Here is a 52,829-nt window from a genome sequence, read left to right on the forward strand (position 1 = left end):
GGCGGTGAACAGGCCGACGACGCGCAGCTCGCCCGCGAGCCGGCCGTCGGCGTCGAAACGCTTCACGCCGACATAGTCCATGTGCCGGCGGCGGAAGACCTTGGCGTGCACGCTCGCCTTGGTGACGATCAGCGGCTTCGGTTCGTGCAGGAACGCGCGGATTTCGGGCGTCAGGTTCACCAGCTGGCCGCCGCGGCGGAGCACGCGGGCGGCCGGATCGCGCAGCGCGCCGAGGCCGGTCTCGGAGATCTGCTCCAGCCGCTCGTCGTCGCCCTCGCCCCTGAGCGCGTATTCGCGCGCGCCGAGGAAGATGAACTCGTCGCCGTCGAGCCATTCGAGGAACTGGATCGCCTCCGCGATCTCGTCGACGGCGAGCGGCGGCGGCGTCTCCTTGAAGTTCGCGACCTGCGCGCGGACGAGGTCGCGCATGGCGTCGTAGTCCTCAGTGGTCCTGCGGACGTCCGCCAGCACCTCGCGCAGGCCCGCCACGAGCCCGGCCCGGTCGGCCTCGGAGTCGATCCGGTCCACATGCAGGTGGATCAGGCTTTCGCGCGGCGTGTCCTCGAACTCGACGCGGTTGGCGTCGCCGAGGAAGCGGATCAGCGCTCCGTCCGCGCCGCGCTCGACCGCGATGATCGGATGGGCGACGAGCCGGACGGACTGCCCGCGCTCGGCCAGCTCGGCCAGCACGCTGTCGAGCAGGAACGGCATGTCGTCGTTGAGGATCTCGACGACGGTGATCTCGTTGCGGTCGCCGGTCTCGGGGTCGCTCAGCCGGATGTCCGGCGCGCCCGGCGCGCGGCGGGCGAGCAGCCGCCACGCCGAGCCCGCAAGCGCCGCCAGCGTGCGGGCTCCCAGCGGCTCCAGGTCGTCGAGCGCCGTGCGGGAGAACAGCGCTTCGACGAAACCCGCCGGCGGGCCGTCCGCTCCCTCCGCCGCGGACGCCGCGTCGCCGATGAGCTTTGTCCGGATCGCATCGCCCTGCAGCATGGTCGTCTCCTCGCGAACCCGCACCCTGACACGGCGCGGCCACGGCCGGAACCTAGGACTCCGGCCGTGGCAGGTCGATAACGCTTGCGCGACAAGGCGCGTCAGACGTCGCCGATCGCGCGCAGGACGTCGTCGCGCGTCCACCCCTCGGCGCGGAGCGAACGCAGCGAGGGCGAGCCGCGGCTCTTGGAGAGCTTGTCGCCGTCCGGCGCGGCGAGCAGGCGGTGGTGGCGGTAGACGGGCTCCGGCAGGTCCAGCAGCCGCTGCAGCAGGCGGTGGACGGAAGTCGCGGCGTAGAGGTCGCGGCCGCGCACCACATCGGTGACGCCCTGCGCCGCGTCGTCGACGGCCACGGCGAGGTGGTAGCTCGTCGGCGTCTCCTTGCGGGCGAGCACCACGTCGCCCCAGTCCTGCGGCCGCGCCGCGACCACGCCCTCGTCCTGCTCGCGCCAGCTCAGGCGCTCCGGCCCGAGCGCCGCGAGCGCCTTGTCCATGCGCAGGCGCCGCGCGGCAGGGCCGTCGGGATCGCTCGCGACGGCGCCTGCGATCGGAAGCCGGAGCGCCCCGTCCGGATCGCGTGGCGCGTCCGGCGCCGCCGCGGCCGCGATATCGGCGCGCGAGAGCCGGCAGGCGTAGAGCAGGCCCATGGCGTCGAGCCGCGCCAGCGCCGCGGCGTAGAGGTCGAAGCGCTCGGACTGGCGCGCGACCGGCCCGCTCCAGCTTAGGCCGAGCCAAGCGAGGTCCTCCTCGATCGCGGCCGCGAACTCCGGCTTCGAGCGGACGGGATCGATGTCCTCGATCCTGAGCAGCACGCGGCCGCCCGCCGCCTCCGCTGCGCGCCAGACCGTGACGGCGGACAGCGCGTGCCCGAGATGCAGGAAGCCCGTTGGCGAGGGCGCGAAGCGGAAGGTCGGCGTCACGGCGCGAACCGCGCCCGGTCAGCGCGGCAGCAGGACCCAGAGATCGAGGTCGAGCACCACGGCCGGATCGTCCTTGCCGTCCGCGGTCTTGAGCGGGAAGGCGCCCGGCGTCGTGTCCTTGCAGCCCACGAGCCGCACCCGAAGCGCGCCGACGTCGTCGCGGCCGGGCAGCGTCTGCTTGTCGAGGATCTCCGACCAGGCGTAGAGCGTGTCGCCCGCGAAGATTGGCGCCACGTGCCGGCCGCCGTTGATGGCGGCGACGTGGAAGGCGTTTTCGAGCCCGTTGTACATCAGCCCGCGCGCCAGGCTGATGACGTGGCCGCCATAGACGAGGCGGCGGCCGATCTTCGAGCTTTTCTGGGCGTAGCCGTCGAAGTGGACGCGGGCGGTGTTCTGCCACAGGCGGGTGGCGAGCTGGTGCTCGGCCTCCTCCACCGTCATGCCGTCCACATGGTCGATCTTCTCGCCGACCTGATAGTCGTCAAAGCGGCGGGCGCTGCCTGACAGCGCGTCGTCCCAGGCGGAGGCGTCGATGCGCGGGCAGGCGCCGCCGATCTCGGCGGGGTCGACCACGGCCGGCAGCGTCGGCACCACCGGGTCGGGCAGCGGACGGCCGCCGGCGACACGCACCAGCACCCAGCGCACGTAGTCGAGCACCGGCTCGCCGTTCGGCCGCGTTCCGCGGGTGTGCACCCACACCACGCCGGCGTCGCCCTTGGAGGTGGGGCGCACGCCGACGACCTCGGAGGTCGAGGCCAGCGTGTCGCCGGGATAGACCGGGGCGAGGAAGCGCCCGGCCGCGTAGCCGAGATTGGCGAAGGCGTTCAGCGAGACGTCCGGCACGGTCTTGCCGAACACCACGTGGAAGGTGACGAGGTCGTCGACGGGGCTGCGGGGATAGCCCAGCGCCTGCGCGAAGGCGTCGGAGGACTGCACCGCGTAGCGGTTGCCGTAGAGCGCCTGGTTCAGCGCCAGATCGCCGAGCGTGATCGTGCGGGGCGTCGCGTGACGGATGACGTCGCCGACGATGAAATCCTCGAAGAAGCGCCCGGCGCCGGCCATTCCCTACTCTCCGCACGTGTTTCGGCTGTTCGCAGGCGCACATCTGCCACGTTGCGGCGCCCACGGCGACATCGACATTCGTCGCCGCGCCGCCCGATTTGACCTTTCCGGAGGGTGAACGGGAACGAGCGATTGCCGACGTCCCGCTTCACGCGGCTTTCAAGCACCCCATGCGACTGTGCGCCGGTCCGGAGCGGCGACGCTCCCGATCCGCAAGGCTGGAAGGAGCAGACGCATGCCGCTGGGCGACGCCGCAGAACCGTTCGCGCCGCGACGCGAGACGATGGACGCCGCCGCGGCGGCGCGGCGGGCGCTGGCCCATGAACGCGCCGGCCGTTTCCGTCAGGCCTGGGCCGAATGGGAGGCGCTGCGCTCCGGCGACGCCTCGCGCTCCGACTGGAACGCGCCGCTCGCGGCGAGCTACCTGCGCTTCGCCTTCGCCTGGACCGCGGACGGCCCGGAGGGCGAGCTCGCCGAGGCCGAGGCCGCGCTGGTGCGCGGCGTCGCGATCTTGACCATCGACCTGTCCACGCAGCCGGACGACGTCACCCGCCTGCTGCTGGTGGCGCGCGCCTGCGAGCAGCGCTGCATCCTGAGGGCCTATGGCGAAAGCTGGACGCGCGAGGCGCGCGAGGCGCTGGAGCGCGGCGACGCGCCGCCGGTGACCGGCGACCCGCGCCAGATCGCGGCCGCCGGCGTCGCGGCGACCGCGGCCTTCGATCTCGTGGCGATGGAGGCGCCGTCGCTGGCGCTGCTCGCGCCGGATCTCGCCCGAAGCTGCCTTCGGCTCGCCGCCACGCTTGAGGCCGCCGGCGCGCGGGACGCGGCGCACGGGCTGCTGCTGCGCGCGGAGACCGTTCTGAAGGGGCCGTCGCGCGCGCGTCAGGCGGGCAAGGCCCGCCCGCGCCTGATCGCGATCGACGGGGGCGAACCCGGCGAGCGCACGCCGCCGCGACGCCCCGAGCTGCGGATCGTCACCACTCGGACAGCTTGATGTCCTCGGAAAACTCGACGCCGACGACGTCTTTCACGATCGCCTGCCCGCAGATCACGGTCTTCTTCTCCGGATCGTAGGTCAGCGTCGGGTTCCCGTGCAGCGACCAGCCCTTGTTGAGCGCGGCCGAGACCCGCTTGCAGAAGGCGGAGTCGTCGGGGCCGGTGAGGAAGCGGAAGAGTTTCACGGATCGCTCGCTGAAAAAAAACTGGCCCGGATCAGCCGCGCTTGCCGTAGCGGCGATCGAACTTGGCGGACTCGTAGTAGGCCCAGGCCACTCCGACCAATCCCGCTCCAAGAGCGCCGAGCGGCACGCCCCATGTGAACCACAGCGGCAGGTCCATCGGTCAATCCTCGCTCGTCAGCCGTCCAAGCACGACATGCGCAAGCAAATGTAGGCTCAAAGTCGCGAGGAACCAAACCGCGGCCGACAGCGGCAACCGCTCGCCGACCAAAGGCACGAGCACCGCGGCGCCGAAAACGGCGAGCCCGACAGTGTTCAGCGACGAAGCCAGCAGCTTCAGCCGTTCGTTCAGGCGCTTCGCGCGAATGCGGCGCTCGACGTCGTCAGGCGTGAGGCTCACGGACCTGACCCATCAAGCGCCGCGTTCGTTCAGGTCACGCCGCCTGCTTCAGCAGCCCGCGATTGGCGAGGCACTCGGCGATCTGCACCGCGTTCAGCGCCGCGCCCTTGCGCAGGTTGTCCGAAACGCACCACAGCGCCAGCCCGTTGTCGACCGTCGGATCCTCGCGGATGCGGCTGATGAACGTGGCGAAGTCGCCCACACACTCGACCGGCGTGACGTAACCGCCGGGCTCCCGCTTGTCGACGACCAGCACGCCCGGCGCCTCGCGCAGGATCTCGCGCGCCTCCTCGGCCGACAGCGGCTTCTCGAACTCGATGTTCACCGCCTCGGAATGGCCGACGAACACCGGCACGCGCACGGCGGTCGCGGTCAGCTTGATCTTCGGATCGAGGATCTTCTTGGTCTCCGCGACCATCTTCCATTCCTCCTTCGTGTAGCCGTCCTCCATGAAGACGTCGATGTGAGGAATGACGTTGAACGCGATCTGCTTCGGGAACTTGCCGCCCTCGTGCTCAGGCGACTGGTTCACGTAGATGCCCTTGGTCTGGTTCCACAGCTCGTCCATGGCGTCCTTGCCGGCGCCGGAGACGGACTGGTAGGTCGAGACCACGACGCGCGTGATCGTCGCCGCGTCGTGCAGCGGCTTCAGCGCGACGACGAGCTGGGCGGTCGAGCAGTTCGGGTTCGCGATGATGCCCTTCTTCGTGTAGCCGGCGACGGCGTCGGCGTTCACTTCCGGCACCACCAGCGGCACGTCCGGGTCCATGCGCCAGACGGACGAGTTGTCGATCACGATGGCGCCCTGCTTGGCGATCTTCGGCGACCACTCGCGCGACACGTCTCCGCCGGCCGACATCAGGCAGATGTCGATCCCGGAGAAGTCGAAGGTCGCGAGATCCTTGCACTTCAGAGTTCGATCGCCGAACGACACTTCGGTCCCGAGGCTCCGGCGCGAGGCCAGCGCGACGATCTCGTCGACCGGGAACTCCCGCTCTTCGAGGATGTTCAGCATCTCGCGGCCCACGTTGCCCGTGGCGCCGACGACGGCGATCCGATAACCCATCTCCAACTCCATCGGCCCGGTTTCGACCGCGGCCGTCTTGCTGTCGTTCGCGGCGCGACGCCGCGCGATGTGAATGGCCCCGTTGGGCCGAGATTGCAAGAAATTCACGGAACGAGAGCCCGCGAAACGACGTTGCTTCGATGATCGGCGCGGCTCAGTCCCGGGACGCGGCGTTTTCCCCTCACGGAGGCTGCTATGCTTGGTAGTGCGCATGGAACGGCCGCATTCATCCTCGCGGCGGGCGTGGCGCTCGCCCCGCTGGCGGCGTCGGCCCAGACCCGAGAACGCGCGTCCTCGGACGGCGGCGTCTCGATCACGATCCGGAAGGCGCCAAGCTACCTCAACACCCGCACCATCGCGCGCCCGAAGACGAGCGTCGCGGATTACCAGACCTCGGCGCTGTACCAGTCGACGACGCCGACCCGCGGCGCGGGCGGCTTTGAGCGCTATCCGCTGCCCTCGACCTTCACCTTGCCGGGCTATTGATCCGGACGTCCGATGCGTCAGCGCGTCTCGCGCTGGCGCATCGGCATCTCGTCGACGAGCTCGAACAGCTTCGCGGCCTCCAGCGGCTCGCCGGAGCGCAGCTTCTCGCCGCCGTCCTTGCCGACGAGCACCACCGCGAACGCGTCCTCGGCGACGCCGTACGCCGCGCGCAGGCCTGACGCGTCGAGCGTCGCCGGCGCGCTGCCGCCGGCGAGCGTGGTGACGCGTTTGGGCCCCACCACAAAGACCGGCATGTCGCGGCTTTCGAGGCCCTCGCGGTCGGACCGCAGCCTCTTGAGCTGGTCGAGCGCCTGCGGGGCGTCCGGCGCCGGCGCGAATACGACCACCGGCCGCGCCTTGCCGCGGAACGCCTCGAGCCCTTCGGCCACAGCCGGCAGGCTCGTCGCCGCGGCGAAGGCGGCCAGAAGGCCAGCCATGAGGATCGAACGTCTCATGACAGGCGAGATGGCCCCGGCGCCGGACGGGTCAAGGGCCCGGCGCCGGGAGCTCCGTTCACGCCGCGAGGAGCTTCTCGAACGCCGCGGCGACGGCCTCGCCCATCTCGGTCGTGCCGACGCGCTTCGCGCCCTCGACATAGATGTCGCCGGTCCGGTAGCCGTCCGCCAGAACCGCGGCGATGGCGCGGTCGAGCGTGTCGGCGAGGTCCGGCTTGCCCAGCGAATACTTCAGCGCCATGGCGAGGCTCGCGATCATGGCGAGCGGGTTGGCGACGCCCTTGCCGGCGATGTCCGGCGCGGAGCCATGCACGGGCTCGTAGAGCGCCTTGCGCTTGCCGGTGACGGGGTCCTCGGCGCCGAGCGAGGCGGACGGCAGCATGCCGAGCGAGCCGGTCAGCATGGAGGCGACGTCGGACAGGATGTCGCCGAACAGGTTGTCGGTGACGATAACGTCGAACTGCTTCGGGGCGCGGACGAGCTGCATGCCGAGCGCGTCGGCCAGCATGTGGTCGAGTTTCACGTCCTCGTAGCCCTGCGCGTGGGTCGCGGTGACGACCTGGTTCCACAGCAGGCCCGACTTCATGACGTTGCGCTTCTCGGCGGACGTCACGCGGTTTCCGCGCACGCGGGCGAGCTCGAACGCCACCTTGGCGATACGCTCGATCTCGTAGGTCTCGTAGACCTGGGTGTCGACGGCGCGCTTCTGGCCGTTCGGCAGATCCGTGATCTCCTTCGGCTCGCCGAAATAGACGCCGCCGGTGAGCTCGCGCACGATCATCAGGTCGAGCCCGTCCACCAGCTCGCGCTTGAGCGCGGAGGCGTCCGCGAGCGCGGGATAGCAGATCGCCGGGCGGAGGTTCGCGAACAGCTCCAGGTCCTTGCGCAGGCGCAGCAGGCCGGCTTCCGGGCGATGCTCGTAAGCGACGCCGTCCCACTTCGGGCCGCCGACGGCGCCGAGCAGCACCGCGTCGGCCGCATGGGCCTTGGCGACGGCCTCGTCGCTGATCGCCTTGCCATAGACGTCGTAGGCGCTGCCGCCGACCAGATCCTCGTCGATCTCGAACGCGAGCAGCCCCTTCCGCTCGATCACGGCGAGCACGCGGCGGACCTCGGCCATCACCTCCGGGCCGATGCCGTCGCCGGGGAGCAGCAGGAGCTTGTGGGTCGCCATGGGGTGTCCTCGTCGATGTCGTCACGAACACGCTGACGCGCGCCGCTGCGCCTTTTGACTGGACGGACTGCGCTTGGCAAGCTTGTCCCCCCGCGATCATTCCAGAGGCATCAATGGAGCCGGTCGTCTCCGGTCACGACGCCTATTTTCACGTGCGTATCATCATCGGCATGGTGGTGGGGCTTTCGATATCGAGGCTGCTGACCGGCCTCGCGCGCTTCGTTCAGCACCCTTCCGGAAAAACGATCTATCCGATCCATCTTGGATGGACGTTTTTCATGTTCCTGCTGATCATTCATTTCTGGTGGTTCGAGTTTCGTCTTACAGACCTACACCACTGGTCGTTCGAACTCTATATTTTTGTAATATTCTACGCGTGCCTGATATTTCTTGCCAGCACGCTGCTCTATCCCGACAAGATGGACGAATATAAGGGCTATCGGGAATATTTCGTCTCCAGACGGGGATGGTTCTTCAGTCTTCTGGCGCTGATCTTCCTGGTGGACATCGCGGACACCGCCCTCAAGGGCGGGGCGTATTTCGCCTCCTTCGGGATCGAGTATCCGCTGCGCAACATCGGCTACGCGACCGCCTTCCTCGTCGCCGCCATGGTCTCGAACCCGCGCTTCCACGCGGGTCTCGTCATCGCGGCGATCGGCTACCAGATCGTCTGGATTCTGAGGCTGTTCGACAGCCTCTGAGAATCGCTCCGGGAGAGCCCGGCGCGGCCGCCGGCCCCGCTCGTCGTCAGACGAACCGCCCGCCGCGCTTCAGCACCTCGATCTTGTAGCCGTCGGGATCGCTGACGAAGAAGAACCGCGCGAAGGGCTTTCCGTCCCGGTCCATCTGCTTCAGCGCGCCGGGGTTGAGGCCGGCGGCCTCGAAGCGGGCGTGCTCCGCGTCGAGATCGTCGACCGAGACGGCGAGATGGCCGTAGCCGTTTCCGAGGTCATAGGGCTCGCTGCGGCCGGCGTTGACCGTCAGCTCCAGTTCGAAGCCGGTCTCCGGGTTCGACAGGTAGATCAGCGTGAAGCCGTCGAACGGATAGCGGTCCGCGACCTTGAGGCCGAAGGCGGTCTCGTAGAACGCGAGCGAGCGCGCCTCGTCGAGCACGCGGATCATCGAGTGGATCATCTTGGCCATGGGTGGTCCCGCCGTGGGCTGGAGTGAGCTCGCCGCTTCTATAGCGCGGTTCGCGCCGGGCGCGAGCCGTCAGCCGGGACGGGAGGCCGAGGCGTCGGCCGCATGGTCCGCGCCCGGCTTCGCAGGCTCGCCGTCGCGGCTGCGGTATTCCTTGAGGAAGCCTTCCAGCAGCGAGGTCGCCGCGATCGAGCGCGCGATCTCGCGGAACGCCTCTCCGCGCGCCTCGATCGGCGCGGTGACGATCTCGAACGCCTGCGCGTCGCGGCTGTCGGCCATCTTGGGCGCGAACTTCTGGCGGATGCGGTCGAGCCCAAGCGCGTCGTCGGCGAGCGACAGCGCGATCGCGACGCGCATCACGTCGGCGCGGGAGGCCGCGTCGAGCGGCTCAGCCGCGCGCCACGCCGCGCCGAGCGAAGCCTCCAGCGCCTCGCCGGCCTCGCGCCAGCGATGCGCCGACCACAGGATGTCGGCCTTCAGCCGCGCGCCGTCGCGCCCCTCGAGTCCCTCGGCCATCTCCAGGGCGAGCTCGGGACGGCCGGTCTGGGCCAGAGCGCGCGCCTCCAGCAGAAGCCGCGAACGCACCAGCGAGGCCGGCAGGTCGGCCTGCCGGGTCTTCTGCAGCAGGCGCACGGCGTCGGCGGGGCGGCCGTTCATCAGCTGCACCAGCGCGGCGCGCGACGCCACCTGGGCGCGTGCGGCGCCGGTCAGGCGGTGGTCGACCTGATATTCGAGCAGGTCCGCGGCCTGATCCAGCAGGTCGACCTCCACCAGCTTATCGGCGAGGCGGCGCACCAGCTCGTCGCCGCGCCGGCCGGTCGGGCTGAGCTCCTGGAAATCGTAGAACAGCGCCAGCGCGTCGAGCTTCGGCATGCGGTCGACGGCGCCGCCGAGGAACAGGTCGGTGAAGCGCGCCTGCATGCGGTCCTGCAGCGCGCGGGTCTCGTCGGCGTCGGGGAAGGCCTGCACCGCGGTCTTCAGCGTGGTGAAGGCGTCGCGCCAGCGCTCGGCGTCGGCGTAGAGCCCCGCAAGCTTCGCCAGCGCTTCGGCCTCGATCCAGTCTCCGCGCCAGCCGGTGACGAGCCGCTCCAGCGCCGCGACGCCGTCCGTCGCGGGCGTCTTGCCGGTCTGGAGGCCGAGTTCCACCTGGCGCAGCTCGGCCTCGGCCGCGGCGATCGGATCGTGGCCGCGCGCCACCACGGCGAAGGCCGCGAAGGCGCGATCGGGCTGGTCGAGCGTCGCCAGCACACGGCCGCGCAGCACCTCGCGGGCGGCGAGGCCCCGCGGCGCCGGCAGCACGTCGAGCTGGTCGAGCGCTGCGGCGGCGGTCGCCGCGTCGCCGGCGTCGAGCGCGAGCTCGACCTCGAGCTCCACGAAGCGGGCGCGCACCATCGGCGGCAGGCCGCCGAGCGCGGAACGCCCCTGCCGGAACGCGGCGCGGGCGGGCTCGGGGCGGCCGTCGCTCCATTCGACCTGCGCACGCCACAGCGCGGCCTCGGGATTCAGCGCGAGCGCGGGGGCGGACAGGATCGCGCGAGCGAGCTTCGGCCGGTCGAGCGCGGCGGCGGCCGCCCCGCGCAGCAGGGCGACGTCGGCTTCGCGCTCCGACAGCGGATCGTCGCTGACGGCGGCGTCGAGCACTGCCTTGGCGTCGGCGACCATGCCGCGCAGAAGATAGAACCGCGCCAGCGCCACGCGCGCGTCGGTCCGCGCCTCGGGCGGCGAGAGCGAAGCGGCCTCGAGCAGGGCGCGCTCGCGCTTGAGATAGGGGCCCGCCGTCTCCTCCGCCGCGGCCTCGCCCAGGACCAGCGGCGTCGCGTCGGAGGCCACGGCCGAGACCGTCGGCTCCACCCGCGACAGGGCGAGCCCGGCGTCGCGTTCGATGCGGAGGTCGTCGAGGGCGGCGACGAGGCGCACGTCGTCGGCCAGCGGCGCGACGACCACGCCATGGGCGGTCGGAAGCAGCGTCAGCTCGACGAAGGCTTGCGGGCGCAGGGCGCCGCGCGCCGGCGCCTGAAGCGTCGCCACGATCAGTTCGTCGCCGACCTCCGGGTCCGCGAGCCGCCGCACCGTTCCGACGCCGTCGACCTTGGCGACGAGCGCCGCGCGTCCGGCGCGGCTGAAATCCGGCGCGAAGCGGACGGGCTCCGCCGCGCCGACCATGTCGTCGCCGAGCGAGACGACCCAGGAGCCGCCGTCCTGCGCCGCGGTGACGAACCGCGGCTCCCTCAGCCGCATGCGCAGCGCCTGGCCGCGCTCGACGGCGAACGGCTCGACCGCCTCGATCGCCCCGCGCGAGGCGGCGACCAGACCGTCGACCGCGATCGGCCCGGCGTCGTCGAACACCGCCCACAGCGTGCGGCCGCGCAGCGCGACCGCGGCCGCCGTCGCCTTGCCGAAGGGGAAGGCGATCCGGATCGATTCGCCGGAAAAGCTGAGGGCCGCGCTCGCGGGCGTGCTTTTGACCGGCGCGGGCGGGCTTTCGGACGGCGCGGGCGAGGGCGTCGACGCCGCCATCGCGACAGGCGCCGCCGCCGGAACCGGAGCCGGCTCCGCGATCCGGTGGAGATTGGCCTCAGGTTCGGCGCGGGCCGGCGCGGCCGCGAGGAGCGGCTTGGCGGCGGGCTTCGGCGCCGCCTGAGCCGTGACGGGCGCCGGCCGTTCGGGCGCAGGAGCCGGCGTCTCCGCATGGGCCGCGGACGCCGGCGCGGCCGGCGCCGGTTCGTCATGGGGCGCAGCGACCGGGGCGGCGGAGACGGCCGCGGCCGAAGGGTCGCGGTCGTCCTCCGCGCGGTCGATGTCGAGGATGTAGGAGCCGTCTTCGCGGAAGCCGCGCACGGCCACCGCCTTGGGCGCGGGGACAGTGACGGTGATCGCGCCTTCCGACCGCTCGACGCCGATGGCGGTGAGCGCGGCCGGCAGGCGGGCCTTGGCGGCCGCGAGATCGAACGGCAGCGGCGCGCCGATGGTGAGCAGCGCCATGTCGCCGATGCGGCGCAGGTCAGCCGGCACGGAATCGTCGAGCTTGAACACCAGCCGGCGGAAGGTCGGGTTGGTCGCGCCCTGCACGGTGAGCGGCGTCAGCTTCATGAGCCGGCGCCGCTCGGCCTCGATCCGGGCCGCGCGGGCCGCGCGCGCCTCCTGGCCGAGCGCGGCCAGCGCCTCCTTCGGCGGCCCGGGCGGCATGCCGGCCCAGTTCGGCGGCAGCAGGTCGACGTAAAGCGTCTCGCCGGCCTCGATCACGTTGAGCTTCATGGCGCGGTTGAGCGCCATCCTGAGCGCGGAGCCGTCCGGATCGCGCCGGACGACGCCGACGAGGTCGCCCAAGCCCTTGCTCAGACCCGCGGTCTCAAGCTGGACGGGCGCGCCGAAGTTCACCACCAGCACGCCGTTCGAGAGCCGGACGTCGCTCTTCGGCAGCTGGTCGAAGGCGAAGGTCAGGCGGACATAGCCCTCGGGCGCGCGGGCGGCCGTCGCGGTCCCGGTCGCGGCGCGCGCGTCTCCCGGCCCGCCGGCGACCGCCAGCAGCAGAGCAAGCACCCACGCCGTCATCCGTCCGAGCGCCACCGGCTTATCGGTCCCCGCAGCCGAGCGCGGCCGACGGGCCGCCTCTCGCTTACGTCTTACCGGCCAAGCCGTTGGTGGAAGGTTACCGCCGGAGCGGGAATCGGCGCCTGCGGCTCAGCGGCCCTCGATCTTCGGCAGTTCGCTGACGGCGACGGGAGCCGGCGTCTCCGTCTTGTCGCCGTCGCCGCGGGCGAGCGCGACGGTCAGCTTCTGCGCCGCCTCGGGCGACATCTTGCCGAGAATCTCCGACAGCTTGCGCGGGTTCATGCGCCGCGCCACCTCGAAGCGGACGCCCGGCTCCAGATCGTCGAAGATGCGCGCGGCCTCCTTCACCTTCATCCCCTCGTACATGGTGATAAGGTTCTTGAGCTTGGTCTTCTCCTCCTCGGCCCGGCGCGCATCGGAGGCGGCGACCTGCTCTTCCAGCCGGCGCAGCTCGATCAGGCGCTCGTCCATGCGCTTCTCGGCGGCCTTCAGCAGGTTCTCGCGCAGGTCGAGGTCGTCGGAGCGCTCCTCGAGCGCCGCGCGGCGCTTCTGCAGGGCCTCGAGCAGCGCGCGCTCGGACGGCGAGACGTCCGGCGGAGGCGGGGCGGCGGGGGCTTTCGCGGCCATCGGCGCAGGGTCCGCGGCCGGAGCCTCCCCGCCATGGGCGGCGGGCTCGGGCGCGGCGGCGGGCGAAGCGGCCGCCGGGCCCGCGAACAGGTAGGAGCTGTGGGTCATCAGGCCCATGGCCTTCAGCGACAGCAGCGCGGCCGCCGCGATGATCACCACGGGCATGAGGTGGAGCCGCAGACGCGAGGTCATGCCGGCGCCCCGGAGCTGAGCGCCCTCACCCGCGAGGCGAACATCTCGGCGGCGGCGGCGGTGGCGGCCGAGCGTCCGAGCGGCGACGGCGCCGGGATCGCGCGGCGCCGCTGCGGCGCCGGCTCGCGCTCGACCTCGCGCCGCAGCTCGGCGACCGCTTCCGCCTCGGCGCGGGCGGCGAGCCGGGCGGCTTCGCGTTCGTGGTCGCGGCGGGCGGCCTCGGCGCGGATCACCTCCTGCGAGGCGTGCTCGCGCGCCGCCTTGGCGATCTTGGCGATCTGCTCGATCACCTGCTCGCCGTGGGCGAGCTGCTGGGAGATCGCGCCGGAGACCTGCTCGGCGCGGGCGAGCCGCTCGGCCAGCGTCTCCTCGCAGACGCCGAGCGTGGAGCGGAGCGCGACGATCGCCCGCTCCGCGCCATGGGTCGCGGCGACGAGCTCGGTGATGGTCTCGCGCATCACGCCCTCGTCGGCGCGTAGCCGCGACAGCCGGCGGTTCAGCACCGCGCAATAGGCGATGGTCGCCACCAGCAGGATCGCGACGAGCGATTCGATCGCAAGCCCCACGACGTTCTGCATCACGACGCCTCCTTGCGCATGTCGCCCGCGGCTTCGAAGGCCGCGAGCGTGGTGCGCGACCGCCGGAGCGGATGCGCGATCTGCACCGCCACGTGCTCCCCGGCCCGGCCCATGCGGCCCTCGGTCAGAACCTGGTCGCCGCAACGAAGCTGGACGAGGTCGTCGGGCTTCACCTCGAGCATCAGCGTGTCGCCGACGTCGAGATCGAGGATGGTGCGCAGCGGCAGCTTCTTCTCGTAGAGCACGGCGTGGACCTCGGCCTTGGCCGACCAGATCTCGGTCGCGAGATGGCCTTCCCAGGTGGCGTCGCGGCCGAACTTCTCGCCCATGAACTGCTGCAGCAGCACGTCGCGGATCGGCTCGATCGTGGCGTAGGGCAGCAGCATCTCGATCACGCCGCCGCGGTCCTCCATGTCGATCCGGAGCTTGACCAGGATCGCGGCGTTCGCGGGCCGGGTGATGGCGGCGAACTTCGGGTTGGTCTCCAGCCGGTCGAGCGTGAAATCGACCACGCTGATCGGACGGAACGCCTGCTCGGCGTCAGCGAGCACCACCTCGATCATGCGCTGCACGAGGCTGGTCTCGATCGTGGTGTAGGGCCGGCCCTCGACCTTCATGGTGGCGACGCCGCGGCGGCCGCCGAGCAGCACGTCGATGATCGAGTAGATCAGCGCGCTGTCGACCGTCATCAGGCCGAGGCCGTCCCACTGCGGCGCCTTGAACACCGACAGGATCGCCGGCAGCGGGATCGAGTTGAGGTAGTCGCCGAACCGCACCGACTTGATGCCGTCGAGCGAGACCTCGACATTGTCGGAAGTGAAGTTGCGCAAGGATGTCGTGAGCAGCCGGACCAGCCGGTCGAACACGATCTCGAGCATCGGCAGGCGCTCGTAGGACACGAGCGCCGAATTGATGATCGCGCGGATGCCGGACTGCTCGGACAGGCCGAGCTCGTCGGGGTTGAAGCCCAGCAGGCCGTCGACCTCGTCCTGGCTCAGGATGCGGTCGGCGGCCTTGCGCTCGACGACGTCCGGCTGCATCGGCGCGAGCTTGGCGGCCCATTCGGCGGCCGCCTCCTCGTCCTCGCCGACCTGCTCGGCCATCGCCGCGCCCCACTCCGCGGCGAGGTTCGCGTCGAAATCGTCGTCACCGCCCGCCATGGCCCTACGCTCCGCCGGCCGCGCCCGTCACTGGACCACGATGTCCTTGAACAGCACCGCGTCGGCCTTGGCCGGCGCGATCGCCACGTTGACCCGGCGGAGCAGCTCCTCCTTCAGGCGGTAGACGCCCGAGGAGCCGCGCAGGTCGGCGGGACGCATCTCGCGCAGGTGGGTCTGGAAGCTGTCGATCACGCGCGGCATCAGCGGCTTGATCGCGTTGACGAGGTCCGGGCTCGCCACCTCGAGCGCGACCGTCATGCGCACATATTGCTGCCGGTCGGCGTCGGAGCCCGCGAGGTTGACCGTCATTTCGGGCAATTCCACGAAACTCGCCGGCGCGTTGATCGCGAGCGAAGGCGCGGTCACGCCATGCGCGCTGACGGCGCCGCCGCCATGGCCGCCCGCCTCGGCGTGGGCCTCGCCCTTCTTCTTGCCGAGGACGAGATAGGCGCCGGCCCCGCTGCCGATCAGGACGGCCGCCGCGGCGGCCCCGATGATGACGAGCTTCTTCCTGGACTTCGGCTTCGCCGCCGCGCCGTCCGCTCCGGTCTCTTCCGCCATGCCCCGCCGCGGCGTCCCGCGCCGCGCCCCCGTCCCCGGCCCGTCGCCGGAGGTGATGGTTAACGGATAGGTCGCAAAGGTTAACGAAGGATTGCTTTGGGCCCTCGGCCGGCAATTCCTGCCGGGCATTTTGCGCCGGGCGCGCGATCGGCGCCGGCCGCGCCGCAGCCTCAAACGCCGGAAAATGCCTCATTTCCCAACGAACCGCCGACTGGCACGCCGGCTGCACTATGGTTACCGGACGCGGCGCCCGTCGGGGAGGATGGGGAGCGGCGGCCAGAAGACATCATCGGATCGGCCACGGGAGCGTTGGGTGGAGAACGCGTCTCTCGTCGGACTGTCGCGGCAGGTCGCCCTGCGGCGGGAGCTCGACGTCATCGCCAACAATGTCGCGAACATGAACACCGCCGGCTTCAAGGCCGAGGAGATGGTGTTCAACGAGTTCGTCAGCCCGAAGGCCCGCGCGGACACGTTCCCGCGGCCGGACCGGCGGCTGTCCTTCGTCGAGGACCGCGCGACATGGCACGATTTCGCGGCCGGGGTGGTGCAGACCACCGGCGGCGACACCGACGTCGCGATCGACGGCGAAGGCTTCTTCGTCGTGGAGACGCCGGGCGGCGAGCGCTACACCCGCAACGGCGCGTTCCAGATCAACGCCGCCGGCGAGCTGGTGACGAGCGAAGGCCGCCGCGTGCTCTCGACCGCCGGCCCGATCCAGTTCGCGCCGACGGAAAGCGGCCTGACCATCGGCAAGGACGGCACGATCGCCACCAGCGAGGGCGTGCGCGGACGGCTGCGGGTGGTCCAGTTCGAGAACCTGCAGTCGCTGCGCAAGGACGGCACGAGCCTGTTCGCGTCCGACGCGCAGCCGACCGACGCGACCGTCGCCACCCGCGTGGTGCAGGGCTCGATCGAGAAGTCGAACGTCAAGCCGATCGCCGAGATGAGCCGGCTGATCGAGGTCAGCCGCTCCTACACCAGCATCGCGTCGCTGCTCGAGAAGCAGGACGAGATCCGGCGCTCCGCGATCGAGCGCCTCGCCGACGTCCCCGCGTGACGGTCTGAGACCTGAAGGAACCGCACGATGCGCGCCCTCTACACCGCCTCCACCGGCATGGCCGCCCAGGAAGCGAACGTCGAGCTGATCTCGAACAACATCGCCAACCTTCGCACCGCGGGCTTCAAGCGCCAGCGGGCGGAGTTCCAGGACCTGCTCTACCAGTCGATGCGGCGGGTCGGCTCGACCTCGTCCGACGCCGGCACGATCGTGCCGACCGGCGTCGACATCGGCTCCGGCGTCAAGCTGGTCGCGACGCCGCGCGTCATGAGCCAGGGCACCATCGCCGCGACGGAGAAGACCTACGACGTCGCGATCCGCGGCGAGGGCTTCTTCCAGGTCGATCTGCCGGACGGCCGCACCGCCTACACCCGCGACGGCTCGTTCGAGCTCGACCCCACCGGCCAGATCGTCACCGCCGACGGCTATGTGGTCGCGCCGGGCATCACGGTGCCGGAGAACGCGCTCTCGGTCACGATCAACGCCACGGGCCAGGTCGAGGCCACCATCCAGGGCCAGACCGCGCCTCAGCAGCTCGGCCAGCTCCAGCTCGCCCGCTTCATCAACAAGTCGGGCCTGGAGGCGATCGGCGACAACCTGTTCCTGGAAACGCCGGCGAGCGGAACGCCGCTCGAGGACAACCCGGGAGCCGAAGGCTTCGGCTCGGTGATGCAGGCCTATCTCGAACAGTCCAACGTCAACGCGGTGACGGAGATCTCCGACCTGATCGCGGCCCAGCGCGCCTACGAGATGAACTCGAAGGTGATCTCCTCCGCCGACCAGATGCTGCAGTCCACCGCCTCGATGCTGCGGTGAGCGCCATGACCCGGCCCCTCGCCTTCCGCCTCGCGCCTCCGCTGCTGATCGCCGCCGCGCTCTCGGCCGCCGCCACGTTCGCAACCTCCGCCCGGGCGCAGCCGACGCTCAGGGCCGAGGCGCTGGTCGTCTCCGACGTGGTGACGCTCGGCGACCTGATCGAGGACGCCGACATCCGCTCCGGCGCGGCGCTGTTCCGCGCGCCCGATCTCGGCAAGACCGGCACCGTGCCCGCCGCCGTGGTGATCGAGGCCGCGCGCCGCGCCGGCGTCGCCGACGTGATCGCGGGCTCGATCACCGAGATCGCTGTCACGCGGCTGAGCCGCGAGATCGGCGAGGCCGAACTCACGGGCGCCGTCGCCGCCCGCGCGGCCGACGAGCTCGGCGCCCGCGCGGAGGACCTGCGCGTCACGCTCGACGCGCCCGGCCCGCTCCACCTCGACCCGTCCGCTCCGGAGCGGCTCGCGATCGAGCGCTTCGTGGTCGACCGCCGCAGCGGCCGCTTCGAGGCCGTCGTCACGGCAGGGACGCGCGCCGCGCCGCGCCGGCTGACCGGCTCGGCGGTCGAGACGGTCGAGGTCACGCTCGCGGGGCGCGCGCTCGCCCGCGGCGACGTCATCGGCGACGCCGATCTCGTGGTCGAGCGCCGGCCGCGCGCGCAGAATCCCGACGCTATGACGCCCGCCGAGGCCCGCGGCCTCGCCGCGCGCCGCTCCCTGCGCGAAGGCCAGCCGCTCCGCGACAGCGACCTGATGCGGCCGCAGCACGTCGACCGCGGCGCCTTCGTCACGCTGGTCTACGCCTCCGGCGGCATGTCGCTGTCGCTGAAGGCCAAGGCGCTGCAGTCCGGCGCGCAGGGAGACCTGGTCTCCGTCCAGAACCTCCAGTCCAGGCGCACGGTCAGCGGCGTCGTCACCGGTCCCTCCGAGGTGACGGTCACCGCCGCCCCCACCGCCGTCGCCCGCCGCTAGTTTCGAGGAGCGTACCGCCATGACCGCCTCCCTCAGCGCCCACGCGCTCCGCATCGCCGCCGTCTCGCTGTCCGCCGGGCTGCTCGCCGGCTGCGGCGCCGCCGACCGGCTCGCGAGCGTCGGCAAACCTCCGGCCCTCTCGGCGATCGAGAACCCGACGACCCAGCCCGGCTACAAGGCCGTGCAGATGCCGATGCCGGAAGCCATGCCGGTGTCCTACCAGCCGAACTCGCTGTGGCGTTCGGGCGCCCGCGGCTTCTTCAAGGACCCGCGCGCGCGGCAGGTCGGCGACCTGCTGACGGTGCGCGTCGACATCACCGACAAGGCCGAGTTCGAGAACAAGACCAAGCGGACGCGCACCGCCGCCGAGTCCGCCAATGTCGACAACGTGCTGGGCTATGAGGGCTATCTGAAGAAGGTGCTGCCCGGCGGCGTCGACCCCCAGAACCTCGTCAAGGCCGGCTCGACCACCACGAGCGAGGGCGAGGGCACCGTCGACCGCAAGGAGACGCTGACGACCAACGTCGCCGCCGTCGTGACCCAGGTGCTGCCGAACGGCGCGCTGGTGATCGAGGGCAAGCAGGAGATCCGGGTCAATTTCGAGATCCGCGAGCTGATCGTCGCTGGCGTGGTCCGCACCGAGGACATCGACAGCGACAACACCATCGCAAGCGAAAAGATCGCGCAGGCCCGCATCGCCTATGGCGGACGCGGCCAGCTCACCGACGTGCAGCAGCCGCGCTACGGCCAGCAGGTGATGGACGTCCTGCTGCCGTTCTGAGCCCTCTGATCCCCGAGATCGCGGGGCGCGCGGCGGCAGGGCCCGCCGCCGCTCGTCCCGCGCCGCCCGCGCCGGCCTCCACCCGCCGGCAGGGCCTCCACGCGGCCGCCGGCTCCCCCCGGCGGCCGCTCGCGTTCAGGGCGGATGGTGGTAGGATCACAAGGATCGAAAGCGGGTTTTGGCGAGGTTCGCATGACGCGACGCGTTCTTACGGTCCGGCTGCAGCCGGAAACGGCGGCGGCGCTCGAAGCCCTGTCGTCGCGCACCGGCGACAGCGTCGATGAACTGGTCGAAACCGCGCTTGCATTGCTGTTTCAGGACGACGCCGACCACGTCGCGGCCGTGACCGCCGGTCTGGCGGACGCGGAGGCCGGCCGGGTCGTTCCACATGAGGAGGCCATGCGCCGGTTCCGTCGCACGATCGCGCAGGCGGCGCTGAAGCGCGCTTGAAGCAGGTTCGCTACGCCGAGCAGGCCATCCGCGAACTCGACGCGATCTTCGCCTGGATCGCATCGGATAACCCGGCGGCCGCCGAGCGAGTGCTCGATCGTCTCGACAGGACGGCCGCTCTTCTCAGCCAGTTTCGCATCGGGCGACCCGGCCGGACGCCGGGAACGCGCGAACTGGTGGTGGGGCGGCTGCCCTACATCATCGTCTATTCGGAAAGCGCCGACGCGATCACCATCCTCGCCGTCCGCCACGCCGCGCGCCGGCCGCTCGGCTGACGCGGAGCGTCACGACCGTCCGTTCGGCGCCGGCTTCAGGCGGATCACCCGGCCGTTGGCGCTGTCGGTGAGGAGGTAGAGCAGACCGTCCGGCCCCTGCTTCACGGTGCGGATGCGCTCGCCCATGTCCTCCAGCAGGCGCTCCTCATGGATCACCTTCCCGTCCGCCATCTCGAGCCGCGCCAGCGTGGGGATGGCGAGCCCGCCGACGAAGGCGTCGCCCTTCCAGCCGGGGAAGGCGTCGCCGCCGTAGAAGGCAAGTCCGGCCGTGCCGATCGACGGCACCCAGTAACGCACCGGCTGCTCCATGCCCTCCTTCTCGGTCAGGCCGTCGCCGATCGTCGCGCCGGAGTACTCCTTGCCGTAGGTGATGACCGGCCAGCCATAGTTCTTGCCGGCCTCGACCCTGTTCAGCTCGTCGCCGCCGCGGGGGCCGTGCTCCGTCACCCACAGCGTCCCGTCGGCCGGGTTGATCGCCGCGCCCTGGATGTTGCGGTGGCCGTAGGACCAGATTTCGGGCTTCGCGTCGGAGCGGCCCTCGAACGGGTTTCCGGGCGCCGGCTTGCCGTCGAGCGTCAGGCGCACGACCTTGCCGAGCGTTTCGTCGAGCGCCTGCGACTTCACGCGGAACTCGGCGTTCGAGCGCTCGCCGAGCCCCAGAAACAGGGTCCCGTCCGGCGCGAACACGATGCGCGAGCCGAAATGCAGGTTAGAGGCGTATTTCGGCGCCTGCCGCCAGATCACCGCGACGTCCTCGAGCCGCGCGGCGTTCTCCGCGAGCTTGCCGCGCCCGAGCGCCGTGCCGTTCACGCCGCCTTCGCCGGCTTCAGCGAAGGTGAAGTAGACGTGCCGGGTCTCGGCGAAGTTCGGGGCCACGGCGACGTCGAGCAGGCCGCCCTGTCCGCGAGCGTCGACCTTCGGCAGCCCCGTCACCGCCGGCGCGACCTTGCCGTCCGGCGACACCAGCCTCAGCCGCCCCGCCTTCTCCGTCACGAGCATGCGCCCGCCCGGCAGGAAGGCGAGGCCCCAGGGACGCTCCAGCCCCTCGGCCACCGTCTCGACCGTGAAGCTCGCCTTCTCGGACTTGACCGTCTCCGGCTTGCTGGCCTGCGCGAGCGCCGCGGGGGCCGCGGACAGCGACAGGGCCGCGGCGATGAGGGCGGTGCGGGCGAAAGACGAGCGGCGCATGGGTGCCTCCGGAGGAGAGGGGCTTCGGACGGGAGGTAGGCGCGAAGGCCAGAGGTTCAATTCACGACGCCGTCAAAGCCGGCCGAGCCTGTCCGCGAAGGCGTCGGTCGCGCGCACCAGCCGGTCAAGGATGCCCGGCTCCGAGAAGGCGTGGCCGGCGTCGTCGACCATGTGGAGCTCCGCCTCCGGCCAGGCCTTGTGCAGGTCCCAGGCCGTGACGGCTGGCGTCGCGACGTCGTAGCGACCCTGCACGATGACGCCAGGCACGCCGCGGAGCCGCGACGCGTCGCGGATGAGCTGCCCCTCCTCCAGCCAGCCGCCATGGCTGAAGTAGTGGTTCTCGATCCGCGCGAAGGCGAGCGCATAGGCCTCGCCGCCGTGCTGGACCGCGATCGCGGGGTCCGGCCGCAGCGTGATGGTCTCGCCCTCCCACACGCTCCACGCCTTGGCGCAGGCGAGTTTTTCGGCCTCGTCGTCGCCGGTCAGCCGGCGGCGATATGCGGCGATCATGTCGCCGCGCTCGGCCTGCGGGATCGGCGCGACGAACTTCTCCCACTTGTCCGGAAACAGCAGCGAGGCGCCGGACTGGTAGTACCATTCGAGTTCGAACCGCCGCAGCGTGAAGATCCCGCGCAACACCAGCGCCGAGACGCGCTCGGGATGGGTCTCGGCGTAGGCGAGCGCCAGCGTCGAACCCCAGGAGCCGCCGAAGACGAGCCATCGCTCCACGCCCGCAAGCTCCCGCAGCCGTTCGATGTCGGCGACGAGATCCCATGTGGTGTTGGCGTCGAGCCCGGCATGGGGCGTCGAGCGGCCGCAGCCGCGCTGGTCGAACAGCGTGACGTCGTAGCGCGCGGGATCGAACAGGCGGCGGTGCGACGGGGCGCTGCCGCCGCCGGGTCCGCCGTGCAGGAACACGGCGGGAACGCCGCCCGCCGTCCCGCAGCGCTCCCAGTAGACGCGGTGGCCGCCGCCGACGTCGAGCGCGCCGCTGGCGTAAGGCTCGATCGGCGGATAGAGCCCCCGCAGTTGTTCCGCGCCGCTCGCCGCATCGCCCATCGCCGTCTCCCGCCCGCGCCTGAATCGGCGGGCACCGTGTGCGGCCGGCGTGCGCGCGTCAACGCTGCCGCGGCCCGGCAAATCCTGCCGCCCGGCAGCCTCCGCCGGCCCGCCAGCCCCGCCAGAAGCCCTTAAGTGTTTGATTTTGCGAGCATCGACCAATGGCCCTCCGCTTGCACGGCCTGGGACGCCGGGGCGCGCCGATCGGCGGCGACGCGCGGGCGCGCGTTCGGTTCTGGAGAGGGCGATGGGAATTTTCGGGGCATTGAACACCGCTGTCAGCGGTTTGCGGGCGCAGTCCTACGCGCTCGAGAACATTTCGGGCAACATCGCGAACGCCTCGACCGTCGGCTACAAGCGGACCGAGACCTCGTTCGCCGATCTGGTGCTCGGCGGCGACGTCAGCGCGCGCCGGCAGACCTCCGGCTCGGTGATGTCGTTCTCGCGCTCGACCAACGATCTGCACGGCAACCTGACGGGATCGACCTCCGCGACCTCGCTCGGCATCAACGGCCCGGGCTATCTGCTGGTGCAGAAGGCGACCGGCTCGAGCGACGGTTCGCCCATCTTCGGCGCCGGCACGAACTACACCCGCCGCGGCGACTTCGACGTCGACCGCAACGGCTACCTCTACAACGGCGCCGGCTACTACCTGATGGCGAACCGCCTCGATCCGGCGACCGGCAGCCCCGTGGGCTCGAGCCCCGAGATGGTCCAGATCTCGAAGGATCCGTATCCGGCGGTCGCGACCAGCACGATCACCTATCGCGGCAACCTGCCCGCGACGCCGAAGACCGCGAACTACGTCGCCGGGGACGAGAGCTCCTGGCTGCTCGACCCGACCCTCGGCTCCGAGATCACCGCGGACCAGTCCGCAGCCTTCATCGCGAGCAGCGTGAGCGGCGATTCGCTCACGGTCTACGACGCCACCGGCACGGCGCAGGACGTCCAGTTCCGCTGGGGCAAGGTCAGCAACGCCGACGACGCCACCGGCGCGGGCGACACCTGGGCGCTGTTCTACCAGTCCAACTCCGCCGCCACCGGATCGGAGGTCGCCTGGACCCAGGTCGACGCCGATCCCACGGCCGCCGGCGCGCAGGCCTATGTGTTCGAGGGCGGCGCCCTGACGACGCCGGCGGGCGGTTCGACCACGGTCCCGAGCCTCGTCATCAACGGCGTCGACCTCGGCTCGGTCTCGATCAACCACGGTTCGGCGCTGACGCAGTACGCCGACGCCACCGGCCTGGTCTCGACCAAGCAGGTGTCGCAGAACGGCTCCGCCGCCGGCGACTATGTCGGCGTCGAGGTGAGCGACGGCGGCACGATCACCGCCACCTACAGCAACGGCAAGACCCGCGCGCTCTACTCCATCCCGCTCGCGACCTTCGTCGCCGAGAACCAGTTGAAGCATCTCGACGGCGGCGCCTACGCCGCGACGGCCGCGTCCGGCTCCGCGGTCCTCGGCTCGGGCTCGGCGATCGTCGGCATGGCGATCGAGGAATCGAACGTCGACATCGCCGACGAGTTCACCAAGCTGATCGTCACGCAGCAGGCCTATTCGGCCAACACCCGTGTGGTGAGCACCTCCGACAGCATGATGCAGGAAGCGCTGTCCATGCTCCGCTGAGCGCGGAAACCTCTGGCGCCGCGGATTTCAAGGGTCCGCGGCGCCGTTCCTCAACAGGTAAAGGGCCGCGCGCGACGCGCGGCGCAGACGGAACGACGGCGCCATGAGCCTCACCACCGCCCTCGGGGCAGCGCTCACCGGACTCCGGGCCAGCCAGGCCGGCCTCGACGTCGTCGCGGGCAACGTCGCGAACGCCAACACCCCGGGCTATGTCCGCAAGACGCTGAACGCCGAAGCGTCCGTCGCCGGCGGCGTCACGACCGGGGTCCGCACCGCCGAGATCCGGCGGGAGATCGATCTCTATCTCCAGCGCCAGCTCCGCGCCGAAAGCGCCGGCGCGGCCTACGCCTCCACCCGCGCGGACGCGCTCGACCAGGTCCAGGCCCTCTTCGGCACGCCAGGAGGCGCGACCTCGCTCGACACGCTGGTGTCGCGCTTCTCGTCCTCGCTCGACGCGCTCGCGGTGTCGCCGCAGGACGAAAGCGCGCGCCAGAGCGTGCTGCAGAACGCAGAGATCCTCGCCCGGCAGCTCAACGGCGCCTCCAGCGACGTGCAGGCGCAGCGCGAGGCCGCCGACCAGGGCCTGCGCGACGGCGTCGAGTCCGCGAACGAGGCGCTGCGCTCGATCGAGCAGCTCACCCACGCGATCCTCGAAGGCAACGCCCGCGGCCAGTCCACGGCCGGCCTGATGGACCAGCGCGACATGGCCATCAACGACCTCGCGGCGCTGATGGACATCCGCGTCGACGACCTCGGCGGCGGCGACGTCCGGATCAAGACCCAGAGCGGTCTCGCGCTCTACGACGGCACCGCGTCTAGCCTCGCCTACAGCGGCGGCGGCGGCGCGATCTCGCCCGAGTCGCGCTATTCGCAGATCGCCGGCCAGAGCACGCTTGGCACGGTGACGCTCACCCGCATCTCCGGCCAGTCCACCGACCTGCTCGCGGACGGCGCGCTGCGCTCGGGGCAGATGAAGGCCTACGCCGACCTGCGCGACGTGACGCTGCCGCAGGCGCAGACCCAGCTCGACGAGCTCGCCGCGAACCTCGCGCAGGCGCTCGGCTCCACCACGACGGCCGGAACCGCGGTCGCCGGCGGCGTCGACCTTCCGACCGGCGGCGCGCTGCCGGGCGACCGCCTGACCGTGACCTACACGAGCGGCGGGACGACCCGTTCGCTCACCATCGTCAACGTCACCGACGCCACGCGGCTGCCGCTCGACGACAGCCTGACCGCGGACCGCGCCGACACGGTGATCGGCGTCGACTTCTCGTCGCCGACGGCCGCCGGCGACCTCACCGCCGCGCTCGCCGCGAAGGGCGTTTCGATCGACGTCGCGGCGAGCGCCTCCGGCCTCGCCTTCACCTCCGGCGCGGCGGGCGTGACCGTCGCCGGCGGCTCCTCGCGCATCACCGCCGACGCATTGTCGGGCGACGGGCTGGCGCTGCCGTTCTTCGTCGACGGCTCCGGCGGCGCGCCCTATTCCGGCAGCCTCGACGACGGCTCGCAGCGGACCGGGTTCGCGGCGCGCATCGCGGTCAACCCGGCCCTGCTCGACGATCCGTCCGCGCTCGTCGCCTACGAGGCCGACACGGCGGCGGGCGACCAGTCGCGGCTCGACTTCCTGCGGAACGCGCTGACCTCCGACCGCGCCTTCGACCCCGACACCGGGCTCGGCGGCGCGTCGTCGCCCTTTACCGGCTCGCTGTCCGAATTCGCGCAAGGGATCATCTCGAACCAGGCGAGCGCGAGCGCGTCCGCGGCACGGGTCGCCGACGGCCAGGCTCTGGTGGTTTCGGCGCTGGAGGACCGGTTCTCCTCCGCCTCCGGCGTCGACGTCGACGAGGAGATGGGCCGGCTGATCCAGTTCCAGACCGCCTACAGCGCCAACGCGCGGGTGATGACGGTGGTGCGCGACATGCTCGACCAGCTTCTCCGGATCTGAGGACGGCGCCCATGAGCACGATCGGCCCCTATTCCGCCACCGGCGTCGGCCGCCCGAGCCTCGCGCGCACGCTGTCGGAGACGCGCTCGCAGCTCGACGATTTGCTGACCCAGCTCGCGACCCAGAAGAAGTCGTCGACCTACGCCGGCCTCGGCGCCGGCCGCACCACCTCGCTCGCCATGCGCGCCCGGCTGGAGGCGATCGAGAGCTACGACTCCGTCGGCAAGACCGTCTCGACCCGCATCAACATGATGTCGACCGCGCTGACCGCGATCTCCAATCTCGGCTCCGAGTACAAGACCGTCGATCCGAACGATTTCCAGCTCACCTCGGGCGGGGTGTCGATCCAGCAGGCGCAGGCACGGACCGACCTGCAGGAGGCGATCTCCTACCTCAACACCGAAATCGACGGCCGCTACCTGTTCTCCGGCCGCTCGACCGACGTGAAGCCCGTGCTTTCGGCGGACAAGATCCTCGCCGACGACGGCGAAAAGGCGGGCCTGCGCACCGTGATCGACGAACGCAGGCTCGCCGACCTCGGCTCCGACGGCCGCGGCCGCATCGACGTCTCGGAGCTCGCCGGCGGCGCCTTCAGCGTCTCGGAAGAGGCCTCCGGGCCGTTCGGCCTCAAGATCGCGTCGCTGTCCTCGACCATGACCGGCGCGACCGCGACCGGCCCCGAGGGCGACCCGGCCGCGATCACGCTCGGCGTCTCAGGCGCGCCGAACGACGGCGAACAGATCCGCATCGGCCTGACGCTGCCGGACGGAACCTCGACCGAGATCACGCTGACCGCCCGCGTCGACCCTTCCGCGACGTTGCAGGGCGGCGACTTCCGCGTCGGCGCGACGCCGGAGGAGACCGCCGCCAACATGCGCGCGGCCTTCGACGCGGCGCTCGCGAAGACCGCGGACACCGCTCTCGTCGCGGCCTCGGCCATGCAGGCGGGCGAGGAGTTCTTCAACACGCCCGCAGGCGCGGAGCCGGCGCGGGTCGCCGGCTATGACGGCGCCTACGCCAGCGACGCCGAGCGGATCGCCGCGCTGCAGAACGCGAGCGGCCTGACCACGACGGGGACCGCGGCGCGCACGGTCGACTGGTATCAGGGCGAGGACGCCGGCGACGATCCGCGCAACACCGCGGCGGCCACCGTCGCCGACGGCGTCACGGTCGGCTACGGCGCGCGGGCGAACGAGGACGGAACCCGCAGGCTCGTGCAGACGCTCGCCGTGTTCTCCTCGATGACGTTCTCGTCGTCGGACGCCAACGCGCAGGCGCGCTACTCGGCGCTCGCGAGCCGCACGGCCACCACGCTCGGCTCGGCCGAGGCAACCGCCGACGTAAAGACCATCGCCACCGGCCTCGCCGGCGCGAACAGCGCGATCAAGGCCGCGAGCGAACGCCACACGGCCGCCAAGGCGATCGCCGAGGACGCCATCTCCGGCGTCGAGGCGGTCGACCAGGAGGAGGTTTCGCTAAAAATCCTGTCGCTGCAGACCTCGCTGCAGGCGAGCTACCAGGTCACCTCGACGCTGCGGCAGCTCAGCCTGGTGAACTTCCTGTAAGCGAAGAAGCGTCATCCCGGACGACGGCGCCAGCCGTCGAGCCGGGATCGGTTTGAGAGAAGGGCTCGGGCTGATCGACGATCCCGGCTCTCCGCTTCGCTGCGGCCGGGACGACGGCCCGAATGGCGCCTCACGCCGCCTGCGCCCCGCCCGCCTCCGTCTTCAGCCAGGCCGCGCCGCACGCCTTCGCCAGCTCGCGCACGCGCAGAATGTAGCTCTGGCGCTCGGTGACGGAGATCACGCCGCGGGCGTCGAGCAGGTTGAAGGCGTGGCTCGCCTTGATGGCCTGATCGTAGGCGGGCATCGCCATCAGATGCCGCTCGCCGTCCTCGCCGGCCTCAAGCAGCGCGCGGCACTCGTTCTCGGCGTCCTCGAAATGGCGCTTCAGCATGGCGACGTCGGCATGCTCGAAATTGAAGCGCGAGTATTCCTGCTCCGCCTGCCGGAACACGTCGCCATAGGTGATCTTGTCGTCGCCCTCACGGCCGTTGAAGTTCAGGTCGAAGCCGCGGTCCACGCCCTGGATGTACATGGCGAGGCGCTCCAGACCGTAGGTCAGCTCGCCCGAGACCGGATTGCAGTCCACGCCCGCCACCTGCTGGAAATAGGTGAACTGCGACACCTCCATGCCGTCGCACCAGCACTCCCAGCCGAGGCCCCAGGCGCCCAGCGTCGGGCTCTCCCAGTCGTCCTCCACGAAGCGCACGTCGTGCAGCGCCGGGTCGAGCCCGATGGCCTTGAGGCTGTCGAGATAGAGCTCCTGCAGGTTGTCCGGGCTCGGCTTCAGGATGACCTGGAACTGGTAATAGTGCTGGAAGCGGTTGGGGTTCTCGCCGTAGCGCCCGTCCTTCGGCCGCCGCGAGGGCTGCACATAGGCCGCCTTCCAGGGCTTGGGGCCGAGCGAGCGCAGCGTCGTCGCCGGATGGAACGTGCCCGCGCCCACCTCCATGTCGTAGGGCTGCAGGATCACGCAGCCCTGCTCCGCCCAGAAGCGCTGGAGCGTGAGGATGAGCCCCTGGAACGAGCGGGACGGCGAAAGCAGGTCGGCGGTCATCGGCGGCATGTCCGGCAGGCGGGAAAAACGCTGCGGACGCTAGGGGAGCGAGGGGAGGGGCGCAAGCGCCCGCCTCACCTCTGCCCAATAGTTTCGAGCAGATGAATTAAACCCATGAAGACAGCCCGACGGCACGCGCCATCGTGCTCTTTAACTCGTGCACGCCCATTGTCATTCGACAAAAACCTAGCCGCATCGACTCATAGTGGCGACTCAGACTAAATAATAATCCTATCTAGACAGGAAACATGCCGTAATTTTTCGACTAGGAGATCTCGATGATCGACGATGAAAGCCGATTTCTGTGGGACGTCGAAAAATTGAGGAATATCTGCGGCTCTGCGTATGAGAGCGAGCTATTGGACGCGTCAGCGATACTTCGGCGACTTTTAATCGATTCAGGCAATCCCCTGTTGAAGAAAATCGAGAATAAAATTCGAATGAAGGCCTTATTTACTGTACAAGATCAACCCGGTATATTGGATTTTCGCACTCTAATCGAGACCAAAACTTTTGGCAGAAGCTGCACTTTCTTTTACGACAACCCCGACACAGCAAGATTGGAAAACATCCCAACTAAGTCTATAAGACTCGACGCATTTCTATCAACCGCCATTATTTTTACCGAAGGCACACTTCTTAACATCCGTCAAATAATAAACTACGTCGCAAATGTTGGCGGCGGCGTACATCAAGGATCACCAAAAACAGACGACGCCAAAGCAATCCACGTACATGCAGCCTTGTTGCATGTAGCCGGCGGTCCGTATCCGCTGCAAGCCATATACGACATATCAAAGGTCACGCTGCGTGCGCTCACGCCTGTAGAAGAAGGCGTCAAGGCGCATATCGGTGTGGTTAACACCAATTCGGAACCTCCGACATGAGGTGGCTTATCCAAACGGTCGCGATGCGCGCGGCTGTAGAGTAATTGATACGGCCTCCGTTATCTCTCGTAGGATCAGGCAACACTCCAAGAGGATCGGGCTCGGGCGCGCGGAGCGAATCTCCCATCTAGGCCTCGGCGCCGCCGTTCCGGGGGCGCGAGGAGATGAAAGCCCATGAGCCAGACGTTCGGAGCCCGATCGACCACGGACGAGGTGCTGGAGGGCTTCGACCTCCGGGGCAAGCGCGTGCTGGTCACGGGGGTGTCGGCGGGCCTCGGCGTCGAGACGGCTCGGGCGCTCGCGGCCCGCGGCGCCCATGTGATCGGCGCGGCCCGCGACCTCGCCAAGGCGCGGCGCGCCACCGCCGGCGTCCGCGGGATCGAGCTGATCGAGCTCGACCTCGCCTCGCTCGCGAGCGCCCGCGCGGCGGCCGAGGCGCTGCTGGACGACGGCCAGATCCTCGACCTCGTCATCGCCAACGCCGGCGTGATGGCCTGCCCGAAGGGCGTCACCGCCGACGGGTTCGAGACCCAGTTCGGCACGAACCATCTCGGCCACTTCGTGTTCGTCAACCGGATCGCGCCGCTGTTGCGGCGGGGCGCGCGGTTCGTGAGCCTGGCCTCGTCCGGCCACCGGGTCGCCGACGTCGACCTCGACGATCCCGGCTTCAAGCGCACGGAGTACAAGGAGTTCGTGGCCTATGGCCGCTCGAAGACCGCCAACATCCTGTTCGCGGTCGAGTTCGACCGTCGCTTTCGCGATCGCGGAATCCGGGCGGCGGCCGTGCATCCCGGCGTGATCCAGACCGAGCTCAGCCGCCACACGACGCAGGAGGCGATCGAGGAGGTGATCCGGACCTACGACGCGCCCCGGCCGGACGGCGTCGCGACGCTGGAGTTCAAGTCGATCCCTCAGGGCGCGGCGACCTCGGTCTGGGCGGGCGTCGCCGCCAAGGCCGACGAGATCGGCGGACGCTATTGCGAGGACTGCCGCGTAGCCGAGGTGAACGACGCTCCCGGCCTGCGTCAGGGCGTGCGCTCCTACGCGCTCGACCCGGAACGGGCGAAGGCGCTGTGGGCGAAGAGCGAGGAGATGGTCGGCCAGCGCTTCTGAGCGGCCGCCCGCAGGACGCCGGGCCGCCGGCGTCCTGAAACCGCGGATCGCAGCCGCGCGCCGACCCGCGCCCTGACCGTCCCCCTCCCGGCCAGCGCCCCGAGCGGCCGCTTTCCGTTGGAAAGCGCGTCGTCTAAGGTTGGCTTGCTTTTGGTTGGCGCAACGGGGGGACGTCGCGTGAACGCTGCACCAGGTCCGTTGTCCTCGGACTCCGGCGACATTCTCGCCACGCTTATCGGCATGATCCAATCGCGCGCCAAGACCACCGCGCCGCTTGACGCCGCGACCCGTATCGACGGCGTCGGAATCGACAGTTTCGACTTCGTCGAGATCATCTTCGAGGTCGAGGAGAAGTACGGGATCGAGGTCGACTACAACGCCAACTCGACCTTCAAGACGACGGCGACGATCGGCGACTTCGCCGCCGAGATCGCACGGCTGGTGGCGGCGAAGAGCGCGGCATGACGCGCGTCGTGGTGACCGGCGTCGGGGTGATCTCGGCGGCGGGGAACGCGCCGGAGCCTTTCTGGGACGCCCTGCTCGCGGCGAAGCCGCTGTTCGCAGAGGCGCGGGCGACGCCGGGAACCGGCATTCTCGCGGCCGAGGTGCTGGCGGAGCCGGACTGGGACGGGCTCGGCGTCAAGGCGTCGTCCTGCGACCGCAGCGCGCTTTTCGCGGTCTACGCCGCCCGGCAGGCGCTGGCGCGAGCGGGGCTCGAACCGCCGTTCGAGAGCCCGGACCGGGTGGCGGTCATCCTCGGCAACGGCGCCGGCGGCGTCTGCAGCGTCGAGGAGCAGTACGTCCGGCGCTACGAACAGGCGCAGACCCGCGTGCATCCGATGACGGTGGCGAAAGCGATGGTGTCGTCGTCCGCGAGCTGGGTGTCGATGGCGACCGGCGCGCGCGGCCCGTGCTTCGTCACGTCGAGCGCCTGCGCCTCGGCGGCCCACGCCATCGGAACCGCGCTGCAGTTCCTGCGGGCGGGCCTCGCCGACGTCGCCGTCGCCGGCGGCGTCGAGGCCTCGCTGTCGAACGGCGCGCTCCGGGCCTGGGACGCGATGAAGATCATGTCCTCGACGGCCTGCCGGCCCTTCGCCCGAGGCCGCGACGGGCTGATCCTGAGCGAAGGCGCCGGCGTGCTGGTGCTGGAGACCAAGGAGCACGCCGCGCGCCGCGGCGCGCGCGCCACGGTGGAGCTCGCGGGCTTCGGCTCCAACGCCGACGCCGGAAATCTGTTCGCGCCGGACGTGGAGGGCATGGCCGCGGCGGTGCGGCTCGCGCTCGCCGACGCCGGCCTGAGCCCCGCTGACATCGCCTATGTGAACGCCCACGGCACCGGCACGGCCGCCAACGACAAGGCGGAGACGGAGGCGCTGACCGCCGTGTTCGGCGCGGGGCGCGCGCCGCCGGTCTCGTCGATCAAGGGCGTCGCGGGCCACGGGCTCGGGGCGGCGGGAGGGATCGAGGCGGTGGCGACGGTGATGGCGATGGAGCGCGGCGTCGCCCCGCCGACCGCGAACTTCGACGCGGCCGACCCGGACTGCCCGCTCGACTGCATCCCCAACGTCCCGCGCGAGATGGCGATCCCGGCGGCGCTGTCGAACTCCTTCGCCTTCGGCGGCCTGAACGCCTCTCTGGCCTTCCGCAGAATTTAGAGGCGCGGCGTCGCCGTCAGCCCGGACGCCACTCGCCGGACGAGGGATCGCGGCGCAGCGTCGGCCTGACCTCGCGGTCGCGCTCCTCCGCGCTCCGCTCCGCGGCGTCGAGCTCGCGGTTCACGCGACGCCATTCGCGTTTCAGCGCCTTCGCGCCGAACATGGCGCCGGCGGCTGCGGCGGCGATCACGAGCAAAGGCGGCATTGCGGTCCTCGGGGCGCGCGCGAACGGAAAGCGAAACGAGGCGTCAGCCTCTCAGGCGATCTTGGCGGCGGTTGGGCCGACCGCCAAGCGCATTTCGCGACGAACCAGCGCAGGGCCCGGCCGCGTCAGAGCCCGAAGCGCGACCACAGCGCCCGCGCCTCGAGCGACGCCAGCGCCTCGTCGGCCAAGCCCGCCCCGAACGAGCCCACTCCGACGCCCTCGCCGCGCCCGGACAGCCGTCGCAGCAACGGCGCGCGCGCCGTGATCGGACGGATGTCGACCTTCTCGCCCCAGCGCTCCCTGAGGGTCGAGCGCAGGTCGCCGATGCGGTCGACAAGGCCGAGCCCGAGGCCGGTGGAGGCGGTCCAGAACGCGCCGGTGAACAGGTCCGGATCGCCGCCGAGCGCGCCGCCGCGGCGCTCCTTCACCAGCGCGATGAAATGCTCGTGGATCTCGCGCTGGATCTCCTTGAGGCGCTCGACGTCCTCGGGCTTCTCCGGGCTGAACGGATCAAGGATCGCCTTGTTGGCCCCGGACGCGTGCAGGCGGCGCTCGACGCCGAGCTTTTCAATCGCGCGATCGAAACCGAAACCGGCGGAAACCACTCCGATCGAGCCGACGATCGAGGACGGATCGGCGACGATCTCGTCGCCGGCGCAGGCGATCATGTAGCCGCCGGAGGCCGCGACGTCCTCGACGAATACGGTGACGCCGATCTCCTTCTCGGCGGAGAGCTGGCGGATGCGTTTGAAGATCAGGTGCGACTGCGCCGGCGATCCTCCCGGCGAATTGACGATAAGCGCCACCTCCTTCGCATTCGGCGTGGCGAAGGCGCGCTCGAGCAGCGGGGCGGCGGAGGCGAGCGTGATCGAGGGGCGGAACGGCCCGCCGCCCACTCCGATCGCGCCCTGCAGGCGGACGACGGGAACCACCGGCCGTTCGGCGCGCAGGCGCTCGGGCAGGACAGGGGCGGCGAAACGGCGAAGGCGGGAGAGGATGGCGCTCATATCCCGCAGATAGGCGCGGCCTGCGCCCCTCACAAGCGAGCGCCCTGCCCGGCGCGATGAACGTCGGATGAACGGGGGTATCAGATGGCGTTCAGAGCTTCGCGCCTATCTTCCATCCTCAAGGACACCCCCGGCGCAACTTCGCATGGTGCGAAGGCGTAACGCACCGGCCCCAGGCCCGCGGATGCGGGTCGACCGGCTCTCCGAGCGGCGTGTCACGTGGAGGACGTTATGATTCGCAAGTTCGTTCTCGCCGCCGCTCTCGCAGCCGGCGGTTTCGCCGCGCTCCCCACCGCCGCGTCTGCCGGCGACGTGTCGATCGGCATCGGCCTCGGCGGCCCCGCCTATTACGGCGGCGGCTATTACGAGCCGGTCTACCACCGCGGCTACCGCCACCGCTACGACCGGCCGCGGCCGGGCTGGGGCTACTACCGCCCGCAGCCTTATTACGGGTACCGGCCCTATCGTCCACGCTGCCGCGTGACGACGGTGCGGTCGTGGAACGGCTACCGCTACGTGACCCGCACCCGCGAGGTCTGCACGCGCCGCTCCTACCGCTACTGAGATTGGCCAGGCCCGGCCACGCAGAGGAACGAGGCGCCCGCCCCACCGGCGGGCGCTTTTCCATTCCGCGTCAGGCCATCGCGATGGTCGCCCGGCCACGCTGGACGTCCGCCGCCTCGGGCGTGAAGCCGCCGTCGGAATCGTGCAGCACGAAGCCTGGGAGAAGCGCCAACGGGCCCCGACGGCCCTTTGTGGCGGCGACGAGCAGACGCAACGCCGGCGCGTCTGCGCGGGGATGAACCGGGCGCAGCCGCAGGTCGCCGAACCGGCCGGCGCAGGCGGCGACGATGTCGCCGATCGCCTCCGGCCGGTGGATCATCACGAACACGCCGCCGGGCTTCAGAAGCCGCGCCGCGGCGCGCGTCCAGAGCTCGACGAGCCCCGCCTCAGCCGCATGGGCGCGGGCGCGGGCGGCGTCGGGCGAGGCGCGAAACCGTCCCGCGTCGTCGAAGGGCGGGTTCGCGGCCACGAGGTCGAGCATGTCCGGAGCCGGACCGACGCCCCGGCCGACATCGGCGACGTCGGCGAGCGTGACGTCGACACGGGACCCGAGCCCGTTGCGGCCGGCGTTGTCGCGGGCGAGCGCGGCGGCGGCGGGCTCGATCTCGACCAGCGTCGCGTGGGCGGCGCCGGCGACCGCGAGCGACAGCCCCACGGCCCCTACTCCGGCGCCGAAGTCCGCGACGCGGGCGGCCTTCCCCATACGGCCGAGGGCCGCGGCGGTCAGCAGCGCGGCGTCGGTTCCGACGCGATGGCCTCGCGCTGGCTGCAGCAGCTTCAGCCGGCCGCCGAAGAAACCGTCGTCGGTCAGGTCGGACGCAGGACCGCCGGTCACTCCGGCTCCGGGCGCAGCTCGTTGGCGAGGCCGCTGTCGGCGAGCGCGCGGCGGGCGCGGGCCGCGTCCGCGTCATGCACCATGACGCGCGCCGCCAGAATGCCGAGCGAGCCTTCCAGCACGCTCATGTTGCCGTCGAGCACGAGGTGCTCGATGTCCGCGTCGCCGAGCGTCGCGCGCACGAACGACAGCAGAACGGGGTCATTGCTCCGCAAGATTTCCTGCATGGGTCTCCGCTCGTTGGGCCGCCGGATGATGGCCTGCGCGGCGCGCGGGGACAACGTCGCGACATGGTAACCGCCGCGTTCAATCTTAAGGCTGAAAACGCCCCGATCGCGCCCAACTTCGGCCCGGCCGATCCGTCATGAAGAGCGAACCGCCGATCCGGCTTCCTGACGACGGACTTCAGCCGCCATGCGCACCGAGATCGTGACCCTGCTCGCAGCCCTTTTCCTGCTCGTGTTCGCCTCGCAGCAGCTGATGGCGGCCAAGGCCGTCCTCGGCGGCGGATAAGAGGCTTTCGACGTTTCGGCTTGCCCGCCTCCGCCCCGCTGGCTACGGTCCGCGCCGTTGCCGTCTGAAAGGAGCTGAGGCGTTTTGGGCGTTGTCGTACCGCTGGACGAGCGGCCGGTTCCGGATGAGGCCGGCATCGGACCGCTGATCGAACTGGTCGCGCCGGGGATGGAGCGCGTCAACGCGTTCATCCTGTCGCGGACCGGCTCCGACGTCGCGATGATCCCCGAGGTCGCGAACCACCTGATCTCCTCCGGCGGCAAGCGGCTCCGGCCGATGCTGACGCTCGCGACCGCCATCCTCTCCGGCTATTCCGGCGACGGCGACGTCAAGCTCGCGGCCTCCGTCGAGTTCATGCACACCGCGACGCTGCTGCACGACGACGTGGTCGACGGCTCCGAGATGCGCCGCGGCAAGCTCGCCGCCCGCATGCTCTGGGGCAACGAGGCGAGCGTGCTGGTCGGCGACTTCCTGCTCGGCCAGGCCTTCAAGATGATGGTCGAGGTCGGCTCGCTCGAGGCGCTGCGCATCCTCGCCGACGCCGCCGCCGTGATCGCCGAGGGCGAGGTGATGCAGCTCGCCGCCGCCAAGAACACCGCGACCACCGAGGACGACTACCTCGCCGTCGTGCGCGGCAAGACCGCGGCGCTGTTCGCCGCCGCCTGCGAGGTCGGCCCGGTGATCGCAGACCGGCCCAAGGCGGAGCAGGCCGCGGCCCGCTCCTACGGCATGAATCTCGGCATCGCCTTCCAGCTCGTGGACGACGCGCTCGACTACGGCGGACGCGAGGCCAAGCTCGGCAAGAAGGTCGGCGACGATTTCCGCGAGGGCAAGATCACGCTGCCGGTCGTGCTCGCCTATCGCCGCGGCTCGGCCGAGGAGCGCGCCTTCTGGAAGCGCACGCTTGAGGACGGCCGGATCGAGGACGGCGATCTGGCGGAAGCGATCCGCCTGCTCGCCAAGCACGGCGCGATCGATGCCACGCTGGAGCGCGCCCGGCACTACGGCGCGATGGCCCGCGACGCCCTCGCCTTGTTCGGCGACCGCCCGGCCGCGAAGGCGCTGCTCGACGTGGTGGGCTTCGTGACGGCGCGGGCGCACTGAGAGCAGGATTCAGCGCGCCTCGCTCCAAGCAGCGAGTTGCCGCGTCCTCCAGGTGAAGACCTGCGATACGATGGCGACGCTCACGGCGATCAGCGCCATCTCCATAGCCACGCCCGCCAACGGCAGCAGAGCCGGCGCGGAGCCGAGCGCCGCTCCAACAACCACGCCCGGCACGACGATCACCAGCGCCGACAGCGCGCACGCCATGAGCAGCAGGAGCACAAGGCCGTCGCCGTCCCGAAAAGCGGACCTGACGCTGCGCCCCGGCGCTTCGACGGCGATCGCCGGAAACAGCAGGCCGATGCGCAGCCCGGCGTAGACCGTCAAGAAGAACACCACGCCGAACACAAGCGCGGCGACAACCGGGGAGCCAAGCCAACCCCACGCCGGAACGACCAGAAGCAACGCCAGGGCTGCGACAAGCTGCAGGACAATGGTCACCGCAGCGAATTCGAGGATCGTCGGGGTCAGTCGCGGAAGATCGGAAACGCCCGCGACCTCGCCCAGAATGACGAAACGGTGGATGACCACGGCGAGCGCAGCCGTAAGCGCGGCCCTGACGAGCGATAGCCCGAGAGACAGCAGGATGGCGACGACGCCGACCGATCTCGCCGTCTTGTCAGCGTCCGCGAAGCTGAGAAAGGCTAGCCCTGCGAAGATCAGTGCGAACAGCGGCGTCATCGCGCGCACCGCGCGCCACGACAGCGCGAAGGCGCCCTTCACCAGACCGATCGAACTCGGAACGGCTGCGTCGACCGTCATGGCCCTGTCCCGCCTTGTACTCTTCGATGCCGGGGCAGGATGCCAAACGCCACTTAAGATTGTCGAAACGCGCGCCCTCACCCCCGCGGGCCGAACAGCACCACGGCGGCGCCGGCGACGCAGATGGCGGAACCCGTGAGGTCCCAGCGGTCGGGCCGCACGCCTTCGATCGTCCAGAGCCAGACGAGCGAGGCCGCGACGTAGACGCCGCCATAGGCGGCGTAGGCCCGGCCGGCGGCCTCGACGTCGACCAGCGTCAGCAGCCAGGCGAAGACGATCAGCGACAGGACGCCGGCCGCGAGCCACAGCGGCGAGGCCTGCAGTCGGAACACCGCCCAGAAGGCGAAACAGCCGGCGATCTCGGCGAAGGCGGCGGCGACATAGACGGCGGCGGTCACGATCGGGCCCTCAGCGCAGCATGGTCGAGCGCACCCACCAGCCGGGCGCGGCGGCCCCGAGCGCCCGCGCCGCGCGGCGCGCCTCCTGCGCGGTCGAGAACAGTCCGAACACGGTCGCGCCGGAGCCGGACATGCGCACGCCGCGACAGCCGTGCTGGGAGGCGAGCAGCACGAGGCCGGCGCCGATCTCCGGCGCGATCCGCACCGCGGGCGCCTCGAGATCGTTGCGGCCGCGCGCGATCTCGGCCTCCGGGTCGCCGGGAGCCGGACCCGCCGGCCCCGGCGCGACGAAGGTCTCGCCCGGCGCGAGCCCAAGCGCGCGGAACACCTCCGCGGTGCCGACCGGGCGCAGCGGGTTCATCAGCACGGCGGGCTGCGGGGCGAGCGCCACCGCCGTCAGCCGCTCGCCGCGGCCCTCCATGCGGGCGGCGCGCGACCGGAGGCAGGCCGGCACGTCCGATCCGGCCGCGGCCGCGGCGTCGACGAGGCGGGGATCGTCCGGCGACAGGCTGTTCGCCTGCGCGAGCAGGCGCAGCGCCGCCGCGGCGTCGGCCGAGCCGCCGCCGAGCCCCGCGGCCACCGGCACCCGCTTCACCAGCGTGAAGGCGCCGAGGACGAGGCCCTCGACGCGCTCGGCGGCGGCGCGGGCGGCCCGGATCACGAGATTGTCTTCGTCGGGTCCTGCGGCGTCGCCGAAGGGTCCCGACACGGCGAGCGAAAGCCCGGGGCCGGGGACGAGCGTCACCAGATCGGCGGCGCAGCCCGCGAAGGCCACAAGGCTGTCGAGCTCATGATAGCCGTCCGCCCGCCGGCCGCGGACGTGCAAGGTGAGGTTGACCTTGGCGGGCGCGCGCTCGCGAAGCAGCATCGGCGCGCTCAACCGCCGTTCTTCTTCTCCTGCGCTTCCGCGGCGTTGGTCGGCGGATCGTCCGGCAGCCCATCCTTGAGCTTGGCCTCGATCTTCTTGAGATCCTCCGGCTCCGGCTTCAGGTCCTTGGCGTGGCTCCACTGGAACCCGGCCTCGAGCCTTCGTCCGACGCGCCAATAGGCGTCGCCGAGATGGTCGTTCATGACCGGGTCCTGCGGGCGCAGCTCCACCGCGCGCTCGAGCTCGCGCACGGCGTCCTCGTACCGGCCGAGCTTGAAATGCGCCCATCCGAGGCTGTCGACGATGTAGCCGTCGTCCGGGCGCAGCTCGACCGCGCGGCGGATGAGTTTCATGCCCTCCTCGAGATTGACGCCCTGATCGACCCAGGAATAGCCGAGATAGTTCATCACCAGCGGCTGGTCCGGGAACAGCTCCAGCGCCCTCTTGAGGTCGGCCTCCGACTTCGGCCACTGCTTCGAGCGCTCATAGGCGATGCCGCGCACGTAATAGAGCGACCAGTCCGCGCGCGTCGGTCCGGCGGGCTCCGCGACCGGCGCGACGGGAGCCGTCGCCGCGGCGACGCCGGCCGCGGCCGGCGTCGCCGCCGCCGCCGGAAGCAGGATCGACTGTCCCGGCGCTAGCGCGCCGGAGCGCGGCAGACGGCGGCCGTTGACGCGGATCGCCTCGGGCGTGCTGTTGAGCGCGACCAGCTCCGGCCAGCGGTTCGGATCTCCGAGGCGATCGCGCGCGAGCGTCCAGAACGTGTCGCCCTTCCGGACCACATAGGCCTTCGGCTCCGTGGCCGAAGGCGCCGCCGCGGCGGCCAGCGGCGGCGACGCCGGCTCGGTCCGCTTCGCTATCAGGTCGATCGCCCGCGTGTAGGTCGCGGCTGCCTCGACGAACTGCTCGCGGCCGCGCTCGATGTTGCCGAGCGCGACAATCGCCTCCTGGTCGTCGGGATCGGCGTCGATCAGCTTCGAGAGCAGCGCCTTCGCCTCGTCCGTCCGGTCGAGCCGGTCGAGGTCGATCGCGCTCTGGATCTCGGCGTTGCGCTTGAGCGGCGAGCTCGCGGGCACGCGCCGGTAGGCGTCGATGGCGGCCTGGTACTGGTTGATCTGGTCGTAGAGGTCGGCCAGCGTCACCAGCGCCATCGGGTGCTGGGGCTTCACGAACAGCGCGAGCTGCAGATAGACGATCGACAGGTCCTCGCCGCCCTGACGTCCGAGCGCGCCGCCGATGCCGTAGAGCACCTCGGCGACGCCGTCGGCCACGTCGGCGATCGGCCGCTGCGGCTCGCGGCCCTGGTCGATGGCCTCGCGCACCTCACGGGTGAGCGGGTGGCGCGGCGCGGCCTTCTCGAAGTCGGCGAGCGTCCGGAGCGCGCCGTCGCGGTCGCCCGTGCGGGCGCGGAAGGTCGCGGCGGCCTGCGCGACGCGCAGCGCGGCGCCGTCGCCCGAGAGCGCCGCCGTGAACCTGCGGGCGGCCTCGTCGCGGCGGCCGGCGAGGTCGGCGATCAGCGCGCCGTGATAGTCGCGGAACGTGCCGAAGAAGTCCGCGCCCTGCAGCCGGTCGATCGATTCGAGCGCCCGAGCCGGCTGGCCGGAGCCGAGATAGGACCAGGCGTTGAGCAGATGGATGGTGAGGTCCGCGAGCGGCCCGCGCGCGCTCTTGGCGAGATGGGCGCGCGCCGAGGCGTAGGAGCCCGACTTCAGCGCGCGCACCGCGATCGCGAGCTGCGCCATGCGGTTGGTCGGGTCGGCGGCCAGCACCCGCTCGGCGAGCCGCATGGACTGGTCGTCGTCGCCCTCGGCGAGCGACAGCAGGAAGGCGCGCTCCAGCAGCTCGGGATTGCGCGGATCGGTCCGGAGCGCGGCGCGGAAGAAAGCCGCGGCCGCGTCGACGTCGCGCTGCGCGCCAGCGACCCGGCCGGCGAGATAGGCCCCCGCGAAGGACGCGTTGGCGGCGAGTTCCGCGTCGGAGGTGGCGCGCGCCTGCGCGGCCGGAGCGCCGAGGAAGGCCGTCGTCGCAAGGAGGAGCGCGGCGAGGCGACGGTCGAAAGCGATCACGAAACTCTACCTCCGATAGATCAGGGCGCGCGGGCGGAACGCCCCGCGGACGCGCGCGGCGTCCACCATGAACCCGCGAGTCCGGCGCCACAAGCCCGGACCGGGGACGCAGGCGAGCCCACGACAGCGCAGGCGACGGTCGACACGCGCCAGCCTAGGACGCTATCGCTCGGGAGATGAATCAAGATTCCGAAGCCTCCGCGGCGGCGGGCGGCGCGACCCCCAGTCTCGCCGTCGCCGCGCTCTACGCCTTCACGCCGACGCCCGACGCGGGCGAGCTGCGGGAGCCGCTGCGCGCGCTCTGCGAGCGGCGCGGCGTGCTCGGCACGCTGCTGCTCGCGCTCGAGGGCGTGAACGGCACGATCGCGGCTGAACCGTCGCAGCTCTCGGCCGCGCTCGACGAGATGCGGTCGCTGTTCGCAGGCCGGCTCGACGGCATGGAGCTCAAGTTCTCGACCGCCGCCGCTCCGCCGTTCCGGCGGCTGAAGGTCCGGCTGAAGCGCGAGATCGTCACCCTCGGCGACCCCGCGGCGGACCCGACGCGGCTGCGCGGCGCCTATGTGGCGCCCGAAGACTGGAACGCGCTGATCGGCCGCGACGACGTCGTCACGGTCGACGTGCGGAACGCCTTCGAGGTGGCGATGGGCTCGTTCGAGGGCGCGATCGACCCCGGCACGCGGCGCTTCAGCGACTTCAAGGCCTTCGCCGCGGAGAAGCTTGCCGGGGCGAAGCACCGCACCGTCGCCCTGTTCTGCACCGGCGGCATCCGCTGCGAGAAGGCGAGCGCGCATCTCCTCGCGAACGGCTTCCGCGACGTCCGGCAGCTTCAGGGCGGCATTCTGCGCTATCTGGAGCAGGAGCCGCCCGAACGCAGCCGCTGGCGGGGGGACTGCTTCGTGTTCGACGAGCGCGTCGCGCTCGGCCACGGGTTGCGGCAGAAGACGCCGGAGGAGCCGAATGGCTGACGACGCCGCGCGCATCGACGCGCTCGAAGAGCGCATCGCCTATCAGGACGAGGCGATCGAGACGCTGAACCAGACCGTCACCGCGCAATGGGCGGTGATCGACGCGCTGAAGCGCGAGGTGGCCGCGCTCGGCGAACGGCTGGAGGACGCCGTCTCCGGCCCCGCGCCGGTGGACCGTCCGCCGCCGCACTACTGATGGCCGGCGCGCCTCCGCGCCCCGCGCGCTTCATCGCCCAGACGGAGCTCGACGGCGCGCTCGACGCGCTGTGCGCGCGCGATCCCCGCCTCGCGGCGGCGCGCGCCGCGTCCGAGCCGCCTCAGCCCCGCGCGCTGGCGCCGGACCTGTCCGGCCTCGTCTGGGTGGTCAACTCCCAGCTCATCTCCGTCGCCGCCGCCCGCGCCATCCACGGCCGGCTGGAGACGGCGCTCGGGCGGATCGACCACGCCAGCCTCTCCGCCGCCTCCGACGAGACGATCCGGGCGGCGGGCCTGTCCCGGCCGAAGCTCCGCACGGTGCGCGCGCTCTGCGCGGCGGTCGACGCCGGCCTCGACGTGCCCGGCCTCGAACGGCTCGACGACGGCGAGGCGCGGGCGCGCCTCGTCGCCATACCGGGCGTCGGACCCTGGACCGCGGACGTGTTCCTGCTGTTCGCCCATGGCCGCGCGGACGTCTTCCCCGCCGGAGACCTCGCGGTGCAGGAGGCGATGCGGCGCGCGCTCGGGCTGCCGGCGCGGCCGGACGCCCGCGCCGCGGAGCGAATCGCCGAGGACTGGCGGCCCCTGCGCGGAGTGGCGGCGCGCCTGCTCTGGGCCTATTACCTGACCCGGCGCGGCGGGCGCGACCGCGCGCCGGCGCCCCATGCGCCCGAGACTCTGGAGGAGACCGCATGACGACCGCGATCGACGGACCCCGCCTCGCCCCGGCTTCCGGCGCGGCCAAATCGCTGGTCGTGTTCCTGCACGGCTACGGCGCGGACGGTAACGACCTGATCGCGATCGGCCGCGAATGGCGCAAGCTCCTGCCGGACGCGGCCTTCGTCGCCCCGCACGCGCCGGAGCGCTGCATGGCCTCGCCGTCCGGCCGGCAATGGTTCCCGCTGACCTTCCGCGACCCGGACGAGCGCCGCCGCGGCGTGATCGCGGCCACGCCGGGACTGAACGCGTTTCTCGACGCCGAGCTCTCCCGCACCGGCCTCGGGCCGGACCGGCTCGCGCTCGTCGGCTTCAGCCAGGGCACGATGATGGCGCTACACGCCGGGCTGCGCCGGCCCACGCCGCCGGCCGCGATCCTCGGCTATTCCGGCATGCTGGTGCAGCCCGAGGCGCTGAAGACCGAGGCGACGGGCAAGCCGCCGATCCTGCTGGTGCATGGCGACCGCGACGAGGTCATCCCGGTTGACGCGCTGTTCGCGGCCATGGACGGGCTCGCCGCCGCGGAGATCCCGGTCGAATGGCATCTCGCGCCCGGGCTCGGCCACGGCATCGACGGCGAGGGCCTCCGCCAGGGCGCCGCATTTCTCGCCAGCGCGCTGAAACCGCGCAGGACAAGCCTTCGGGGCGCTTCACAAGCGTGACACACGACATATAGACTATCCCCAGCGTCGCCCGACGCGGCGCGCTGTCGAGGAGTGCTCGGTGACGATCGCCGTATCGCCTGATGCGTGTCCGGCCTTGGTTCTGAACGCGGACTACAGGCCGCTCAGTTATTACCCGTTGTCCCTGTGGTCGTGGCAGGACGCCATCAAGGCGATCTTCCTCGACCGCGTGAACGTGCTCTCCCATTACGAGCGCGCGGTGCACAGCCCAAGCTTCGAGATGAAGCTGCCCTCGGTCGTGTGCCTGAAAACCTACGTCAAACCATCGCGAAATCCCGCCTTCACGCGGTTCAACGTGTTCCTGCGCGACCGCTTCTCCTGCCAGTACTGCGGCACGCGCGAGGAGCTGACCTTCGACCACGTCGTCCCCCGCTCCCGCGGCGGCCAGACGACGTGGGAGAACGTCGTGGCGGCCTGCTCGCCCTGCAATCTGAAGAAGGGCGGTCAGATGCCGGCGGATTGCGGCATGTGGCCGGCGCAGCCGCCGTTCCAGCCCTCGGTCCACGACCTGCACCAGAACGGACGGGCGTTCCCGCCGAACTACCTGCACGACAGCTGGCTCGACTATCTCTACTGGGACAGCGAGCTGGAGCCGTAAGGCCCCGGCCCGGCTATTTCATCAGGCCGGCCGCGCGCAGCGCCTTGGTGATGACCGCCTCCACCGTCGCGGCGACTGGGGCCGGCGACGGGCTCGGGGGCGCCTGCCGCGGCTCGGCCGGCCTCGCGCGCGACGGAACCGACCGGATCGCCTGCCGGTGGGTCTGCCGGTCCAGCCCCCAGAAGGCGAGCGTCGCCCGCGCCTGGGAGACGCCGACGTCGAGCATGTAGGGCGCGGCCCGTTCGCCCCTGGCGGCGTCGATCGGCACGCCGTGGTCCATCCCGGCGACGATGTTCAGTTCGACGGCGTCGCCCAGCGCCTTGCGCGTCACCGGGCCGACCTGCGTCTCCCGCGCCCGGCCCGCGTCGAGGCCATGGACATCGGCCCATTGCGCGAACAGCCCGTCGGCGTTGGCGCGCGCGACCGTCGCGTCCTCCGCGCCCTGCCAGATCGTGACGCGCGGCCAGGGCCCCTCATGGGGCGAGGCGGCGCGGACCAGATCGCCCCAGCTCCGCGCGTCGAGGTCGCGTCCCTGGCTCATCGCCGCGAAGGCCGCGCTGACGCCGTCCGCCGCGCCGAAGGGCAGGCCCGCCACGATCGCCCCGCCCGCGAAGACTTCCGGATAGGACGCGAGCATGACCGCGGCCATCGCGCCGCCGGCCGACAGTCCGGTGACGAAAACCCGCTTGCGGTCCAGTCGCCAGCGGGCGGTCATGGTCTCGATCATCTGGCGGATGGAGGCGGCCTCGCCCTTGTCGCGCGCCGCGCGGTGCGGCGCGAACCACGAGAAGCAGAGCTTGGGGTTGTTGACGCGGCGCTGCTCCGGATAGAGCACGGCGAAACGGTGCTCGTCGGCGAGCGCGGTCCAGCCGGCGGACGCCTCGTAGCCGCCGGCGAGCTGGGTGCAGCCGTGCAGCACCACGACCAGCGGCGCGCCGGGCTTAAGGCCCGGAGGCGCATAGGCCTTCAGCGCGAGGCCGCCGGGATTGGAGCCGAAGTCCCGCACCGCCCGGAGCCTGGAGCCGCCGCTTCCGCCGCCGCCCTCGGGCCGGAACCGGCGCATGCCGGCGCCGGCGTCGCCTGTATCGGCCATGGATGCGATCTCCTTACGCCGCGACGCCGGTGGCGCCGCTTGGCATACCGACATGGATACCGCATCGCACACGTCAATGCTGCAACGCAATATGACACAGGGCGGGCGCGCATGGCTCGCCTGCATGGATCGCAGGCCCACAAACCACTATGGTCCGCCCGTTTTTCGATTTCCGGAGTTTCCGCCCATGTCCGACACGCCGCCCGACCGGCTTTCCGTCCACCCCGGCAGCCCGTTCTACGACGAGGGCGCGCTGACGCGCGGCGTGGGCATACGCTTCAAGGGCGCCGAGAAGACCAATGTGGAGGAGTATTCGGTCAGCGAGGGCTGGATCCGCGTCGCTGCCGGCGCCGCGAAGGACCGCTTCGGCAATCCCATGACCCTGCTGCTGAAGGGCAAGGTCGAGCCGTACTTCCGCGACGTCGCCGATCAGGCCTCCTGACCGGAACCAGCGGGCCCAAAGAGCCTCGTCGTCCTCCGGCTTGCGTTCAGATCGGCTTTTGCCGATCTGAACGCACTTTGGGAAGGAGACTCGAAAACATTCGAGTTTCCGGAGGACCCATCGTCGACGTCGAGCTCAACGCCTGACATGAATGGTCCGGTCAAGCCGGACCATGACGAAGGGCGAGAAGGAAAGGGCGTCGTCTCAGCCGTTGGCGGCCTTCGCCAGCGGCGCGTCGTCGGCGACGCTCTCGGGGAAGGTCGGATAGAGGCCAAGCGACCGTCCCATCTGCTTCGTCAGGCCGAGCACGAGGTCGATGTTCGGGGTCGCGACCTTCGCGAGGCGGCCCATCTCCTGCACCGCGGAAAGCAGCGCGTCGAGTTCGATCGCCTTGCCGGCCTCGACGTCCTGCAGCATCGAGGTCCGGTGCGCGCCGACCTTGGCCGCGCCGTTGATGCGGCGCTCAACATCCACCTTGAAGGTCGCGCCGAAGGTTTCGCCGATCGTCTGCGCCTCCAGCATCATACTTTTCGCGAGCGCCCGCGTCGCCGGGTCGGTCGCGATCACGTCAAGCGTGGCGCGCGTCAGCGCGGAGATCGGGTTGAAGCACAGGTTTCCCCAGAGCTTCAGCCAGATGTCGTCGCGGATGTCGTCATAGACCCGCGCCCTGAGCCCGCTGGCGTCGATCGCGTCGGCGAGCTTTGCGAGACGCGCTGTCCTGCGGCGGTTCGGCTCCCCGAGCCCGAAGGCGTCGCCGTAGATGTGCCGGACGACGCCCGGCTCGGCGATCTCGGTCGCGGGGTAGACCGTGCCGCCGATCACCCGCTCCGGGCCGATGGCGTTCCACTGCCGGTCGCCGGGATCGACGCTCTGGAGCCGCAGGTCGGCGTGAGGCCCCTCGAGGCCGTGGAAGTACCACCACGGCACGCCGTTCTGCATCGTCACGACAGCGGTGTGGTCGCCCAGCAGCGGCGCCATGTCCTCGGCGGACTCCCAGGCCTGATGCGCCTTGAGCCCGTTGATGACGTAGTCCTGCGGGCCGAGCTCGGCGGCGTTCCTGGTCGCGGGCATCTCGGCCGTGAGCTCGCGGCCGTCGATCAGCAGCTTCAGCCCCCGCTCGCGGATCGCGGCGAGGTGCGGCCCGCGCGCGACGAGCGACACGTCCACGCCCGACCGCTTGAGCATCACGGCCATGTATCCGCCGATCGCGCCCGCGCCGTAGATGCAGATTTTCATCGCGTTCGTTCTTTCCCGCGTCCTACCGGTCCCGAAAAGCCCAATTTCGCCGCGCCGCTCACACGGCCGACCAGGCGACGCCGTTGGCGGCGTCGAAGACGGTCTCAACGGGCTTGATCGCGTAGGACAGCAGCCCGGCCGCCACGGCCGGGTCGCGCTCGAGCGTCGCCCGAGCGTCGTCGCTGTCGCGCGCGGCGAGAAGCAGCATGCCGCCGTCTTCCGCGGTGAACGGGCCTGCGAACAGCAGCCGGCCGCTCTCGAACAGCCCGCCGAGCGCAGTAAGATGCGCGCCGAGCGTGGCCGCGTCCTGTTCGTCGATGGACTTGCCGGCGACCCATGACGGCCCCGGCGAGAACAGGACGAGGTGGTTCACGGATCGCGGCTCCGTCACGAGACGCGCGCCAGCGCCTCGGCCATCACGCGCCCGACGAGATTGGCGCTCGGCGCGACGCGGACGCCCGCCTTCTCGAGCGCGGCGACCTTCGCGGCGACGTCGGCCGCGCCGCTCAGCGCCAGAGCGCCGGCGTGGCCCATGCGCCGTTCGGCCGGCGCGTGGGCGCCGACGATGAGGGCGACGATCGGCTTCGACGGCCGCGTCTCGGCGACGTAGTCGGCGACCTCGTGCTCCTGGGCTCCGCCGATCTCGCCGATCAGGATCAGGCCGTCGGTGCCGGGATCGGCGAGGAACAGCTCGACGCAGTCGCGCATCGACAGGCCGTGGATCGGATCGCCGCCCACGCCGACCGTGGTCGACTGGCCGAGGCCGGCCGCGGTGACCTGCGCCACCACCTCGGAGGTGAGCGAGGCCGAGCGCGACACGATTCCGACGCCGCCCGGCCGCTCGCTGCCCGTCGCCATGACGCCGAGCTTGGCGACGCCGGGCGCCAGCACGCCTTGGCTGTTCGCGCCCACGAGCCGCGTGCGGGAGCCTGCGAGCGCCTCGCGCACGCGCACCATGTCGAGCACCGGAACGCGCTCGGTGACCGCGACGACGAGAGGGACCTCGGCCTCGATCGCCTCGATCATGGCCGCCGCGGCGGAGGCCGGCGGCACGAAGATGATGCTGGCGTTGGCGCCGGTCGCGTCGCGCGCCTCCGCGACCCGGTCGAACACCGGCAGGTTGAGGTGCGAGCGCCCGCCCTTGCCGGGCCGCACGCCGCCGACGACCTTGGTGCCATACTCCATCATCTGCGTGACGTGATGGGTGCCGGCCCAGCCGGTCATGCCCTGGCACAGCACGCGGGTGTCGTTGTCGAGCAGGATCGCCATGGCTCAGGCCCTCCCGGCCGCGACGGAGACGGCGCGGATCGCGGCCGAGCCCATGTCGGGCTCCTCGATCACCGAGCAGCCGAAATTCTTCAGCCGCGAGCGCGCGAACTCGGCGTTGAGGCCTGCGAGCCGCACGACGATCGGCAGCGACCGGCCCGAGCGGCGCAGCGCGACGCCGAGCCCTTCCGCGATGGTGTCGCAGGACTGCATGCCGCCTCCGTGCACGTTCACAAGCAGCGCCCGGATCGACGGATTGTCGAGCAGCAGCGCGAAGCCGTGGGCGATGTCGAGGCTGGTCGCGGTGGTGCGGATGTCCATGAAGTTCGCCGGCTTGCCGCCCGCGGCCTTGACCATGTCGAGCGTGGCGAGGCCGAGGCCCGCGCCGTTCGAGACGAGCCCGAGATCGCCGTCGAGTGGCACGAAGTTGAGCTGGTCGCGGTGGGCCGAGAGCCGGTTGCGGTCGGCCTCGTCCTCGTCGCGCAGCGAGGCGAGGTCCCGGTGGCGGAACAGCGCGTTGTCGTCGAGCGTCATCTTGACGTCGAGCGCGAGGATGTCCCCGCCGGCCGTCACCGCCAGCGGATTGATCTCGATCAGGCTGGCGTCGAGCTCGATGAAGGCGCGGCGCAGCCCCTTCACCAGCGCGGCGGCCTTGTCGGCGAGCGCGCCTTCGAGGCCGATGCGCGCGAGGAACGCCGAAAGCTCGCCCGCGTCCGGCTCGCGGCTGACCGACAGCGGCAGGCGCTCGCGGCTGAGCGCGCCGGCGCGCTCGCGCTCCTCGATGTCGCCGCCGCCCTCGGCCGCGCCGAACAGCACGAGGCCGCCGGCCGCCGGATCGACGAGAAGCGCGAGGTAGAGCTGGCGCTCCGCCTTCACGCCCTCCTCCACATAGACGCGGCGGACGGTGAGGCCGTCCTCCCCCGTCTGGGCGGTGGAGAGCTTCTGCCCGAGCATCGCCTCGGCCGCGGAGCGAACCATGGCGGGGCCGTGCGCAAGCCGGACGCCGCCGGCCTCGCCGCGCGCGCCGGCCTGGATCTGCGCCTTCACCGCGAGCGGCGTGACCCCGAGGTCGCGCGCGACGCTTTCGGCCTCGCCGGCGGTCATCGCGACGGCGCCGCGCGGCGTCGGGAGCCCGTAATCCGCGAGCAGCCGCTTGGCCTGGAATTCATGCAATCTCATGGCGTGAGACCCTCCGGCGTGTCCTCGGGCGGCGCGCTCTCGTCTCCAGCCTATTGGTATAATAGATGCCAAGTCGCGCCTATTGACACAAAGAGTGACGCAGAATGACGCGTTCGCCCAGTTCGACCTCCTATTGACGCGCGCTTTTCGGCGTCCCAAAGGTCCACGCCTCAAATTCGCGCCGGGAGCCCAGACCTATGAGCCATGCCGACATCGCCGCCGTGATCGACGACGCCTGGGAGCGCCGGGCGGAGATCGGCGCCTCCACCACGGGGCCCGTGCGCGAGGCGGTCGAACAGGCGCTGGCGGCGATGGACAAGGGCGAGCTGCGGATCGCCACGCCGGAGAACGGCGCCTGGACCGTGCGCCAGTGGGTCAAGAAGGCTGTGCTGCTGTCGTTCCGCCTCAACGACATGGAGCGCATCCCCGGCGGTCCCGGCGGCGCCGTGTGGTGGGACAAGGTGCCGTCCAAGTTCGACGGCTGGGGCGACGAGCAGTTCAAGGCGGCCGGCTTCCGCGCCGTGCCGGGCTCGATCGTGCGCCGCTCGGCCTATGTGGCGCCGAACGTGGTGCTGATGCCGTCCTTCGTGAACGTCGGCGCCTATGTCGACAGCGGCACGATGGTCGACACCTGGGTCACGGTCGGCTCCTGCGCCCAGATCGGCAAGAACGTGCATCTCTCCGGCGGCGTCGGCATCGGCGGCGTGCTGGAGCCGCTGCAGGCCGGCCCCGTGATCATCGAGGACGACTGCTTCATCGGCGCGCGCTCCGAGGTCGTGGAGGGCGTCGTCGTCCGCAAGGGCTCGGTGCTCTCCATGGGCGTGTTCATCTCAGCCACCACCAAGATCATCGACCGCGCCACCGGCGAGGTCTTCGTCGGCGAGGTGCCGGAGTATTCGGTCGTCGTCCCCGGCTCGCTGCCCGGCAAGACGCTGCCGAACGGCCAGCCCGGCCCGTCGCTCTACTGCGCGGTGATCGTGAAGCGCGTCGACGCCCAGACGCGCTCCAAGACCGCCATCAACGAGCTGCTCAGGGACTGAGGGGGCGCCTCGCGGGAGAACGCGTGATGTCCATCGATCCCCGAGATCCCGTCGCGGTGGCGCAGGCGCTGATCCGCTGCGAGAGCGTGACGCCGGCGGAGGGCGGCGCTCAGGCGCTGCTCGAGAGCCTGCTCGCGCCGCTCGGCTTCGAGGTCTGGCGGCCGACCTTCTCGGACGAGGGCACGCCGGACGTGGCGAACCTCTACGCCCGCCGCGGCGAGGGCGAGGCCTTCGTGCTCGCCGGCCACACCGACGTGGTGCCGACCGGCGACGAGGCGCGCTGGACCGAGGGGCCGTTCTCAGGCGCGATCGCAGGCGGCGAGCTCTACGGCCGCGGCGCGGTCGACATGAAGGGCGCGATCGCCTGCATGGTCGCCGCCGTCGCCCGCGCGCTCGACGGCGGCGGGGAGCTCCCTGGCCCCGTCGCCTTCCTCATCACCGGCGACGAGGAAGGCCCCGCGATCAACGGCACCGCCAAACTGCTGGAGTGGGCGCACGCCCGTGGCGAGCGCTTCTCCGGCTGCCTGCTGGGCGAGCCGACCAACCCGGAGGCGCTGGGCGACGTCGCCAAGATCGGCCGGCGCGGCAGCCTGTCCGGCACGGTGACGCTGCCCGGCGTGCAGGGCCACGTCGCTTATCCCCATCTCGCCCGCAATCCCGTGCGCGAGCTCGCGCCCGCGCTGACCGCGCTGCTGGGCGAGCCGCTGGACGAAGGCACCGAGCATTTTGAGCCGTCGAACCTCGAAGTGGTCGGCGTCCGCAGCGGGACCGGCGCGTTCAACGTCATCCCCGGCGAGGCCGCGCTGCAGTTCAACGTCCGCTTCAACGACCTCCACACCGCGGACAGCCTGATGGCGCTGATCCGCGACCGGCTGGACGACGCCCTCGGCGCCGGGGCCTACGCCCTCGCGTTCGAGCCCTCAAACGCCGACGCCTTCCTCACCGCGCCGGGCCCGCTAGTCGAGGCGGTGTCCGCCGCGATCGAGGCCGAGACCGGCCGCCGGCCGGCGCTCACCACCGGCGGCGGCACTTCCGACGCGCGCTTCATCAAGAGTTACTGCCCGGTGATCGAGTTCGGCCTCGTCGGCCAGACCATGCACCAGACCGACGAGCGCGTGGCGGTGGCCGACCTTGAGACGCTCACCCGCATCTACGGCCGCGCGCTGGCGAACGCCTTCGGCTGAGGCGTCCTCACGACGCCGGCGGGTCGCGCTCAAAGTCGATGACGTCGTAGAGGCGGTCCGGGGCGGAGCTTCGCATCAGGACGTAGCGGGCGACGCGCGGCCGGACCCCGTCGTCGCTGCGCACCGTCACCGCGAAGGACGGCCCGAACGCGGCCTTGGCGGCTACGCCCTTGCCCTGAAGCGCCGCCTGCAGCGCCCTGGCGCGATCCTCCCCGCCCGAACGCTGCAGCCGCAGGACCGCGGCGAGCGTCGGCCCGTCCATCTTCGGCAGCGCCCGCAGCACTTCGAGCGGCGCGGCCAGCGCCGCCACGCGGCCCTCGGGATTGGCAACGGTGACAAAGCGTTTCAGCGCGCGCGCGCCTTCGACGCCGACGCCCAGCACGTGCCGGAGGTCGTCGGCGTCCTGGAACGGCGCGTTGGCCGGTCCGTCGCGGCCCACGGCCTGATAGGCCGGCCGCTCGGCGCCCTCCTTCGTGGGCTGGTCGTCGGCGTCGCGCCAGTCCATGACCCGCGCCGCGAACGCCTCCGGCGACAGCGTCCCGGGCCCGACCGAGCGCCAGAGGCCCGCCAGCATGTCCTTGTCGGCGCCGTTGAGGTCGACCTTGCCGCTTTCGGACGCGACGGAGACCTCGACGGTTCCGCCGTCGAGCCGGATCCGGCGCGCGGACACCTCGTGCGGCGCGCGACGGAGCACGAAGATCTGGTAGGCGGCGAGTTCGAGGCCGGCGTTCGCCAGCGCGTCGCGCGCGAGCGTCTCCTTCGCGGCGATCGCGCCGGCCGCGGACGAGCGCGCCAGCGCTCCGGCTCCGACCACGAGCCCGGCGAGCACCGCCAGCACCGCGAGCGCCGAGACCAGCACGAAGCCGCCCTCGCCGCGCCTCACCGCTCGCCCTCCCGGACTTGCGGCTGGCCGTCCGGCCGACCCGTGGCCTTTGGCGCCGAGCTGCAGGGCGCCTTGCCCGGCGCGGCGCAGCCGGGCTCGGACTGCGCGATCAGCCGCGCGGTCCGCGACGCCCGCGCGACGCCCCCCTCCGGCTCGATGAGCTCGATCCGGACGGCGACCGGCAGGCTCGCCGCCTCGCTCCATTGGTCGGTCACGACCGTCGTTCCGTCCGGCCTGCGCTCCACATAGGCGAAGCGTGCGTCGAGGCCGCCGAGGTCGATCCGGACCGGCTCGCCGAAGACGACGTCGTCGAGCGAACGCGCGCCGACCAGCAACGGCGCCTCGGCGCGGAGCAGCTGGCCGGGACCGGCCGCCTGATAGGCGACCGCGACCGGCGCGCGCAGGCCGTCGTCCTGCCGGGGCGCGACCGCGAACGCCAGCCGGTCCGGCGCGCCGAGAAACACGAACCGGCCGTCCGGCCCGGCGAAGCGCCGGCGGGCAAGACCCTCGATCTCGCGCGCGACGACGGACAGAGGCCGGGTCGACGTCTCGGCCCCCTCGGCGCGGAGCGCGGCGCGGTCCACAGCGCGCGCCATCAGCCCGCCGAGCGTCAGCAGCCCGGCGATCACCACCGCGCTGATCGCGAGCGTCGCCAGCGCCTCCACCAGCAGGAAGCCGCCGTCGCGGTCGCGACGCCCCGAGACGCCCCGCCCTCTCATGGCGCGCGCGCCAGACGGACGGTCTCGACCACCAGCGGCGCGCCGGCGGTCTCGACGCGGATGGTGACGCGCAGCGGCAGCCAGCGCGCGGAGGGCGGCGGATCGACGTCCGCGGCCGCTTCGGGAGCGCGCGGCGTGGGGGACGCGGCTGCGGCGGCCGGCGGCGGGGTCCTGCCCGGCGGCGAAGCCGGCGCCGGCTTCAGCGCGGGCGGCGGCGGGAACGGCAGGTCGAGCGCCTCGCTCGTCACCGTCCAGGCGACGGCGCCGTCGGCGCCCCGGCGCTCGCCGACCTCCGCCGCGAGCTGCGGCAGGCGGTTCTCGAG

General features: G+C 71.3%; 60 protein-coding genes (2 of these 60 cut by a window edge). 26 read left to right on the plus strand and 34 right to left on the minus strand.

Annotation, left to right across the window (positions count from 1 at the left end):
- The 3 genes from ACFSCV_RS12235 to ACFSCV_RS12245 form a co-directional block, all read right to left on the minus strand.
- Positions 1–990 carry the beginning of an NAD-glutamate dehydrogenase gene (locus ACFSCV_RS12235; protein ID WP_378799860.1) on the minus strand. The gene continues 3,822 nt to the left of window position 1, outside the view, so the window shows 990 of its 4,812 coding nt (coding positions 1–990); its start codon is at positions 988–990; its stop codon lies off the left edge, out of view.
- A 101-nt stretch (positions 991–1,091) separates the two neighbouring features.
- Positions 1,092–1,910: a tRNA glutamyl-Q(34) synthetase GluQRS gene (gene gluQRS / locus ACFSCV_RS12240; RefSeq protein ID WP_378799861.1), complete on the minus strand. Its 819-nt coding sequence runs from the start codon at positions 1,908–1,910 to the stop codon at positions 1,092–1,094.
- 18 nt (positions 1,911–1,928) lie between these two features.
- Positions 1,929–2,972, minus strand: coding sequence for a MaoC family dehydratase (locus tag ACFSCV_RS12245; protein WP_378799862.1), 1,044 nt, complete (start codon positions 2,970–2,972; stop codon positions 1,929–1,931).
- 235 nt (positions 2,973–3,207) lie between these two features.
- Between ACFSCV_RS12245 and ACFSCV_RS12250 the strand changes: the two genes are divergently transcribed.
- The gene (locus ACFSCV_RS12250; RefSeq protein WP_378799863.1) at positions 3,208–3,966 is read left to right on the plus strand and encodes a hypothetical protein; all 759 of its coding nucleotides are present in this window, start codon (positions 3,208–3,210) and stop codon (positions 3,964–3,966) included.
- On the opposite strand, the gene ACFSCV_RS12255 is transcribed toward ACFSCV_RS12250, so the two are convergent.
- From ACFSCV_RS12255 to ACFSCV_RS12270, 4 genes are read right to left on the minus strand one after another with little or no spacing between them, the layout of a single operon-like run.
- Positions 3,947–4,153 (minus strand): DUF1737 domain-containing protein, encoded by a 207-nt coding sequence (locus ACFSCV_RS12255; RefSeq protein WP_378799864.1) that lies wholly within the window; start codon positions 4,151–4,153, stop codon positions 3,947–3,949. The genes ACFSCV_RS12250 and ACFSCV_RS12255 overlap by 20 nt on opposite strands.
- Positions 4,154–4,184: 31 nt before the next feature.
- Positions 4,185–4,310: a hypothetical protein gene (locus ACFSCV_RS12260; RefSeq protein WP_378799865.1), complete on the minus strand. Its 126-nt coding sequence runs from the start codon at positions 4,308–4,310 to the stop codon at positions 4,185–4,187.
- 3 nt (positions 4,311–4,313) lie between these two features.
- Positions 4,314–4,550, minus strand: coding sequence for a hypothetical protein (locus ACFSCV_RS12265; RefSeq protein WP_378799866.1), 237 nt, complete (start codon positions 4,548–4,550; stop codon positions 4,314–4,316).
- Between the two features lie 34 nt (positions 4,551–4,584).
- The gene (locus ACFSCV_RS12270; RefSeq protein WP_378799867.1) at positions 4,585–5,616 is read right to left on the minus strand and encodes an aspartate-semialdehyde dehydrogenase; all 1,032 of its coding nucleotides are present in this window, start codon (positions 5,614–5,616) and stop codon (positions 4,585–4,587) included.
- A 195-nt stretch (positions 5,617–5,811) separates the two neighbouring features.
- Here ACFSCV_RS12270 and ACFSCV_RS12275 point away from each other — a divergent pair, with 195 nt between their 5' ends.
- The gene (locus tag ACFSCV_RS12275; RefSeq protein WP_378799868.1) at positions 5,812–6,102 is read left to right on the plus strand and encodes a hypothetical protein; all 291 of its coding nucleotides are present in this window, start codon (positions 5,812–5,814) and stop codon (positions 6,100–6,102) included.
- A gap of 17 nt (positions 6,103–6,119) precedes the next feature.
- On the opposite strand, the gene ACFSCV_RS12280 is transcribed toward ACFSCV_RS12275, so the two are convergent.
- Together ACFSCV_RS12280 and leuB are read right to left on the minus strand one after the other, a co-directional pair.
- Positions 6,120–6,539 (minus strand): DUF4174 domain-containing protein, encoded by a 420-nt coding sequence (locus tag ACFSCV_RS12280; protein ID WP_378799869.1) that lies wholly within the window; start codon positions 6,537–6,539, stop codon positions 6,120–6,122.
- A gap of 76 nt (positions 6,540–6,615) precedes the next feature.
- Positions 6,616–7,731, minus strand: a complete 1,116-nt coding sequence (gene leuB / locus ACFSCV_RS12285) for a 3-isopropylmalate dehydrogenase (protein WP_378799870.1) — start codon at positions 7,729–7,731, stop codon at positions 6,616–6,618.
- Between the two features lie 113 nt (positions 7,732–7,844).
- Between leuB and ACFSCV_RS12290 the strand changes: the two genes are divergently transcribed.
- Positions 7,845–8,432 carry a hypothetical protein gene (locus tag ACFSCV_RS12290; RefSeq protein WP_378799871.1) on the plus strand — a complete coding sequence of 196 codons (588 nt, stop codon included), beginning with the start codon at positions 7,845–7,847 and terminating at the stop codon, positions 8,430–8,432.
- Between the two features lie 46 nt (positions 8,433–8,478).
- Here ACFSCV_RS12290 and ACFSCV_RS12295 read toward each other — a convergent pair whose 3' ends face one another.
- The 6 genes from ACFSCV_RS12295 to ACFSCV_RS12320 all read right to left on the minus strand — a co-directional run bounded on the left by ACFSCV_RS12295 (position 8,479) and on the right by ACFSCV_RS12320 (position 15,541).
- Positions 8,479–8,874 (minus strand): VOC family protein, encoded by a 396-nt coding sequence (locus tag ACFSCV_RS12295; RefSeq protein ID WP_378799872.1) that lies wholly within the window; start codon positions 8,872–8,874, stop codon positions 8,479–8,481.
- 69 nt (positions 8,875–8,943) lie between these two features.
- Entirely contained in the window at positions 8,944–12,438 is a 3,495-nt protein-coding gene (locus ACFSCV_RS12300) for a hypothetical protein (RefSeq protein ID WP_378799873.1), read from the minus strand.
- A 114-nt stretch (positions 12,439–12,552) separates the two neighbouring features.
- Positions 12,553–13,242 (minus strand): MotE family protein, encoded by a 690-nt coding sequence (locus ACFSCV_RS12305; protein WP_378799874.1) that lies wholly within the window; start codon positions 13,240–13,242, stop codon positions 12,553–12,555.
- Entirely contained in the window at positions 13,239–13,820 is a 582-nt protein-coding gene (locus tag ACFSCV_RS12310) for a DUF6468 domain-containing protein (RefSeq protein ID WP_378799875.1), read from the minus strand. Before ACFSCV_RS12310 ends, ACFSCV_RS12305 begins: the two co-directional genes overlap by 4 nt.
- A complete protein-coding gene (fliM, locus tag ACFSCV_RS12315) occupies positions 13,820–14,980 on the minus strand; it encodes a flagellar motor switch protein FliM (RefSeq protein WP_378799876.1) in 1,161 nt (386 codons plus the stop codon). Before fliM ends, ACFSCV_RS12310 begins: the two co-directional genes overlap by 1 nt.
- A 27-nt stretch (positions 14,981–15,007) precedes the next feature.
- A complete protein-coding gene (locus ACFSCV_RS12320) occupies positions 15,008–15,541 on the minus strand; it encodes a flagellar basal body-associated FliL family protein (RefSeq protein WP_378799877.1) in 534 nt (177 codons plus the stop codon).
- Positions 15,542–15,854: 313 nt separating this feature from the next.
- On the opposite strand from ACFSCV_RS12320, the gene flgF reads away from it, so the two are divergent.
- The 6 genes from flgF to ACFSCV_RS12350 all read left to right on the plus strand — a co-directional run bounded on the left by flgF (position 15,855) and on the right by ACFSCV_RS12350 (position 19,891).
- Entirely contained in the window at positions 15,855–16,598 is a 744-nt protein-coding gene (flgF, locus tag ACFSCV_RS12325) for a flagellar basal-body rod protein FlgF (RefSeq protein WP_378799878.1), read from the plus strand.
- Positions 16,599–16,625: 27 nt separating this feature from the next.
- The gene (gene flgG, locus ACFSCV_RS12330) at positions 16,626–17,414 is read left to right on the plus strand and encodes a flagellar basal-body rod protein FlgG (protein WP_378799879.1); all 789 of its coding nucleotides are present in this window, start codon (positions 16,626–16,628) and stop codon (positions 17,412–17,414) included.
- A 5-nt stretch (positions 17,415–17,419) separates the two neighbouring features.
- Positions 17,420–18,385, plus strand: a complete 966-nt coding sequence (gene flgA, locus ACFSCV_RS12335; protein WP_378799880.1) for a flagellar basal body P-ring formation chaperone FlgA — start codon at positions 17,420–17,422, stop codon at positions 18,383–18,385.
- A 19-nt stretch (positions 18,386–18,404) separates the two neighbouring features.
- Positions 18,405–19,166 (plus strand): flagellar basal body L-ring protein FlgH, encoded by a 762-nt coding sequence (flgH, locus tag ACFSCV_RS12340; RefSeq protein WP_378799881.1) that lies wholly within the window; start codon positions 18,405–18,407, stop codon positions 19,164–19,166.
- Positions 19,167–19,358: 192 nt separating this feature from the next.
- A complete protein-coding gene (locus tag ACFSCV_RS12345; RefSeq protein ID WP_378799882.1) occupies positions 19,359–19,616 on the plus strand; it encodes a CopG family ribbon-helix-helix protein in 258 nt (85 codons plus the stop codon).
- Positions 19,613–19,891: a type II toxin-antitoxin system RelE/ParE family toxin gene (locus tag ACFSCV_RS12350; RefSeq protein WP_378799883.1), complete on the plus strand. Its 279-nt coding sequence runs from the start codon at positions 19,613–19,615 to the stop codon at positions 19,889–19,891. Before ACFSCV_RS12345 ends, ACFSCV_RS12350 begins: the two co-directional genes overlap by 4 nt.
- Before the next feature lie 9 nt (positions 19,892–19,900).
- On the opposite strand, the gene ACFSCV_RS12355 is transcribed toward ACFSCV_RS12350, so the two are convergent.
- The gene (locus ACFSCV_RS12355) at positions 19,901–21,079 is read right to left on the minus strand and encodes a PQQ-dependent sugar dehydrogenase (RefSeq protein WP_378799884.1); all 1,179 of its coding nucleotides are present in this window, start codon (positions 21,077–21,079) and stop codon (positions 19,901–19,903) included.
- A gap of 72 nt (positions 21,080–21,151) precedes the next feature.
- The gene (gene pip, locus ACFSCV_RS12360) at positions 21,152–22,138 is read right to left on the minus strand and encodes a prolyl aminopeptidase (protein WP_378799885.1); all 987 of its coding nucleotides are present in this window, start codon (positions 22,136–22,138) and stop codon (positions 21,152–21,154) included.
- Positions 22,139–22,403: 265 nt separating this feature from the next.
- Here pip and ACFSCV_RS12365 point away from each other — a divergent pair, with 265 nt between their 5' ends.
- From ACFSCV_RS12365 to ACFSCV_RS12375, 3 genes are all read left to right on the plus strand, one after another.
- The gene (locus ACFSCV_RS12365) at positions 22,404–23,765 is read left to right on the plus strand and encodes a flagellar hook protein FlgE (RefSeq protein ID WP_378799886.1); all 1,362 of its coding nucleotides are present in this window, start codon (positions 22,404–22,406) and stop codon (positions 23,763–23,765) included.
- Positions 23,766–23,868: 103 nt separating this feature from the next.
- Positions 23,869–25,710, plus strand: coding sequence for a flagellar hook-associated protein FlgK (flgK, locus tag ACFSCV_RS12370; protein WP_378799887.1), 1,842 nt, complete (start codon positions 23,869–23,871; stop codon positions 25,708–25,710).
- A gap of 11 nt (positions 25,711–25,721) precedes the next feature.
- Complete coding sequence (locus tag ACFSCV_RS12375) at positions 25,722–27,275, plus strand: hypothetical protein (protein WP_378799888.1); 1,554 nt, start codon at positions 25,722–25,724, stop codon at positions 27,273–27,275.
- A gap of 130 nt (positions 27,276–27,405) precedes the next feature.
- On the opposite strand, the gene ACFSCV_RS12380 is transcribed toward ACFSCV_RS12375, so the two are convergent.
- Positions 27,406–28,329 (minus strand): glycine--tRNA ligase subunit alpha, encoded by a 924-nt coding sequence (locus ACFSCV_RS12380; protein ID WP_378799889.1) that lies wholly within the window; start codon positions 28,327–28,329, stop codon positions 27,406–27,408.
- 278 nt (positions 28,330–28,607) lie between these two features.
- On the opposite strand from ACFSCV_RS12380, the gene ACFSCV_RS12385 reads away from it, so the two are divergent.
- The 4 genes from ACFSCV_RS12385 (at position 28,608) to ACFSCV_RS12400 (ending at position 31,984) form a co-directional block, all read left to right on the plus strand.
- Positions 28,608–29,216, plus strand: a complete 609-nt coding sequence (locus ACFSCV_RS12385; protein WP_378799890.1) for a hypothetical protein — start codon at positions 28,608–28,610, stop codon at positions 29,214–29,216.
- Between the two features lie 174 nt (positions 29,217–29,390).
- Positions 29,391–30,329: an SDR family NAD(P)-dependent oxidoreductase gene (locus tag ACFSCV_RS12390; protein WP_378799891.1), complete on the plus strand. Its 939-nt coding sequence runs from the start codon at positions 29,391–29,393 to the stop codon at positions 30,327–30,329.
- A gap of 177 nt (positions 30,330–30,506) precedes the next feature.
- Positions 30,507–30,794 carry an acyl carrier protein gene (locus ACFSCV_RS12395; RefSeq protein ID WP_378799892.1) on the plus strand — a complete coding sequence of 96 codons (288 nt, stop codon included), beginning with the start codon at positions 30,507–30,509 and terminating at the stop codon, positions 30,792–30,794.
- Complete coding sequence (locus ACFSCV_RS12400) at positions 30,791–31,984, plus strand: beta-ketoacyl-[acyl-carrier-protein] synthase family protein (RefSeq protein ID WP_378799893.1); 1,194 nt, start codon at positions 30,791–30,793, stop codon at positions 31,982–31,984. The genes ACFSCV_RS12395 and ACFSCV_RS12400 overlap by 4 nt, the downstream gene beginning before the upstream one ends.
- A gap of 16 nt (positions 31,985–32,000) precedes the next feature.
- Here the strand turns inward: ACFSCV_RS12400 and ACFSCV_RS12405 are convergent, their stop codons facing one another.
- Together ACFSCV_RS12405 and ACFSCV_RS12410 are read right to left on the minus strand one after the other, a co-directional pair.
- Positions 32,001–32,189, minus strand: coding sequence for a hypothetical protein (locus ACFSCV_RS12405; protein ID WP_378799894.1), 189 nt, complete (start codon positions 32,187–32,189; stop codon positions 32,001–32,003).
- A gap of 125 nt (positions 32,190–32,314) precedes the next feature.
- Complete coding sequence (locus ACFSCV_RS12410) at positions 32,315–33,196, minus strand: S49 family peptidase (protein ID WP_378799895.1); 882 nt, start codon at positions 33,194–33,196, stop codon at positions 32,315–32,317.
- 231 nt (positions 33,197–33,427) lie between these two features.
- Between ACFSCV_RS12410 and ACFSCV_RS12415 the strand changes: the two genes are divergently transcribed.
- The gene (locus ACFSCV_RS12415; protein WP_378799896.1) at positions 33,428–33,760 is read left to right on the plus strand and encodes a hypothetical protein; all 333 of its coding nucleotides are present in this window, start codon (positions 33,428–33,430) and stop codon (positions 33,758–33,760) included.
- A 70-nt stretch (positions 33,761–33,830) separates the two neighbouring features.
- On the opposite strand, the gene ACFSCV_RS12420 is transcribed toward ACFSCV_RS12415, so the two are convergent.
- On the minus strand, positions 33,831–34,595 hold the full coding sequence (locus ACFSCV_RS12420; RefSeq protein ID WP_378799897.1) for a tRNA1(Val) (adenine(37)-N6)-methyltransferase: 765 nt from the start codon (positions 34,593–34,595) through the stop codon (positions 33,831–33,833).
- Positions 34,592–34,822 (minus strand): putative signal transducing protein, encoded by a 231-nt coding sequence (locus tag ACFSCV_RS12425; RefSeq protein WP_378799898.1) that lies wholly within the window; start codon positions 34,820–34,822, stop codon positions 34,592–34,594. Before ACFSCV_RS12425 ends, ACFSCV_RS12420 begins: the two co-directional genes overlap by 4 nt.
- 370 nt (positions 34,823–35,192) lie before the next feature.
- Here ACFSCV_RS12425 and ACFSCV_RS12430 point away from each other — a divergent pair, with 370 nt between their 5' ends.
- On the plus strand, positions 35,193–36,212 hold the full coding sequence (locus tag ACFSCV_RS12430) for a polyprenyl synthetase family protein (RefSeq protein ID WP_271199901.1): 1,020 nt from the start codon (positions 35,193–35,195) through the stop codon (positions 36,210–36,212).
- Between the two features lie 9 nt (positions 36,213–36,221).
- Here the strand turns inward: ACFSCV_RS12430 and ACFSCV_RS12435 are convergent, their stop codons facing one another.
- From ACFSCV_RS12435 to ACFSCV_RS12450, 4 genes are all read right to left on the minus strand, one after another.
- Positions 36,222–36,893 (minus strand): hypothetical protein, encoded by a 672-nt coding sequence (locus ACFSCV_RS12435; RefSeq protein ID WP_378799899.1) that lies wholly within the window; start codon positions 36,891–36,893, stop codon positions 36,222–36,224.
- A 158-nt stretch (positions 36,894–37,051) separates the two neighbouring features.
- Positions 37,052–37,372: a YnfA family protein gene (locus ACFSCV_RS12440; protein ID WP_271199904.1), complete on the minus strand. Its 321-nt coding sequence runs from the start codon at positions 37,370–37,372 to the stop codon at positions 37,052–37,054.
- Positions 37,373–37,382: 10 nt separating this feature from the next.
- The gene (locus ACFSCV_RS12445) at positions 37,383–38,240 is read right to left on the minus strand and encodes a 4-(cytidine 5'-diphospho)-2-C-methyl-D-erythritol kinase (protein WP_378799936.1); all 858 of its coding nucleotides are present in this window, start codon (positions 38,238–38,240) and stop codon (positions 37,383–37,385) included.
- Positions 38,241–38,248: 8 nt separating this feature from the next.
- Complete coding sequence (locus ACFSCV_RS12450) at positions 38,249–40,306, minus strand: tetratricopeptide repeat protein (RefSeq protein WP_378799900.1); 2,058 nt, start codon at positions 40,304–40,306, stop codon at positions 38,249–38,251.
- A gap of 176 nt (positions 40,307–40,482) precedes the next feature.
- Between ACFSCV_RS12450 and trhO the strand changes: the two genes are divergently transcribed.
- The 5 genes from trhO (at position 40,483) to ACFSCV_RS12475 (ending at position 43,464) form a co-directional block, all read left to right on the plus strand.
- Positions 40,483–41,271: an oxygen-dependent tRNA uridine(34) hydroxylase TrhO gene (gene trhO / locus ACFSCV_RS12455; RefSeq protein ID WP_378799901.1), complete on the plus strand. Its 789-nt coding sequence runs from the start codon at positions 40,483–40,485 to the stop codon at positions 41,269–41,271.
- Positions 41,264–41,467, plus strand: a complete 204-nt coding sequence (locus ACFSCV_RS12460; protein WP_378799902.1) for a SlyX family protein — start codon at positions 41,264–41,266, stop codon at positions 41,465–41,467. The genes trhO and ACFSCV_RS12460 overlap by 8 nt, the downstream gene beginning before the upstream one ends.
- A complete protein-coding gene (locus ACFSCV_RS12465) occupies positions 41,467–42,162 on the plus strand; it encodes a DNA-3-methyladenine glycosylase family protein (RefSeq protein ID WP_378799903.1) in 696 nt (231 codons plus the stop codon). Before ACFSCV_RS12460 ends, ACFSCV_RS12465 begins: the two co-directional genes overlap by 1 nt.
- Positions 42,159–42,845 (plus strand): alpha/beta hydrolase, encoded by a 687-nt coding sequence (locus ACFSCV_RS12470; protein WP_378799904.1) that lies wholly within the window; start codon positions 42,159–42,161, stop codon positions 42,843–42,845. Before ACFSCV_RS12465 ends, ACFSCV_RS12470 begins: the two co-directional genes overlap by 4 nt.
- 61 nt (positions 42,846–42,906) lie before the next feature.
- Positions 42,907–43,464, plus strand: coding sequence for an HNH endonuclease (locus ACFSCV_RS12475; RefSeq protein ID WP_271199910.1), 558 nt, complete (start codon positions 42,907–42,909; stop codon positions 43,462–43,464).
- Positions 43,465–43,477: 13 nt separating this feature from the next.
- On the opposite strand, the gene ACFSCV_RS12480 is transcribed toward ACFSCV_RS12475, so the two are convergent.
- Entirely contained in the window at positions 43,478–44,557 is a 1,080-nt protein-coding gene (locus ACFSCV_RS12480) for an extracellular catalytic domain type 1 short-chain-length polyhydroxyalkanoate depolymerase (RefSeq protein ID WP_378799905.1), read from the minus strand.
- A 187-nt stretch (positions 44,558–44,744) separates the two neighbouring features.
- On the opposite strand from ACFSCV_RS12480, the gene ACFSCV_RS12485 reads away from it, so the two are divergent.
- Positions 44,745–44,999: a DUF3297 family protein gene (locus tag ACFSCV_RS12485; protein WP_378799906.1), complete on the plus strand. Its 255-nt coding sequence runs from the start codon at positions 44,745–44,747 to the stop codon at positions 44,997–44,999.
- Positions 45,000–45,203: 204 nt separating this feature from the next.
- Here ACFSCV_RS12485 and ACFSCV_RS12490 read toward each other — a convergent pair whose 3' ends face one another.
- The 4 genes from ACFSCV_RS12490 to sucC are packed head-to-tail and all read right to left on the minus strand — an operon-like array spanning position 45,204 to position 48,680.
- Positions 45,204–46,235 carry a 2-dehydropantoate 2-reductase gene (locus tag ACFSCV_RS12490; RefSeq protein ID WP_378799907.1) on the minus strand — a complete coding sequence of 344 codons (1,032 nt, stop codon included), beginning with the start codon at positions 46,233–46,235 and terminating at the stop codon, positions 45,204–45,206.
- Positions 46,236–46,293: 58 nt separating this feature from the next.
- Complete coding sequence (locus ACFSCV_RS12495) at positions 46,294–46,608, minus strand: YciI family protein (protein ID WP_378799908.1); 315 nt, start codon at positions 46,606–46,608, stop codon at positions 46,294–46,296.
- 14 nt (positions 46,609–46,622) lie between these two features.
- On the minus strand, positions 46,623–47,504 hold the full coding sequence (gene sucD, locus ACFSCV_RS12500; RefSeq protein WP_378799909.1) for a succinate--CoA ligase subunit alpha: 882 nt from the start codon (positions 47,502–47,504) through the stop codon (positions 46,623–46,625).
- 3 nt (positions 47,505–47,507) lie between these two features.
- Entirely contained in the window at positions 47,508–48,680 is a 1,173-nt protein-coding gene (gene sucC, locus ACFSCV_RS12505; RefSeq protein ID WP_378799910.1) for an ADP-forming succinate--CoA ligase subunit beta, read from the minus strand.
- Positions 48,681–48,877: 197 nt separating this feature from the next.
- Here sucC and dapD point away from each other — a divergent pair, with 197 nt between their 5' ends.
- Both dapD and dapE read left to right on the plus strand, forming a co-directional pair.
- Positions 48,878–49,720, plus strand: coding sequence for a 2,3,4,5-tetrahydropyridine-2,6-dicarboxylate N-succinyltransferase (dapD, locus tag ACFSCV_RS12510; protein ID WP_378799911.1), 843 nt, complete (start codon positions 48,878–48,880; stop codon positions 49,718–49,720).
- 26 nt (positions 49,721–49,746) lie between these two features.
- Positions 49,747–50,904: a succinyl-diaminopimelate desuccinylase gene (dapE, locus tag ACFSCV_RS12515; protein WP_378799912.1), complete on the plus strand. Its 1,158-nt coding sequence runs from the start codon at positions 49,747–49,749 to the stop codon at positions 50,902–50,904.
- Between the two features lie 7 nt (positions 50,905–50,911).
- Here dapE and ACFSCV_RS12520 read toward each other — a convergent pair whose 3' ends face one another.
- The 3 genes in view from ACFSCV_RS12520 to ACFSCV_RS12530 are tightly spaced (each overlapping or abutting the next) and all read right to left on the minus strand, a layout consistent with a single transcriptional unit that may run on beyond the window.
- Positions 50,912–51,787 (minus strand): type II secretion system minor pseudopilin, encoded by an 876-nt coding sequence (locus ACFSCV_RS12520; RefSeq protein WP_378799913.1) that lies wholly within the window; start codon positions 51,785–51,787, stop codon positions 50,912–50,914.
- On the minus strand, positions 51,784–52,506 hold the full coding sequence (locus tag ACFSCV_RS12525; protein ID WP_378799914.1) for a PulJ/GspJ family protein: 723 nt from the start codon (positions 52,504–52,506) through the stop codon (positions 51,784–51,786). Before ACFSCV_RS12525 ends, ACFSCV_RS12520 begins: the two co-directional genes overlap by 4 nt.
- Positions 52,503–52,829 carry the 3' portion of a prepilin-type N-terminal cleavage/methylation domain-containing protein gene (locus ACFSCV_RS12530; RefSeq protein ID WP_378799915.1) on the minus strand. It continues 171 nt past the right edge of the window, so only the last 327 of its 498 coding nucleotides appear in the window; its start codon lies beyond the right edge, outside the window — the gene reads right to left on this strand; its stop codon occupies positions 52,503–52,505. The genes ACFSCV_RS12525 and ACFSCV_RS12530 overlap by 4 nt, the downstream gene beginning before the upstream one ends.

The sequence above is a fragment of the Methylopila henanensis genome (assembly GCF_042681025.1).
GTDB classification, from domain to species: Bacteria; Pseudomonadota; Alphaproteobacteria; order Rhizobiales; family Methylopilaceae; genus Methylopila; species Methylopila henanensis.

What these genes read in the sequence shown, in the direction of transcription:
- ACFSCV_RS12245 (WP_378799862.1), bottom strand. Translation starts at nt 2,972, where the DNA reads ATGGCCGGCGCCGGGCGCTTCTTCGAGGATTTCATCGTCGGCGACGTC.
- ACFSCV_RS12250 (WP_378799863.1), top strand. Translation starts at nt 3,208, where the DNA reads ATGCCGCTGGGCGACGCCGCAGAACCGTTCGCGCCGCGACGCGAGACG.
- ACFSCV_RS12260 (WP_378799865.1), bottom strand. Translation starts at nt 4,310, where the DNA reads ATGGACCTGCCGCTGTGGTTCACATGGGGCGTGCCGCTCGGCGCTCTT.
- ACFSCV_RS12270 (WP_378799867.1), bottom strand. Translation starts at nt 5,616, where the DNA reads ATGGGTTATCGGATCGCCGTCGTCGGCGCCACGGGCAACGTGGGCCGC.
- ACFSCV_RS12275 (WP_378799868.1), top strand. Translation starts at nt 5,812, where the DNA reads ATGCTTGGTAGTGCGCATGGAACGGCCGCATTCATCCTCGCGGCGGGC.
- ACFSCV_RS12280 (WP_378799869.1), bottom strand. Translation starts at nt 6,539, where the DNA reads ATGGCTGGCCTTCTGGCCGCCTTCGCCGCGGCGACGAGCCTGCCGGCT.
- leuB (WP_378799870.1), bottom strand. Translation starts at nt 7,731, where the DNA reads ATGGCGACCCACAAGCTCCTGCTGCTCCCCGGCGACGGCATCGGCCCG.
- ACFSCV_RS12290 (WP_378799871.1), top strand. Translation starts at nt 7,845, where the DNA reads ATGGAGCCGGTCGTCTCCGGTCACGACGCCTATTTTCACGTGCGTATC.
- ACFSCV_RS12295 (WP_378799872.1), bottom strand. Translation starts at nt 8,874, where the DNA reads ATGGCCAAGATGATCCACTCGATGATCCGCGTGCTCGACGAGGCGCGC.
- ACFSCV_RS12305 (WP_378799874.1), bottom strand. Translation starts at nt 13,242, where the DNA reads ATGACCTCGCGTCTGCGGCTCCACCTCATGCCCGTGGTGATCATCGCG.
- ACFSCV_RS12310 (WP_378799875.1), bottom strand. Translation starts at nt 13,820, where the DNA reads ATGCAGAACGTCGTGGGGCTTGCGATCGAATCGCTCGTCGCGATCCTG.
- fliM (WP_378799876.1), bottom strand. Translation starts at nt 14,980, where the DNA reads ATGGCGGGCGGTGACGACGATTTCGACGCGAACCTCGCCGCGGAGTGG.
- ACFSCV_RS12320 (WP_378799877.1), bottom strand. Translation starts at nt 15,541, where the DNA reads ATGGCGGAAGAGACCGGAGCGGACGGCGCGGCGGCGAAGCCGAAGTCC.
- flgG (WP_378799879.1), top strand. Translation starts at nt 16,626, where the DNA reads ATGCGCGCCCTCTACACCGCCTCCACCGGCATGGCCGCCCAGGAAGCG.
- flgA (WP_378799880.1), top strand. Translation starts at nt 17,420, where the DNA reads ATGACCCGGCCCCTCGCCTTCCGCCTCGCGCCTCCGCTGCTGATCGCC.
- flgH (WP_378799881.1), top strand. Translation starts at nt 18,405, where the DNA reads ATGACCGCCTCCCTCAGCGCCCACGCGCTCCGCATCGCCGCCGTCTCG.
- ACFSCV_RS12345 (WP_378799882.1), top strand. Translation starts at nt 19,359, where the DNA reads ATGACGCGACGCGTTCTTACGGTCCGGCTGCAGCCGGAAACGGCGGCG.
- ACFSCV_RS12355 (WP_378799884.1), bottom strand. Translation starts at nt 21,079, where the DNA reads ATGCGCCGCTCGTCTTTCGCCCGCACCGCCCTCATCGCCGCGGCCCTG.
- pip (WP_378799885.1), bottom strand. Translation starts at nt 22,138, where the DNA reads ATGGGCGATGCGGCGAGCGGCGCGGAACAACTGCGGGGGCTCTATCCG.
- flgK (WP_378799887.1), top strand. Translation starts at nt 23,869, where the DNA reads ATGAGCCTCACCACCGCCCTCGGGGCAGCGCTCACCGGACTCCGGGCC.
- ACFSCV_RS12375 (WP_378799888.1), top strand. Translation starts at nt 25,722, where the DNA reads ATGAGCACGATCGGCCCCTATTCCGCCACCGGCGTCGGCCGCCCGAGC.
- ACFSCV_RS12380 (WP_378799889.1), bottom strand. Translation starts at nt 28,329, where the DNA reads ATGACCGCCGACCTGCTTTCGCCGTCCCGCTCGTTCCAGGGGCTCATC.
- ACFSCV_RS12385 (WP_378799890.1), top strand. Translation starts at nt 28,608, where the DNA reads ATGATCGACGATGAAAGCCGATTTCTGTGGGACGTCGAAAAATTGAGG.
- ACFSCV_RS12390 (WP_378799891.1), top strand. Translation starts at nt 29,391, where the DNA reads ATGAGCCAGACGTTCGGAGCCCGATCGACCACGGACGAGGTGCTGGAG.
- ACFSCV_RS12400 (WP_378799893.1), top strand. Translation starts at nt 30,791, where the DNA reads ATGACGCGCGTCGTGGTGACCGGCGTCGGGGTGATCTCGGCGGCGGGG.
- ACFSCV_RS12405 (WP_378799894.1), bottom strand. Translation starts at nt 32,189, where the DNA reads ATGCCGCCTTTGCTCGTGATCGCCGCCGCAGCCGCCGGCGCCATGTTC.
- ACFSCV_RS12410 (WP_378799895.1), bottom strand. Translation starts at nt 33,196, where the DNA reads ATGAGCGCCATCCTCTCCCGCCTTCGCCGTTTCGCCGCCCCTGTCCTG.
- ACFSCV_RS12415 (WP_378799896.1), top strand. Translation starts at nt 33,428, where the DNA reads ATGATTCGCAAGTTCGTTCTCGCCGCCGCTCTCGCAGCCGGCGGTTTC.
- ACFSCV_RS12425 (WP_378799898.1), bottom strand. Translation starts at nt 34,822, where the DNA reads ATGCAGGAAATCTTGCGGAGCAATGACCCCGTTCTGCTGTCGTTCGTG.
- ACFSCV_RS12435 (WP_378799899.1), bottom strand. Translation starts at nt 36,893, where the DNA reads ATGACGCCGCTGTTCGCACTGATCTTCGCAGGGCTAGCCTTTCTCAGC.
- ACFSCV_RS12445 (WP_378799936.1), bottom strand. Translation starts at nt 38,240, where the DNA reads ATGCTGCTTCGCGAGCGCGCGCCCGCCAAGGTCAACCTCACCTTGCAC.
- trhO (WP_378799901.1), top strand. Translation starts at nt 40,483, where the DNA reads ATGAATCAAGATTCCGAAGCCTCCGCGGCGGCGGGCGGCGCGACCCCC.
- ACFSCV_RS12460 (WP_378799902.1), top strand. Translation starts at nt 41,264, where the DNA reads ATGGCTGACGACGCCGCGCGCATCGACGCGCTCGAAGAGCGCATCGCC.
- ACFSCV_RS12465 (WP_378799903.1), top strand. Translation starts at nt 41,467, where the DNA reads ATGGCCGGCGCGCCTCCGCGCCCCGCGCGCTTCATCGCCCAGACGGAG.
- ACFSCV_RS12470 (WP_378799904.1), top strand. Translation starts at nt 42,159, where the DNA reads ATGACGACCGCGATCGACGGACCCCGCCTCGCCCCGGCTTCCGGCGCG.
- ACFSCV_RS12480 (WP_378799905.1), bottom strand. Translation starts at nt 44,557, where the DNA reads ATGGCCGATACAGGCGACGCCGGCGCCGGCATGCGCCGGTTCCGGCCC.
- ACFSCV_RS12485 (WP_378799906.1), top strand. Translation starts at nt 44,745, where the DNA reads ATGTCCGACACGCCGCCCGACCGGCTTTCCGTCCACCCCGGCAGCCCG.
- ACFSCV_RS12490 (WP_378799907.1), bottom strand. Translation starts at nt 46,235, where the DNA reads ATGAAAATCTGCATCTACGGCGCGGGCGCGATCGGCGGATACATGGCC.
- sucD (WP_378799909.1), bottom strand. Translation starts at nt 47,504, where the DNA reads ATGGCGATCCTGCTCGACAACGACACCCGCGTGCTGTGCCAGGGCATG.
- sucC (WP_378799910.1), bottom strand. Translation starts at nt 48,680, where the DNA reads ATGAGATTGCATGAATTCCAGGCCAAGCGGCTGCTCGCGGATTACGGG.
- dapD (WP_378799911.1), top strand. Translation starts at nt 48,878, where the DNA reads ATGAGCCATGCCGACATCGCCGCCGTGATCGACGACGCCTGGGAGCGC.
- dapE (WP_378799912.1), top strand. Translation starts at nt 49,747, where the DNA reads ATGTCCATCGATCCCCGAGATCCCGTCGCGGTGGCGCAGGCGCTGATC.
- ACFSCV_RS12525 (WP_378799914.1), bottom strand. Translation starts at nt 52,506, where the DNA reads ATGAGAGGGCGGGGCGTCTCGGGGCGTCGCGACCGCGACGGCGGCTTC.